The sequence below is a fragment of the Nocardioides perillae genome (assembly GCF_013409425.1).
Lineage (GTDB): Bacteria > Actinomycetota > Actinomycetes > Propionibacteriales > Nocardioidaceae > Nocardioides > Nocardioides perillae.
Genome location: NZ_JACCAC010000001.1, coordinates 1600436 through 1658106 on the forward strand (window position 1 = coordinate 1600436; position 57671 = coordinate 1658106).

Annotated in this window: 52 protein-coding genes (2 of these 52 running past the window's edge); 34 read left to right on the forward strand and 18 right to left on the reverse strand. The window is 75.2% G+C overall.

Features of this window, described 5'->3' with window-relative positions:
* The 6 genes from BJ989_RS07395 to BJ989_RS07420 all read right to left on the reverse strand — a co-directional run.
* A protein-coding gene (locus BJ989_RS07395) for a pyruvate carboxylase (RefSeq protein WP_179517651.1) crosses the window boundary here: on the reverse strand, nt 1-2598 show its 5' portion. It extends 804 nt beyond the left edge of the window; 2598 of the gene's 3402 nt are visible here — the first part of the coding sequence; the start codon lies at nt 2596-2598; the stop codon falls past the left edge of the window.
* 59 nt (nt 2599-2657) lie between these two features.
* Nucleotides 2658-3647 (reverse strand): LLM class F420-dependent oxidoreductase, encoded by a 990-nt coding sequence (locus BJ989_RS07400; protein ID WP_179517652.1) that lies wholly within the window; start codon nt 3645-3647, stop codon nt 2658-2660.
* A 34-nt stretch (nt 3648-3681) separates the two neighbouring features.
* The gene (locus tag BJ989_RS07405; protein WP_179517653.1) at nt 3682-4929 is read right to left on the reverse strand and encodes a hypothetical protein; all 1248 of its coding nucleotides are present in this window, start codon (nt 4927-4929) and stop codon (nt 3682-3684) included.
* Nucleotides 4930-4941: 12 nt separating this feature from the next.
* A complete protein-coding gene (locus tag BJ989_RS07410; protein ID WP_179517654.1) occupies nt 4942-5586 on the reverse strand; it encodes a hypothetical protein in 645 nt (214 codons plus the stop codon).
* A complete protein-coding gene (locus tag BJ989_RS07415) occupies nt 5583-6758 on the reverse strand; it encodes a hypothetical protein (protein ID WP_179517655.1) in 1176 nt (391 codons plus the stop codon). The genes BJ989_RS07410 and BJ989_RS07415 overlap by 4 nt, the downstream gene beginning before the upstream one ends.
* A gap of 70 nt (nt 6759-6828) precedes the next feature.
* Nucleotides 6829-8622 carry an ATP-binding protein gene (locus BJ989_RS07420; RefSeq protein WP_179517656.1) on the reverse strand — a complete coding sequence of 598 codons (1794 nt, stop codon included), beginning with the start codon at nt 8620-8622 and terminating at the stop codon, nt 6829-6831.
* A 231-nt stretch (nt 8623-8853) separates the two neighbouring features.
* Between BJ989_RS07420 and BJ989_RS07425 the strand changes: the two genes are divergently transcribed.
* The 6 genes from BJ989_RS07425 (at nt 8854) to BJ989_RS17595 (ending at nt 13529) form a co-directional block, all read left to right on the forward strand.
* Entirely contained in the window at nt 8854-10284 is a 1431-nt protein-coding gene (locus BJ989_RS07425; protein ID WP_179517657.1) for an MFS transporter, read from the forward strand.
* The gene (locus tag BJ989_RS18995) at nt 10281-10382 is read left to right on the forward strand and encodes an MFS transporter small subunit (RefSeq protein WP_425489985.1); all 102 of its coding nucleotides are present in this window, start codon (nt 10281-10283) and stop codon (nt 10380-10382) included. The genes BJ989_RS07425 and BJ989_RS18995 overlap by 4 nt, the downstream gene beginning before the upstream one ends.
* A gap of 120 nt (nt 10383-10502) precedes the next feature.
* On the forward strand, nt 10503-11711 hold the full coding sequence (locus BJ989_RS07430; protein ID WP_179517658.1) for an acyl-CoA dehydrogenase family protein: 1209 nt from the start codon (nt 10503-10505) through the stop codon (nt 11709-11711).
* A 56-nt stretch (nt 11712-11767) separates the two neighbouring features.
* Nucleotides 11768-12223, forward strand: coding sequence for a GtrA family protein (locus tag BJ989_RS07435; protein WP_179517659.1), 456 nt, complete (start codon nt 11768-11770; stop codon nt 12221-12223).
* Nucleotides 12220-13005, forward strand: a complete 786-nt coding sequence (locus BJ989_RS07440; protein ID WP_179517660.1) for an LLM class flavin-dependent oxidoreductase — start codon at nt 12220-12222, stop codon at nt 13003-13005. The genes BJ989_RS07435 and BJ989_RS07440 overlap by 4 nt, the downstream gene beginning before the upstream one ends.
* On the forward strand, nt 13002-13529 hold the full coding sequence (locus tag BJ989_RS17595) for a GNAT family N-acetyltransferase (protein WP_343049166.1): 528 nt from the start codon (nt 13002-13004) through the stop codon (nt 13527-13529). Before BJ989_RS07440 ends, BJ989_RS17595 begins: the two co-directional genes overlap by 4 nt.
* A gap of 874 nt (nt 13530-14403) precedes the next feature.
* Here the strand turns inward: BJ989_RS17595 and BJ989_RS07450 are convergent.
* The gene (locus BJ989_RS07450) at nt 14404-14682 is read right to left on the reverse strand and encodes a hypothetical protein (protein WP_179517661.1); all 279 of its coding nucleotides are present in this window, start codon (nt 14680-14682) and stop codon (nt 14404-14406) included.
* A 105-nt stretch (nt 14683-14787) separates the two neighbouring features.
* Between BJ989_RS07450 and BJ989_RS07455 the strand changes: the two genes are divergently transcribed.
* Entirely contained in the window at nt 14788-15141 is a 354-nt protein-coding gene (locus BJ989_RS07455; protein WP_179517662.1) for an ArsC/Spx/MgsR family protein, read from the forward strand.
* The gene (locus tag BJ989_RS07460) at nt 15138-15482 is read left to right on the forward strand and encodes a DUF2200 family protein (RefSeq protein WP_179517663.1); all 345 of its coding nucleotides are present in this window, start codon (nt 15138-15140) and stop codon (nt 15480-15482) included. Before BJ989_RS07455 ends, BJ989_RS07460 begins: the two co-directional genes overlap by 4 nt.
* A 981-nt stretch (nt 15483-16463) precedes the next feature.
* Here the strand turns inward: BJ989_RS07460 and BJ989_RS07465 are convergent.
* A complete protein-coding gene (locus tag BJ989_RS07465) occupies nt 16464-17102 on the reverse strand; it encodes a Maf family protein (protein ID WP_343049167.1) in 639 nt (212 codons plus the stop codon).
* 25 nt (nt 17103-17127) lie between these two features.
* On the opposite strand from BJ989_RS07465, the gene BJ989_RS07470 reads away from it, so the two are divergent.
* On the forward strand, nt 17128-18399 hold the full coding sequence (locus BJ989_RS07470; RefSeq protein WP_179517665.1) for an MFS transporter: 1272 nt from the start codon (nt 17128-17130) through the stop codon (nt 18397-18399).
* Nucleotides 18400-18421: 22 nt separating this feature from the next.
* Here the strand turns inward: BJ989_RS07470 and BJ989_RS07475 are convergent, their stop codons facing one another.
* Together BJ989_RS07475 and BJ989_RS07480 are read right to left on the reverse strand one after the other, a co-directional pair.
* Complete coding sequence (locus BJ989_RS07475) at nt 18422-18661, reverse strand: acyl-CoA carboxylase epsilon subunit (protein WP_343049168.1); 240 nt, start codon at nt 18659-18661, stop codon at nt 18422-18424.
* Nucleotides 18658-20277 carry a carboxyl transferase domain-containing protein gene (locus BJ989_RS07480; RefSeq protein ID WP_179517666.1) on the reverse strand — a complete coding sequence of 540 codons (1620 nt, stop codon included), beginning with the start codon at nt 20275-20277 and terminating at the stop codon, nt 18658-18660. The genes BJ989_RS07475 and BJ989_RS07480 overlap by 4 nt, the downstream gene beginning before the upstream one ends.
* Before the next feature lie 4 nt (nt 20278-20281).
* Here BJ989_RS07480 and BJ989_RS07485 point away from each other — a divergent pair, with 4 nt between their 5' ends.
* The 5 genes from BJ989_RS07485 to BJ989_RS07505 are packed head-to-tail and all read left to right on the forward strand — an operon-like array spanning nt 20282 to nt 25149.
* Nucleotides 20282-21172 carry a biotin--[acetyl-CoA-carboxylase] ligase gene (locus BJ989_RS07485; RefSeq protein ID WP_343049169.1) on the forward strand — a complete coding sequence of 297 codons (891 nt, stop codon included), beginning with the start codon at nt 20282-20284 and terminating at the stop codon, nt 21170-21172.
* A 40-nt stretch (nt 21173-21212) separates the two neighbouring features.
* Nucleotides 21213-22199 (forward strand): adenylate/guanylate cyclase domain-containing protein, encoded by a 987-nt coding sequence (locus BJ989_RS07490; RefSeq protein WP_343049170.1) that lies wholly within the window; start codon nt 21213-21215, stop codon nt 22197-22199.
* Nucleotides 22200-22222: 23 nt separating this feature from the next.
* Nucleotides 22223-23401 carry a 5-(carboxyamino)imidazole ribonucleotide synthase gene (locus tag BJ989_RS07495; protein WP_343049171.1) on the forward strand — a complete coding sequence of 393 codons (1179 nt, stop codon included), beginning with the start codon at nt 22223-22225 and terminating at the stop codon, nt 23399-23401.
* 1 nt (nt 23402) lies between these two features.
* Complete coding sequence (gene purE / locus BJ989_RS07500) at nt 23403-23945, forward strand: 5-(carboxyamino)imidazole ribonucleotide mutase (protein WP_179517668.1); 543 nt, start codon at nt 23403-23405, stop codon at nt 23943-23945.
* A gap of 7 nt (nt 23946-23952) precedes the next feature.
* Nucleotides 23953-25149: a heparan-alpha-glucosaminide N-acetyltransferase domain-containing protein gene (locus BJ989_RS07505; RefSeq protein WP_179517669.1), complete on the forward strand. Its 1197-nt coding sequence runs from the start codon at nt 23953-23955 to the stop codon at nt 25147-25149.
* Nucleotides 25150-25158: 9 nt separating this feature from the next.
* Here BJ989_RS07505 and BJ989_RS07510 read toward each other — a convergent pair whose 3' ends face one another.
* From BJ989_RS07510 to BJ989_RS07520, 3 genes are read right to left on the reverse strand one after another with little or no spacing between them, the layout of a single operon-like run.
* Entirely contained in the window at nt 25159-25569 is a 411-nt protein-coding gene (locus tag BJ989_RS07510) for a CoA-binding protein (RefSeq protein ID WP_179517670.1), read from the reverse strand.
* A 48-nt stretch (nt 25570-25617) separates the two neighbouring features.
* Nucleotides 25618-26511 carry a crotonase/enoyl-CoA hydratase family protein gene (locus tag BJ989_RS07515; RefSeq protein WP_179517671.1) on the reverse strand — a complete coding sequence of 298 codons (894 nt, stop codon included), beginning with the start codon at nt 26509-26511 and terminating at the stop codon, nt 25618-25620.
* Between the two features lie 60 nt (nt 26512-26571).
* Entirely contained in the window at nt 26572-27768 is a 1197-nt protein-coding gene (locus tag BJ989_RS07520) for an LCP family protein (RefSeq protein WP_179517672.1), read from the reverse strand.
* A gap of 137 nt (nt 27769-27905) precedes the next feature.
* Here BJ989_RS07520 and BJ989_RS07525 point away from each other — a divergent pair, with 137 nt between their 5' ends.
* From BJ989_RS07525 to BJ989_RS07560, 8 genes are all read left to right on the forward strand, one after another.
* Nucleotides 27906-29342 carry an LCP family protein gene (locus BJ989_RS07525; protein WP_179517673.1) on the forward strand — a complete coding sequence of 479 codons (1437 nt, stop codon included), beginning with the start codon at nt 27906-27908 and terminating at the stop codon, nt 29340-29342.
* Between the two features lie 16 nt (nt 29343-29358).
* Nucleotides 29359-30297: a glycosyltransferase gene (locus tag BJ989_RS07530; protein ID WP_179517674.1), complete on the forward strand. Its 939-nt coding sequence runs from the start codon at nt 29359-29361 to the stop codon at nt 30295-30297.
* Nucleotides 30294-31211 (forward strand): glycosyltransferase, encoded by a 918-nt coding sequence (locus BJ989_RS07535; protein ID WP_179517675.1) that lies wholly within the window; start codon nt 30294-30296, stop codon nt 31209-31211. Before BJ989_RS07530 ends, BJ989_RS07535 begins: the two co-directional genes overlap by 4 nt.
* A 6-nt stretch (nt 31212-31217) precedes the next feature.
* A complete protein-coding gene (glf, locus tag BJ989_RS07540) occupies nt 31218-32411 on the forward strand; it encodes a UDP-galactopyranose mutase (protein WP_179517676.1) in 1194 nt (397 codons plus the stop codon).
* On the forward strand, nt 32408-34426 hold the full coding sequence (locus BJ989_RS07545) for a glycosyltransferase (protein WP_179517677.1): 2019 nt from the start codon (nt 32408-32410) through the stop codon (nt 34424-34426). Before glf ends, BJ989_RS07545 begins: the two co-directional genes overlap by 4 nt.
* Nucleotides 34419-35291, forward strand: a complete 873-nt coding sequence (locus tag BJ989_RS07550; protein ID WP_179517678.1) for an ABC transporter permease — start codon at nt 34419-34421, stop codon at nt 35289-35291. Before BJ989_RS07545 ends, BJ989_RS07550 begins: the two co-directional genes overlap by 8 nt.
* A complete protein-coding gene (locus BJ989_RS07555) occupies nt 35288-36052 on the forward strand; it encodes an ABC transporter ATP-binding protein (protein ID WP_343049172.1) in 765 nt (254 codons plus the stop codon). The genes BJ989_RS07550 and BJ989_RS07555 overlap by 4 nt, the downstream gene beginning before the upstream one ends.
* Before the next feature lie 202 nt (nt 36053-36254).
* Nucleotides 36255-39110 (forward strand): FG-GAP-like repeat-containing protein, encoded by a 2856-nt coding sequence (locus BJ989_RS07560; protein WP_179517679.1) that lies wholly within the window; start codon nt 36255-36257, stop codon nt 39108-39110.
* Here BJ989_RS07560 and BJ989_RS07565 read toward each other — a convergent pair.
* Nucleotides 39092-39886, reverse strand: a complete 795-nt coding sequence (locus BJ989_RS07565) for a TIGR03089 family protein (RefSeq protein WP_179517680.1) — start codon at nt 39884-39886, stop codon at nt 39092-39094. The two genes, BJ989_RS07560 and BJ989_RS07565, sit on opposite strands and share 19 nt — an antisense overlap.
* Nucleotides 39887-39909: 23 nt before the next feature.
* On the opposite strand from BJ989_RS07565, the gene BJ989_RS07570 reads away from it, so the two are divergent.
* Nucleotides 39910-41082, forward strand: coding sequence for a mannose-1-phosphate guanylyltransferase (locus tag BJ989_RS07570; RefSeq protein ID WP_179517681.1), 1173 nt, complete (start codon nt 39910-39912; stop codon nt 41080-41082).
* A 3-nt stretch (nt 41083-41085) separates the two neighbouring features.
* Here BJ989_RS07570 and BJ989_RS07575 read toward each other — a convergent pair whose 3' ends face one another.
* From BJ989_RS07575 to cofD, 3 genes are read right to left on the reverse strand one after another with little or no spacing between them, the layout of a single operon-like run.
* Nucleotides 41086-41841: a DUF3105 domain-containing protein gene (locus BJ989_RS07575; protein WP_343049173.1), complete on the reverse strand. Its 756-nt coding sequence runs from the start codon at nt 41839-41841 to the stop codon at nt 41086-41088.
* Nucleotides 41842-41889: 48 nt separating this feature from the next.
* Nucleotides 41890-42900, reverse strand: a complete 1011-nt coding sequence (gene cofE / locus BJ989_RS07580) for a coenzyme F420-0:L-glutamate ligase (protein WP_179517682.1) — start codon at nt 42898-42900, stop codon at nt 41890-41892.
* 7 nt (nt 42901-42907) lie between these two features.
* On the reverse strand, nt 42908-43927 hold the full coding sequence (gene cofD, locus BJ989_RS07585) for a 2-phospho-L-lactate transferase (protein ID WP_179517683.1): 1020 nt from the start codon (nt 43925-43927) through the stop codon (nt 42908-42910).
* Between the two features lie 235 nt (nt 43928-44162).
* Between cofD and BJ989_RS07590 the strand changes: the two genes are divergently transcribed.
* The 3 genes from BJ989_RS07590 to BJ989_RS07600 all read left to right on the forward strand — a co-directional run bounded on the left by BJ989_RS07590 (nt 44163) and on the right by BJ989_RS07600 (nt 49092).
* Complete coding sequence (locus BJ989_RS07590) at nt 44163-44414, forward strand: WhiB family transcriptional regulator (protein ID WP_179517684.1); 252 nt, start codon at nt 44163-44165, stop codon at nt 44412-44414.
* A gap of 101 nt (nt 44415-44515) precedes the next feature.
* Nucleotides 44516-47608, forward strand: coding sequence for a glycosyltransferase (locus tag BJ989_RS18205; protein WP_179517685.1), 3093 nt, complete (start codon nt 44516-44518; stop codon nt 47606-47608).
* Nucleotides 47605-49092, forward strand: a complete 1488-nt coding sequence (locus BJ989_RS07600) for a DUF5719 family protein (RefSeq protein ID WP_179517686.1) — start codon at nt 47605-47607, stop codon at nt 49090-49092. The genes BJ989_RS18205 and BJ989_RS07600 overlap by 4 nt, the downstream gene beginning before the upstream one ends.
* A gap of 16 nt (nt 49093-49108) precedes the next feature.
* Here the strand turns inward: BJ989_RS07600 and BJ989_RS18735 are convergent, their stop codons facing one another.
* A complete protein-coding gene (locus tag BJ989_RS18735) occupies nt 49109-49546 on the reverse strand; it encodes a metallopeptidase family protein (RefSeq protein WP_179517687.1) in 438 nt (145 codons plus the stop codon).
* Nucleotides 49547-49641: 95 nt separating this feature from the next.
* On the opposite strand from BJ989_RS18735, the gene BJ989_RS07610 reads away from it, so the two are divergent.
* The 8 genes from BJ989_RS07610 to mtrB all read left to right on the forward strand — a co-directional run.
* On the forward strand, nt 49642-50046 hold the full coding sequence (locus tag BJ989_RS07610) for a DUF3499 family protein (RefSeq protein WP_179517688.1): 405 nt from the start codon (nt 49642-49644) through the stop codon (nt 50044-50046).
* A 22-nt stretch (nt 50047-50068) separates the two neighbouring features.
* Nucleotides 50069-51451 carry a phosphomannomutase/phosphoglucomutase gene (locus BJ989_RS07615; protein ID WP_179517689.1) on the forward strand — a complete coding sequence of 461 codons (1383 nt, stop codon included), beginning with the start codon at nt 50069-50071 and terminating at the stop codon, nt 51449-51451.
* A gap of 72 nt (nt 51452-51523) precedes the next feature.
* Nucleotides 51524-51703: a Trm112 family protein gene (locus BJ989_RS07620; protein ID WP_179517690.1), complete on the forward strand. Its 180-nt coding sequence runs from the start codon at nt 51524-51526 to the stop codon at nt 51701-51703.
* Entirely contained in the window at nt 51703-52755 is a 1053-nt protein-coding gene (locus BJ989_RS07625) for an SIS domain-containing protein (protein ID WP_179517691.1), read from the forward strand. The genes BJ989_RS07620 and BJ989_RS07625 overlap by 1 nt, the downstream gene beginning before the upstream one ends.
* 101 nt (nt 52756-52856) lie before the next feature.
* Nucleotides 52857-53801 carry a DUF808 family protein gene (locus tag BJ989_RS07630; RefSeq protein WP_179517692.1) on the forward strand — a complete coding sequence of 315 codons (945 nt, stop codon included), beginning with the start codon at nt 52857-52859 and terminating at the stop codon, nt 53799-53801.
* 119 nt (nt 53802-53920) lie between these two features.
* The gene (gene ahcY / locus BJ989_RS07635) at nt 53921-55366 is read left to right on the forward strand and encodes an adenosylhomocysteinase (RefSeq protein ID WP_179517693.1); all 1446 of its coding nucleotides are present in this window, start codon (nt 53921-53923) and stop codon (nt 55364-55366) included.
* 83 nt (nt 55367-55449) lie between these two features.
* Entirely contained in the window at nt 55450-56142 is a 693-nt protein-coding gene (gene mtrA / locus BJ989_RS07640; RefSeq protein WP_179517694.1) for an MtrAB system response regulator MtrA, read from the forward strand.
* Nucleotides 56135-57671: the 5' portion of an MtrAB system histidine kinase MtrB gene (mtrB, locus tag BJ989_RS07645; protein ID WP_179517695.1), read on the forward strand. The gene runs 164 nt beyond the window's last position; the window shows 1537 of its 1701 coding nt (coding positions 1-1537); its start codon is at nt 56135-56137; its stop codon lies off the right edge, out of view. Before mtrA ends, mtrB begins: the two co-directional genes overlap by 8 nt.

The window sequence follows — 57671 nt, forward strand, 5'->3', positions numbered from 1 at the left end:
CTTGACGACGTTGCCGAGGATGTCGTTCGCGGCGGCGTAGGTGTCCTCGATCTGCTCGAACTTCTCGCCGAGGCCCAGCGCGATCGCCTGCTGGCGCAGGTTGGAGAGCTGCCCGCCCGGGATCTCGTGGCGGTAGACGCGACCGGTGGGGGAGGGCAGCCCGGACTCGAACGGCGCGTAGACGCGGCGCACCGCCTCCCAGTAGGGCTCGAGCGCGTTGACCGCGGCCAGGCTCAGCCCCGTCTCGCGCTCCGCGTGGTCGGTGGCCGACACCAGCGCCGAGAGCGGCGGCTGCGACGTGGTCCCTGCGAGGGCGGCGCTGGCCGCGTCGACGGCGTCGACGCCCGACTCGATCGCCGCTGTCAGGGTGGCCAGCTGGCCGCCGGCCGTGTCGTGGGTGTGCAGGTGCACCGGGAGGTCGAACTCCGAGCGCAGCGCAGTGACCAGGCGGCGGGCCGCCGGGGCGCGCAGCAGCCCGGCCATGTCCTTGATCGCCAGCACGTGCGCACCGGCCTCGACGATGCGCTCGGCGAGCCCGAGGTAGTAGTCGAGGGTGTAGAGCCGCTCGCCGGGGTCGGAGAGGTCGCCGGTGTAGCAGAGCGCGACCTCGGCGACGGTGGTGCCGGTCGCGCGCACGGCTTCGATCGCGGGCCGCATCTGCTCGACGTCGTTGAGCGCGTCGAAGATGCGGAAGACGTCGATGCCGGTGTCGGCGGCCTCCTGCACGAAGGCGTCGGTCACCTCGGTGGGGTAGGGCGTGTAGCCGACGGTGTTGCGCCCACGCAGCAGCATCTGCAGGCAGATGTTGGGCACGGCCTGGCGCATCGCGGCCAGCCGCTCCCAGGGGTCCTCGGCGAGGAAGCGCAGCGCCACGTCGTAGGTGGCCCCGCCCCACGCCTCGACCGACCACAGCTCGGGCGTCGTGCGGGCCACGTGGCCCGCGGCCGCGAGCAGGTCGCGGGTGCGCACCCGGGTGGCGAGCAGCGACTGGTGGGCGTCGCGGAAGGTGGTGTCGGTGACCGCCACCCGGTCCTGGGCGCGCAGCGCGGCCGCGAAGGCCTCGGGCCCCTGCGCGAGCAGCTGCTGGCGCGTCCCGTCGGGGGCGGGCACGTCGAGGTCGAGCGGCGGCAGCTTGGACGCCGGGTCCAGCACGACCGGGGCCGGGCCGTGCGGCTGGTTGACCGTGACGTCGGCGAGGTAGGTCAGCAGCTTGGTGCCGCGGTCGCCCGGCGCGCGGGCGGTCAGCAGCTCGGGGTGGGTCTCGATGAAGGAGGTGGTGATGCGGCCCGCCGTGAAGTCGGGGTCGTCGAGCACCGCCTGCAGGAAGGGGATGTTGGTGGAGACCCCGCGGATGCGGAACTCCGCGACCGCGCGGCGCGAGCGCTCGACGGCCTTGTCGAAGGTGCGACCGCGGCACGTGAGCTTGGCGAGCATGGAGTCGAAGTGGGCCGAGACCTCGGCGCCGGTGTACGTCGTGCCGCCGTCGAGGCGGACGCCGGCGCCGCCGGGGGAGCGGTAGGTCGTGATGCGGCCCGTGTCGGGGCGGAAGCCGTTGCCGGGGTCCTCGGTGGTGATGCGGCACTGCAGCGCGGCACCGCGCAGCTGCACCGTCTCCTGGGACAGCCCGAGGTCCGCCAGCGTCTCACCGGAGGCGATGCGCAGCTGGCTCTGCACCAGGTCGACGTCGGTGACTTCCTCGGTCACGGTGTGCTCGACCTGGATGCGGGGGTTCATCTCGATGAAGACGTAGTTGCCCTCCGGGTCGAGCAGGAACTCCACCGTGCCGGCGTTGCGGTAGCCGATCTCGCGGGCGAAGCGCACCGCGTCGGCACACATGCGCTCGCGGATCGCGGGGTCGAGGTTGGGCGCGGGGGCGATCTCGACCACCTTCTGGTGGCGGCGCTGCACCGAGCAGTCGCGCTCGAAGAGGTGGATGACGCCGCCCTGGCCGTCGGCGAGCACCTGCACCTCGATGTGGCGGGGGTCGACCACCGCCTGCTCGATGAAGACCGTGGGGTCGCCGAAGGCGGCCTCGGCCTCGCGCATGCAGGTCTCGACCGCCTCGCGCAGGGCGCCCTCCTCGTCGACGCGGCGCATGCCGCGGCCCCCGCCGCCGGCGACCGCCTTGACGAAGAGGGGGTAGGGCATGTCGGCCGCCGCGGCCAGCAGCGCGTCGACGTCGGTCGACGGCTCGACGCTCGCCAGCACCGGCACGCCCGCGGCCTTCGCCGCGGCGATCGCCCGCGCCTTGTTGCCGGTGAGCTCGAGCACGTCGGAGGTGGGGCCGACGAAGGTGATGCCGGCCTCGGCGCAGGCCTCGGCGAGCGCCGGGTTCTCCGACAAGAAGCCGTAGCCCGGGTAGACCGCGTCGGCCCCGGCGCGCACCGCGACCTCGACGATCGCCTGCGGGTCGAGGTAGGCGCGCACCGGGTGGCCGCGCTCGCCGATCTCGTAGGCCTCGTCGGCCTTCAGGCGGTGCTCGGAGCCGCGGTCCTCGTGCGGGAAGACCGCGACCGTGCGCGCCCCCAGCTCGTAGGCCGCGCGGAACGCCCGGATCGCGATCTCGCCACGGTTGGCCACCAGCACCTTGGAGAACATGGCGGCAGGCTATCGACGGGCCGGCGGACGCGGCCCTACTCGTCCGTACCGTGGCAGGGTCAGGGAGCGGCGGCGCGCAGCTTCTCGAGCAGTGGGGCGGCGGCCTCGTCGAGGAAGCGGTCGACCGAGTCGCCGCCCACCTGCACCAGCGCGACGTCGGTGTAGCCGGCCTCCCAGAAGGGGCGCACGCCCTCCACGATCGCGTCGAGGTCGGGACCGCAGGGGATGTTCTCCGCGACGTCGTCGGGCCGCACGAACTGGGTGGCCCCCGCGAAGCCGGCGGTGGTGGGCAGGTCGGCGTTGACCGACCAGCCGCCGGCGAACCAGCGGAACTGCTCGTGGGCCCGCTGCTTCGCGGTCTCGAGGTCGGGGTCCCAGCAGATCGGGATCTGCCCGACCGCGCGGGCACCGCCCTCGCCGATGCGCGGCGCGCCCTCGGCGGCGTTCCAGCCCGTGATCAGCTCCGCCTCGGGCTCGGTGGAGACGAAGTGGTCGGCCAGCGGCGCGAAGCGCGCGACCGACTTATCCCCGCTGACGGCCAGGCCGATCGGCACCCCGCCCTCGGGGCAGTCCCAGATCCGCGCGGAGTCGACCCGGAAGTGCTGGCCCTCCCAGGTGACCAGCTCGCCCGTGTGCAGGGCGCGGATGACGTGGACGGCCTCCTCGAGCATGTCCTGGCGCACGTCGACGCTGGGCCAGCCCTCGCCCACGACGTGCTCGTTGAGGTTCTCCCCGCTGCCCAGGCCCAGGGTGAAGCGGCCGTCGGCCAGCAGCTGCAGCGTCGCGGCCTTCTGCGCGACGACCGCGGGGTGGTAGCGGATGGTCGGGCAGGTCACGTAGGTCATCAGGTCGACCCGCTCGGTGGCGTGGGCGACCGCGCCCAGCACCGTCCAGGCGTACGGCGCGTGCCCCTGCGCGGCGAGCCACGGGAAGTAGTGGTCGCTCGAGACCTCGAAGTCGAAGCCGACCTGCTCGGCCGCCACGGCGTGGCGGACCAGGTCCTTCGGGCCGTTCTGCTCGGTCATGAGGGTGTAGCCGAAGCGGGTCATGTCCCCACGGGACCAGCCCCCGCCAAGGCGCGGCTCACCCGCCCGGCCGGGTCCGCAGCTCGTGCAGGAGGTCGGGCAGCAGGGCGCCGTAACCGGTGCGCGCCCACACCGTGTCGGTGTCCAGGTAGTGCACGGCACGGCCGTCCAGCTCGACGTCGAGCACGTCGGGCTCGCGCCCCTCCCGCAGGCAGCGGCGGCACTCCCCGCACAGCGGCACCGACAGCGGTCGGCCGGCCACCTCGACCTCGGCCCGGCCGCGGGGCGAGGGGTGCAGCGGGTCGAGGAAGCAGACGGGAGCGGGAGCGAAGGTGGTCTCCGCACGGGCCGCGCGGAGCGCGGCGCTGCCGCGGCGGGCCAGGACCACGGCGCCGACCGTGTCGAGCACCCGGAGCCCCGGCACGGTCGACGGGGCGTCGAGGAGGCGCCCGGCGGCCTCGTAGTGGTCCAGCGCGGCCTGCCACGCGGTGCGGTCGTCACGGGGCCTGATCTCGTGGGCCTCGAGCGCCTCGCCGAGGCGCAGCAGGTCGGCGCGCGCCTGCCGGGTGAGCCGCTGGTCCTCCGCGGAGCGCACCCGTCCGAGGGCGGACTCCGGCAGCCGCCAGCCGGCCGGCGGAGCGGGGGCGGTGCGGGTCGCGCGGGTGCGGCGGACCGCCACGGCCACCACCGTCATGACGCCGACCAGGAGCAGGCCGGCGACGAGGTCGACCCCGCCGCCGTCGTCGCTGCCGAGGTCGCCGTCGCCGCTGCCCCCACCCGCGGCGCCGGTGCTCGTGGTCTCGTCGCCGCGCTCCGCCTGCTCGGCGGCGTAGCGCTCCTCGGCGAGGGCGGACGCCTGCTGGTAGGCCTCCGCGACGCGGCCGTCGCGCACGACGTCGACGGCCTCGACGAGCGCGTCGACCGCGTCGCCGTCCTCGGCCAGCGCCTGCTCGGTGGCGGCGTAGGTCACCTGCCAGGCGTCCACGGGGGAGTCCCAGCCCAGGCCCTCGACCCGGGCGCCCTCGCCCCCGAGGTCCGGGGTCGCGAGGTAGAGCCCGTCGACCCCGGTGCGGTCGTGCACGAGCGTCAGCAGCTCGTCGGCGCGGCCGCCGAAGGCGCCGTCGTAGGGCAGCGGGTGCACGACCACGAAGACCGGGGTGGGAGAGGCGGCCACGGCGTCCTCGAGCACGCGCTCGCGCGCTCCGCCGACGACCCCGGCGAGGGAGGGGTGCACCCACACGCCGTCCTCGGCCAGGCCCGCGGCCACCTGGCCGACCTCGTCGGCCGACGACCCGGACACCTGCACCGCGACCCCCCTTCAGGTCCACCGGCCGGGCAGCCGCCGGCGCGCGAGCCATGCTCCCACGACGAGCAGCAGCGCGGTGGCGGGTGCGGCGAGGCCGCCGACGAGGACACCGGCGGCGACGGCGCCGGAGCGACCGCCCCAGTAGCCGTCGCCCGGTTCCTGCAGTCCCTCCTCCGCCACGGCGGCGGCGACCTCCGGCAGCCGCAGCCGGGCCTCGCCGAGCAGCAGCCCGCGGTCGACGTACGGCGCGCGGCCGCCGCGCGCGCTGGCGCTGGCCTCGCCGGGGTCGGACCACACGACGTACACGCCGTCGGAGGGGCCGCGGGCGGCGAGCTGGTCGGCGGCGTCGCCCTCGAGGTAGTAGCCCGCCTCGGCGTCGCCGTCCCAGAGGGCGACGTAGAGGGGCGGGTCGACGGCGGCGACGGTGCGCTCGAGGCGCTCCTCGTCGACGGCGGACAACCGGGCGCGGGCGTCGGGGGCGACGTGCAGGTGGTCGCCGCGCTCGAAGTCGGCCAGGGCCGCGCGCACCCGGTCACCGGGCGGGGCCTGCTCGGGCTCCGTGCTCCCCGCCGTGAGCGCCCAGGCGGTCCCGGCGACCGTGCCGAGCACGCCGCAGACGGCGAGGGCGAGCGCGGCGTCCGCGCGGCGGCCGGTCACCGCCCCTCCCCGCGCCGGTCGGCGGCCACCTCGGCGGGCAGGTCGTCGGTGAGCGCGCCGAGCCCGGTGCGACCCCAGACGTCGTCGCTCTCCCAGTAGGGGCGGTCGCGACGCAGCAGCCCGGTGCGACGGCGCAGCGGGGCCGGGGCGCGGCCGGCGCGGGCGGTCGCCGCGCACGACCCGCACGCGGGGACCTCCCCGCCCGCGCGGATCGTCGTGCTCGCGGCGCCGTGGCGGGGGTCGACGAAGCACGGGTGGTAGGCGGGACGGCCGGCCAGCGAGGCCAGACCGACCTGGGCCAGCACCCGGGCGCCGACCAGGTCGACCTGCCGGGCCCTCGGGTCCTCGAGCAGCCGGGCGGCCTCGTCGTGCGCGCGGGCCGCGAGGTCACGACGCTGCTGCCACTGCGCCTCGGTCGTGCCGCGCGGCCGCCCGCGTGCGAGGGCGCCGTCCAGCCGCCGCAGGTCCGCCGCGGCGAGGGCCCGCTCGTCGGGCGCGGCCCCGGCGCGCGCCCGGCCACCCCGAGCCGCCGACCGGGTCGGAACGGCCCGCCGCGCGCGGAGCAGCCGCCAGGCCACCGGCAGCAGGGCGACCGCGACGGCGGTGCCGACCACCAGGCCGGTGCCCGGCTCGGTGGTCCAGGAGTCCGCGTCCGGGTCGTAGCCCTCGATGCGCTGCACCCACGGCTCCTCCCGGAGCGCGCCCACCGTGCCGGCGTCGAGGTCGGGCAGCCGGTCCTCGGCCGCGTCGGGGTCGGCCTCGCGCAGCCCCGTCAGGGCCGACAGCGTCGCGGCGGCCTCGCCGGCCGTGGTCGGTCGCACCGCCAGGCCCTCGGGGTCGTCGGGCAGCCCGGTGCGCACCTGCTCCCGGGCGTCGTAGGCCTCGAGCGAGACCTCGGTGGCGGAGAGGGGAAGACCGGTCGTCTCGACCGCGAGCAGCTCGCCCGGGAACCCCACGACCACCGCGACGGCGTCCTCGCCGCGCTGCTCGGCCGCGGCCCGCACCCGGAGGGCCAGGTCGGCGGCGGGGTCCTCGGCGGCGAGGCCGACCGGCTCCTGCACGAGCACGACGTACGTCGAGACACCCTGCGCGCGGACGTCCTCGACGAGCCGCAGCAGGCCGGCCTCGACCGCGGCCGTGTCGCCGGACCCCAGGACGGTGTGGACGACCACGGGGTCGTCCTGCACCCGGTCGAGCAGCTGCTCGACCGTGCGCGCCGCCTCGTCGGGCCGCCGGCTCAGCTCAGTCCTTCAGCTCGCAGATGACCGCGCCGTTGGTGACGGTCGCGCCGACCTCGGCGCTGAGGCCGGTGACGGTGCCGGCCTTGTGGGCCTTGAGGGGCTGCTCCATCTTCATCGCCTCGATGACGACCACGGTGTCGCCCTCGGCGACCTCCTGGCCCTCCTCGACGGTGACCTTGACGACGGTGCCCTGCATCGGCGAGGTCACGGCGTCGCCGGATGCCGCGCCGCCTCCGGCCCCGCCCTTCTTGCGCTTGGGCTTCTTCGCGCCGCCACCGGTGGCCGCGCCGCCACCCAGCCCGCCGATGCCGGCCGGCAGGACGACCTCGAGACGCTTGCCGGCGACCTCGACGGTGACCCGCTGGCGCTCCTCCGGCTCGTCGGCCTCGGCCGTGTCGCCGGCGTAGGGCTCGATCTGGTTGTCGAAGTCGGTCTCGATCCAGGTGGTGTAGACGGTGAACTCGCCCTCGCCCGAGGGGTTCGAGGACGCGACGTAGGCCGGGTCCTCGAGCACGGTGCGGTGGAAGGGGATGACGGTCGGCATGCCGTCGACGGTGAACTCTGCGAGGGCGCGGCGCGAGCGCTCGATCGCCTGGGTGCGGTCGCGGCCGGTGACGATCAGCTTCGCGATGAGCGAGTCGAAGGCACCGGGGACGGTCTCGCCGTTCTCGTAGCCGCCGTCGACGCGGACACCGGGGCCCTGCGGCGGGCTCCAGGCCGAGAGCGTGCCGGGGGCGGGCATGAAGCCGCGCCCGCCGTCCTCGGCGTTGATGCGGAACTCGATGGAGTGGCCGCGGATCTCCGGGTCGTCGTAGCCGAGCTCCTCGCCCGCGGCGATGCGGAACATCTCGCGCACCAGGTCGATGCCGGTGACCTCCTCGGAGACGCAGTGCTCGACCTGCAGGCGGGTGTTGACCTCGAGGAAGGAGATCGTGCCGTCCTTGGCGACGAGGAACTCGCAGGTGCCGGCGCCGTAGTAGCCCGCCTCGCGCAGGATCGCCTTCGAGGAGTCGTAGAGGCGCTGCAGCTGGTCGTCGGTGAGGAACGGCGCGGGCGCCTCCTCGACCAGCTTCTGGTGGCGGCGCTGCAGCGAGCAGTCGCGCGTCGACACGACGACGACGTTGCCGTGCTGGTCGGCGAGGCACTGCGTCTCGACGTGGCGCGGCTTGTCCAGGAACTTCTCGACCAGGCACTCGCCGCGACCGAAGGCGGCGACCGCCTCGCGCACGGCCGACTCGTAGGCGTCGGGGATCTCCTCGAGCGTGCGCGCGACCTTGAGGCCGCGGCCACCGCCGCCGAAGACCGCCTTGATGGCGACCGGCAGGCCGTTGGCCTTCGCGAACTCGACGACCTCGTCGGCGTCGGCGACCGGGTCCTTGGTGCCGGGGGCGAGGGGGGCGTTCGCGCGCTGCGCGATCTGCTTGGCCTTCGCCTTGTCGCCGAGGGCCTCGATCGCGGCCGGCGGGGGACCGATCCAGGTCAGCCCGGCGTCGATGACCGCCTGGGCGAAGTCGGCGTTCTCGGCGAGGAAGCCGTAGCCGGGGTGCACCGAGTCGGCCCCGGACCTCTGCGCGACGGCGATGATCTTCTCGATCGAGAGGTAGGAGTCGGCCGGGGTCGCGCCCTCGAGCGAGTGGGCCTCGTCGGCGAGCCGGACGTGGAGGGCCTCGCGGTCGGGCTCGGCGTAGACCGCGACGCTGCCGATGCCGGCGTCCCGGCAGGCGCGGATCACCCGCACCGCGATCTCGCCGCGGTTGGCGATCAGGACCTTCTGCAACGGCTTGACCTGCGACACGCTCGCTCCTCGTGGGTCTGCTCGGGGGCGCGGGGGAGCCCCGCACGGCCATCGGAGTCTAGGGGCTGGCTCCGGTCCCGGGGTGTGGGGTCCGACACGGGCGCGACCGCCCGTTCACCGCGCCGGACCGACCGCTCGCCGATCCCCGGCGTGGGGTGTGGTCTCCGTCACCACCGACCGGGTAGACAAGATCCGCCCAGTTTCAACCACCTCACGATCGGACGTGCCCCTGTGGTCCCAGCGTTCCTCTCGCGCGAGCGCACCGTCGCCGCGCCCGGCTACTCCCGGTGGCTGATCCCCCCTGCTGCCCTCGCCGTGCACCTGTGCATCGGCCAGGCCTACGCCACCAGCGTCTACAAGAGCGCGCTGGTCGAGCACTTCGACACGAGCCTGACCGCGATCGGCCTCATCTTCTCGATCGCCATCGTGATGCTCGGCCTCTCGGCTGCCGCCTTCGGCACCTGGGTCGACCGCAACGGCCCGCGTGCCGCGATGTTCACCGCGGCCTGCTTCTGGTCGGCGGGCTTCCTCGTCGGCGCCCTCGGCATCTCCACCGAGCAGCTGTGGCTGGTCTACCTCGGCTACGGCGTGCTGGGCGGCATCGGCCTCGGCATCGGCTACATCTCGCCGGTCTCGACCCTCATCAAGTGGTTCCCGGACCGCCCTGGCCTCGCGACCGGCATGGCGATCATGGGCTTCGGCGGCGGCGCGCTGATCGCGAGCCCGGTGAGCGGTCGCCTGATGGCGCTCTACGACTCCTCCTACGACCCGAGCGACCCCTCGACGGTCGCCAGCGGCGGCGCGGTGGCCTCGCTCTTCGTCACGCTCGGCCTGGTCTACTTCGCCTTCATGATGTTCGGCGCCTTCACGGTGCGCGTGCCCGCGGCGGACTGGAAGCCCGAGGGCTGGGACCCCGCGTCCGTGAAGCAGAAGTCGATGGTCACGACCGCCAGCGTCTCGGCCAACAACGCGATCAAGACCAAGCAGTTCTGGCTGCTGTGGACGGTGCTCTTCTGCAACGTCACCGCCGGCATCGGCATCCTCGAGCAGGCCTCGCCGATGATCCAGGACTTCTTCCGCGAGGGTGACGCCTCCACCGTGACGGCCGCCGCGGCCGGCGGCTTCGTCGGCGTGCTCTCGCTCTTCAACATGGCGGGCCGCTTCGCCTGGTCCTCGACGTCCGACGTGATCGGCCGCAAGCCGATCTACATGGTCTACCTCGGCGTCGGCGTCGTGCTCTACGCCCTCCTCGCGCTGGCCGGGTCGAGCTCGACGGTGCTCTTCGTGCTGCTCGCCGGCATCATCATCAGCTTCTACGGCGGCGGCTTCGCGACCGTGCCGGCCTACCTGCGCGACCTCTTCGGCACCTACCAGGTCGGCGCGATCCACGGCCGGCTGCTCACCGCGTGGGCGGCCGCCGGCGTGGCCGGGCCGCTCATCATCAACGGCTTCCTCGACGCGCAGGGCACGCCCGGCGCGCTGGTGGCCGGTGACTACCGGCCCGCGCTGCTGACCATGGTCGGCGTGCTCGTCGTCGGCTTCGTGGCCAACCTGCTGATCACCCCGGTCTCGGAGCGCTTCCACGAGCCGAGCCCCGTCACCGACGCCGCGGACGGTGCCCCCGCGCACCGCGGCGCCCCCACCCAGAGGAGCAACGCATGACCGCCCGCATCGCCGGGGCCTGGGCCCTCGTCGGCATCCCGCTGGCCTACGGCATCTTCGAGACCGTCCGACGCGCCTCGAACCTCTTCACGGGCTGACCCCGCCCGTGAGCCCTCGACGGGGGCGGACCGCCACGGCGGTCCGCCCCCGTCCTGCGTCCGAGGCTCGTCGGAGCACGAGGGTTAACGATCGCTAACCGAGCCGGTAGCATCGTCCCCATGAGCACTGGCTTCGAGCTGTCCCGCGAGCACGAGGAGTTCCGCCGCAGCGTCCGCGAGTTCGCGGAGGCCGAGATCGCGCCGCACGCCGCGCAGTGGGACCGCGAGCACCACTTCCCGGTCGACGTCGTGGAGCAGATGGGCAAGCTGGGGCTCTTCGGCCTCACCGCGCCCGAGGAGTTCGGCGGGGCGGGCATGGCCGGCGAGGACGGCGGCTTCACCAGCCTGTGCCTGGCGATCGAGGAGATCGGCCGCGTCGACCAGTCGATGGGCATCACGCTGCAGGCCGGCGTGGGCCTGGGCATCAACCCGATCCTGACCTACGGCACGCAGGAGCAGAAGGAGCGCTGGCTCCCCGCCCTCGTCGCCGGGGAGCGCCTCGCCGGCTTCGGGCTCACCGAGCCCGGCGCCGGCTCCGACGCCGGCGCGACGCGCACCAAGGCCGCGCTCGACGGCGACGAGTGGGTCGTCGACGGCGCCAAGCAGTTCATCACCAACTCCGGCTCGTCGATCACCTCGCTGGTCACGGTGACCGCCCGCACCGGCACGCGCGAGGACGGCCGCCCCGAGATCTCCGCGATCACGATCCCCTCCGGCACGCCGGGGTTCACGGTCGAGAAGGCCTACGACAAGCTCGGCTGGCACGCCTCCGACACCCACCCGCTGACGTTCGAGGACGTGCGGGTGCCCGCCGACCACCTGCTCGGTCAGCGCGGCCGCGGCTACGCGCAGTTCCTCGCCACCCTCGACGACGGCCGCGTGGCGATCTCCGCGCTGTCGGTCGGCTGCATCCAGGCCTGCCTCGACATGTCGGTGGCCTACGCCGGCGAGCGGCAGACCTTCGGCGGCCCGATCGGGCGCAAGCAGGGCGTGGCCTTCCAGATCGCCGACCTCGAGGTGCTGCTGCACACGTCACGGCTGCTCACCTACCGCGCGGCCGCGATCAAGGACGCGATGGACGCCGGCGGCCCCGGCGCCCCGACCTTCGCGCAGTTCAAGCAGGCCGCCGCCGTCGCGAAGCTGCACAGCACCGAGTCGGCCGTCACCGCCACCCGCATCGCCACCCAGGTCTTCGGCGGCTACGGCTTCATGGAGGAGTACCCCGCCGCGCGCTTCTACCGCGACGCCAAGGTGCTCGAGGTCGGCGAGGGGACGTCCGAGGTGCAGCGCATGCTCATCGCGCGCGGTCTCGGCCTGCCGGTGGAGTAGACCGGGTCGCACCGGCCGTCCGCCCCGACCGGCCGCGCCCGCTAGCCTCGGGCCTCGTGGGCACACGGGGGGAGCGGCTGCCGGCCGAGGTGGGGCGCTTCCTCGCCGTCGGCGGCCTGGCCACGCTCGTGTCGCTCGCGCTCTTCAACGCGCTGCTGCACGGGCCCGGCGACGACGGTGCGCCGCTCGCCGACCGCCCCATCACGGCGTACGTCGTGGCGAACCTCGTCGGGATGGTCGTGAGCTACCGCGGCAGCCGGCACTGGGCCTTCCGCCACCGCCCGCCCGTGCACGCCGACGGCGGGCGCACCGCCTTCGTGGCGGTCAACCTCGCCACCATGCTGCTGCCGATCGCGTGCCTGTGGGCCAGTCGCGACCTGCTCGGGCTCGCCGACCCGCTGAGCGACAACGTCGCGGCCAACGTCGTGGGCCTGCTGCTCGGCACCGCGGCGCGCTTCTGGCTCTTCCGCGCCTTCGTCTTCCGGCGGCCCGCCGCGGTGCTCGCGGCGTGAGCGCCCGACGCGGGCTCTTCGTCGCGCCCTTCGACGCCCTCGCCGACCCCGCGGAGGTCGGCGACCTCGCCGCGCGCGCGGAGGCCGCCGGCTGGGAGGGGTTCTTCGTCTGGGACCACGTGCAGTACGGCGACCGGGTCGAGGCCGTCGCCGACGCCTGGACGTGCTGCGCGGCCGTCGCGCTGCGCACCGAGCGGCTGCTCCTCGGGCCGATGGTGACGCCGCTGGCGCGCCGCCGGCCCCACGTCGTGGCCCGCCAGGCCGCCAGCCTGGCCGCGCTGTCCCGGGGCCGCTTCGTCCTCGGGCTGGGCCTCGGCGACGACGGGGTGGGGGAGTTCAGCGACTTCGGCGACGAGTCGGACCCCCGGGTGTGCGCCAGGATGCTCGACGAGGGCCTCGAGGTGCTCACCGCGCTGCTCTCGGGCGAGCCGGTGGACCACGACGGCGATCACCACACCGCCCGCGGCGCGCGCTTCCGGCCGGCCGCCGAGGTGCCGCTCTGGCTGGTCGGGCGGTTCGGCAACCGCGCGCCCGTGCGGCGGGCCGCGCGCCACGACGGCTTCTTCGTCATCGGGCTCGACGGCCCGGCCGACCTCGACCGGGTCACGGCGGACCTCGCCGCGCACGACCCGCGGCCCGGCTTCGACGTCGTCGTCGACCTCACCGTCGACGACGACCCCGCGCCCTGGCTCGACCGCGGCGCCTCCTGGGTGCTGACCCGCATCGGGCCCTACGACCTCGACCTCGACGCGGTGCGCCGCGTGGTCGACGCGGGCCCGTGACCGCCGCCGAGGCCGGGACACGGATCGAGGTGCTCACCGCCGACGACTGGCCGACGTGGCGTGCGCTGCGCCTCGCCGCGCTGTCCGAGGCGCCGCAGGCCTTCGGCTCCCGGCTCGCGGACTGGACGGGTGCGGGCGACACCGAGGAGCGGTGGCGGGGCCGGCTGAGCATCCCCGGAGCGCACGACGTCGTCGCCCGGCTCGGGGGCGGGGCGGGCGGTGAGGCGGTGGGCATGGTCAGCGGCGTGCCCACCGAGGACGACGGCGTCGCCGAGCTGATCTCGCTGTGGGTCGCCCCCGCCGCGCGCGGGCGCGGCGTGGCCGACGCCCTCGTCGCCGAGGTGGTGCGGTGGGCGCGCGAGCGCCGAGCCGGGGTGCTGCGGCTCTCGGTGGCCGAGGACAACGCGACAGCCATCGCCCTCTACGAGCGTCACGGGTTCCGGCTGTCCGGCGAGGTCAGCGGGCTGATGGCCGACGGGGTGCGCCGCGAGCTGGTGATGGCGACCTCGTTGGCGCGCGCCTGAGCCCGGGGTCGGACCGACGGCGTCCACCGGCCAGGACGAAGTCGAGGCTGAGCTCGACGTCGACCGGGCTGTGGCGGATGCGGGCCACCGCGGGTGGTCGGCTCCGGTAGCGGTGGCCGGTGGGCGTGGTGGTGACGACCTCGTGCCCGGCGTCGGGCGGGCCGGGTCGGGCCCGCCACCCCGGCGCCTGCTCGGCGTGGTTGCACGCCTCGCACAGCCCCTGGGCGTTGACCCCGTCGGTGGCGCCGCCCTCGGCGTGGTCGACGACGTGGAGCGTGCACGGCGACGCCCTCGCGCACCGGCAGCAGCGCCGTCACGTAGGCCATCGTGTCGGGGGCCGGGCGGATGCTCACGTGCCGGTCCTGCTCGGCCTTGCGCCGCCGCTTCGCCACGGCGGCCGCGTCGAGCTCCGCCGCGGCGGACCGCGCCGGCCCCGTCAGCTCGCCGGTGCTCATCGCCTCCGGCTGCTCGGCGTCGCCGGCGATCGTCGCGTCGACCGTCAGGCGATCCTCCAGGCTGAGGCAGGCGGTCTCGCGCGCGAGGACCGTGGCCCTCCACTCGTCGATCCGGCCGGTGCGCCACGCGCTCCAGGTGGACGGCAGCTCGCGTGCACCACGGTGGCGAGGCCGAGGTGCTGCTGACCGCGGTGCGGCGACTCGCGCCGGGCGAGCGCGACCTGGTGAGCGACACCGCGCCCCTGCCGCGCGGCCGGCACCCCGGCCGCGGCTCGGGCGGCGCGCTGCGAGGCGTCGAGCTCGGCCGCCAGCGCGGCCTGGGCCGCCGTCGCAGATCACACGTCGTGACCACCCCCACGAGCTCCCGCGGTGGACGGAGTCCTGGGGCCGGGCGACCTGCTCCGCTGTCCGGTCGTGCCTCAGCCGTCGCTCCCCGGTCCGCGGCCGGCCAGCGGGTCGGCCGGCAGGTCGGCGGGGTCGACGTCGGCTGGTGCGACCCACTGGTGCGCCTCGCCCATGAAGGTGTGCACGAAGCCGCAGCGCACGCAGATGACGCCCTCGGCGGACCGGTTGAGCCAGTCGAGGTCGAAGAAGGTCATGCCGGTGGTCGTCATCTTGACCTCGCGACGGGCGAAGAGCAGCCCGCCGCAGACGTGGCAGGCCAGGAAGCGCTGGGTGGGCCGGACGAAGACGTGCACGAGGGTCCTCTCGACGCGGGGAGCACCGACCCTAGGCGAGCCCGGCCCCGACCGGCCCTGCCCGGCCGCGCCTGCCGACCGCCGCGGTGTGCTGGACTGTCCTGCGTGGAGATCTGGGTGAACCCGGCGTGCTCGAAGTGCCGTGCCGCGACGGCGGCGCTCGACGAGGCGGGCGTGGCCTACACCGTGCGCCGCTACCTCGACGACCCGCCGACCCGCGAGGAGCTCGCCGCGGTGGTCGCGCGACTGGGCCTCGAGCCCTGGGACGTCGCGCGGACCGGTGAGCCCGAGGCGGCCGCGCTCGACGACCTCACCCGCACGCCGGCCGACCGCGATCGGTGGCTCGACGCGATGGCGGCCCACCCGCGGCTCATCCAGCGCCCGATCATCACCGCCGACGACGGCACGACGGTGGTCGGTCGCGACCAGGCCAGCCTCGACCGGGTGCTGTCGTCGTGAGCCACCGGATCTTCGCCACGCCCGTCGCCGACGTCTACCCGCACTACGTCGCGAAGGCCGAGCGCAAGGGCCGGACCAAGGAGGAGGTCGACGCCGTGACCACCTGGCTGACCGGCTTCGACCAGGCCCAGCTCGAGGACCACCTCGCCGCGGGCACGACCTTCGAGCAGTTCTTCGCCCAGGCGCCCGGCAACCCCGACGCCGCCCTGGTCACCGGCGTCGTCTGCGGCGTGCGGGTCGAGGAGGTCGACGACCCGCTGATGCAGCAGGTCCGCCGCCTCGACAAGCTGGTCGACGAGCTGGCGCGCGGCAAGGCCCTGGCGAAGGTCCTCCGCTCCTAGCCTCGGCGGCGGGAGAGAGGGCTGACCGCGAGCCGGGCAGCAGCGAAGCAGGGGGCCGCTCGGCCACCACCTCGACCGGCATCCCGACCGCGGCTCGGAGTGCCTCGGCGAGCCCTGGCTCCCGGGCGGCGCGGGGTCGCATCCCGACCACCAGGCCCGACCCGTCCGGGCACGCGCTCGCCGAGGACCAGGCGGGGCGCCTGCCGGTCGCACGCAGCCAGTCCGCGAGGCGCCCGTAGGCCTCGCGCACGTCGGCCCGGGAGTAGCGCACCTCCCGCACGACCACCCGCGCGCCGCCCGGTCGTGGGCCGGCCAGTGCCCGGACCCTGCTCGGCACCGGCGCGGCCCACGACAGGACGACGGCGCCGCCCGCCTGCCAGTACGCGAGCCCCGCGCCCCCGGGGAGGCCCGACGTCGTGGCGCGGATGCGGTGGACCACCGGCGCCAGCACCCACTGCACCGCCTGCGACACCTGCCCCGCCGCGTCGACGCCGACCGAGCGAGCCGACGGGTCCCACTCGTAGGCGTGGGCCACCCCGGCGGCGCGGAGACGCATCAGCACATCCGGCTCGACGCGGTGGTCGAGGTCCCCGCTGCGGTCGACGACCAGCGCGACGACCCCGACGGCCGTCGGTGCGGCGTGGCGGACCTCCACCCCGGACAGCCCGTCGAGCCGGGCCACCACCCGGCGCTGGCGCGCCTCCTCGGGCACCGGGGGAGCCGCCGCCAGGGCGTCGCGCGCCTGGCACCCGGCTCCCGTCCTGGCGCTTCCGAGCGCCCCCGCGCGCACCGGGGCCGTCGACCCCTCGAGGGCGGGCGCCGTCGCCGGCGCCTCAGGCCGTGCGCTGCACGCGGCGGCGCCGGACAGCGCCGTCGCGAGGGCGGCCGTGGCGGCCACCGCGCGGCGTACGCGGGTCGAGACGTCCACGCGGGTGTGACGGCTGAGGGTGCCCGACGGTTCCCGCCACCCACCGTGTCGCGTCAGCGGGCCCAGAGGTCGGTCCAGCGGTGGCCGAGGGCGCCCACGAGCTCGCGCAGCAGCGGCAGGCTGACGCCGACGACGTTGTGGTGGTCGCCCTCGATGCCGCGCACGAAGGCGCCGCCGAGGGAGTCCACGGTGAAGGCGCCGGCGACGTGCAGGGGCTCGCCCGTGGCGACGTACGCCGCGACCTCGTCGTCGTCTGGCGAGGCGAAGTGGACGACGGTCGAGGCCGTGGCCTCCTCGTGGCGACCGGACGCCAGGTCGACGAGGTGGTGGCCGGTGTGCAGCACCCCCGAGCGCCCCCGCATCGCGCGCCACCGCTCGGTCGCGACCTCGGCCGTGCCGGGCTTGCCGAGCGCCTCGCCGTCGAGCTCGAGCACGGAGTCGCAGCCGAGGACGAGCGCGCCGGTCGGCAGGTCGTCGCGGGCGGCGACGGCACGGCACTTCAGCCCGGCGAGCCCGAGCGCGAGCTCGGCGGGCGGCAGGCCGTCGAGCACCGACTCGTCGACGCCGGAGACGACGACGTGCGGGTCGAGCCCGGCGCTGCGCAGCGTCGCGAGCCGCGCGGGGGAGGCGGAGGCCAGGACGAAGGGGAGGGTGCGGCGGCGGGTCGGGCCGGAGGTGGGCGCATCGGTCACGCCGCCGACCCTACGATCGGGCGCGATGCCTCCCGAGACCACCCGGCGCAGCACCTCCCACGGCGAGGGCCGCCACGACCGGGCCTGGCTGCTCGCCCTCGGCGCCCCCGCGCTCGGCATGGCCTTCACCGTCACGGTGGTCGCCTCCTACGTGCCGGTGCTGCTCGAGGCCGGGTCCGACCCGGTGACGATCGGCCTGCTGGTGGCCGCCGAGGGGTTCCTCGGCATCTTCGTCCCGGCGCTCGTCGGCAACGCCTCCGACCGCCGCAGCCGCCGGGTGCGCGACCGCCTGGGCCTGCTCGTCGCGGCGGCCGCGCTCGTGGTCGCCGGCCTCGCCCTCGTCGGCGTCCTCGCGACGGTCGGCGGGTTGTCGGTGTGGGTCTCGGCGCTGGCGCTGCTGCTGCTCTACCTCGGCTACCACGCCTTCCTCGCGCCCTACTGGACCCTCTTCTCCGACACCGTCGCGCCCGAGCGCAGCGGCCGGGCCGTCAGCGTCGAGGGCACGTGGCGGGTGCTGGGCACCGGCGCCGGGCTCATCGGCGGCGGGCTGCTGATCGCGCTGCAGCCGGGTCTGCCCTTCCTGGTGGCGGCCGGCCTCGTCGTGGTCACCGTGCTCGTGCTCGTGCGCGGGCTGGGGGAGCGCGGTGACGACCCCGTGACGGGCGAGACGGTCGAGGGGCGGGCCTCCACCGGCGCGATCCGCACGCTGCTGCGCGACCCCGCGATCCGCCGCCTGGCGGTCGCCAACGGGTTGTGGAACTTCGCCCTCATGGCGCTGCGCGCCTTCGTCGTGCTGTTCTTCGTGGCCGGGCTGCAGCGCGACACCGCCTTCGTGGCGACGGTCGTCTTCCCGCTCGTCGCGGTGGGCATCCTCGCCGCCGCGCCCGCCTCGGGCTGGCTCGCGGAGCGGTTCGGCCACGTGCGGCTGCTCGTCGTCGCGCTGGTGGCGTGGGGCGGCACCATGGCGGTGCCACCCTTCTACACCGGTCCGTGGATCGTCGCGGCGATCCCGGTGGTCGCGGCGGGTGCCGCCGTCGTGCTCACGCTCCCGCTCTCGGTGCTGATGCGGGTGACCCCCGACGAGCGCCACGGGGCGGCCGCCGGGCTCTTCGGCGTGAGCCGCGGCGTCGGGTCCACGCTGGGCCCGGTGGTCGCGGGCGTGGCGATCGTGCTGCTCGACGGGGTGGCGCCCTTCAGCGACACCCAGGGCTACGGCGCCTTCTGGCTGGTCTGCTCGGCGGCCCTGCTCCTCAGCGTGCCGCTGACGTGGTCGCTGCGCGACCAGCCGGGTCTCTAGCCGTCAGCGCGCACCGAGCGCGTCAGCGCGGCAGCGCGCTCGCCCGCCAGGCGCCGGGGCCGGGCGTGAGGGGCTGCCGCAGCCCGCGCGCGGGCCGCGACCACTCCGGCGTACGCCGGGGGGCCGGGGCCTCGCCGCCGCCGAGGGCCGCCACGACCGCCACGATCGCGGCGACCTCCTCGGGGGTGGCGTCGGGGTTGACGACCCGCAGCACCGGGCGGGCGGGAGCCTGCTCGGGGCCGAGGTCCTGCTCGCCGCTCACAGCGGGATGTTCCCGTGCTTCTTCGGCGGCAGCGTCTCGCGCTTGGTGCGCAGCAGCCGCAGGGACCGCACGACCTCGATGCGGGTCTCGTGGGGCTGGATGACGGCGTCGACGTAGCCGCGCTCGGCCGCGGTGTAGGGGTTGGCGAGGGTGTCCTCGTACTCCTCGATGAGCTCGGCGCGCCTGGCCTCCACGTCACCGCCCTCGGCCTCGACCTCCGCGAGGGTCTTGCGGTGGATGATGTTGGCCGCGCCCTGCGAGCCCATGACCGCGATCTGCGCGGTGGGCCAGGCGACGTTGACGTCGGCGCCGAGGTGCTTGGAGCCCATGACGACGTAGGCGCCGCCGTAGCCCTTGCGGGTGATGACGGTGACGAGCGGCACGGTCGCCTCGGCGTAGGCGTAGATGAGCTTCGCGCCACGCCGGATGATGCCGGTGTGCTCCTGGTCGATGCCGGGCAGGAAGCCGGGCACGTCGACGAAGGTCAGGACCGGCACGTTGAAGGCGTCGCAGGTGCGCACGAAGCGCGCGGCCTTCTCGGAGGCGTCGATGTCGAGGGTGCCAGCGAACTGCATCGGCTGGTTGGCCACGACGCCGACCGGACGGCCCTCGACGCGGCCGAAGCCGACGACGATGTTGGGCGCGAAGAGCGGCTGGACCTCGAGGAACTCCTCGTCGTCGAGCACGGCCTCGATGACGGTGTGCACGTCGTAGGGCTGGTTGGGCGAGTCGGGGATGAGCGTGTCGAGCGCCCGGTCGGTCTCGGTGACCTCGAGCACGGCCGGGTCGTCGAGGGCCGGCGGCTCCTCGAGGTTGTTGGCCGGCAGGTAGGACAGCAGCGCCTTGACGTAGTCGAAGGCGTCCTCCTCGTCGGAGGCCATGTAGTGGGCGTTGCCCGACTTGGTGTTGTGGGTGCGGGCGCCGCCGAGCTCCTCCATCGAGACGTCCTCGCCGGTGACGGTCTTGATGACGTCGGGCCCGGTGATGAACATCGCGGAGGTCTGGTCGACCATCACGGTGAAGTCGGTGACCGCGGGGGAGTAGACGTGGCCACCCGCGCAGTTGCCCAGGATCATCGAGATCTGCGGGATGACGCCCGAGGCGTGCACGTTGCGCTTGAAGATCTCGCCGTAGAGGCCGAGGGAGACCACGCCCTCCTGGATGCGCGCGCCCGCGCCCTCGTTGATGCCGACGATGGGGGAGCCGGTCTTGATGGCGAGGTCCATCACCTTGGTGATCTTCTCGCCGTAGACCTCGCCCAGCGAGCCGCCGAAGACGGTGAAGTCCTGGGAGAAGACGCAGACCTGGCGGCCGTCGACCGTGCCGTAGCCGGTGATGACGCCGTCGCCGTAGGGACGCGTCGACTCCAGGCCGAAGGCGGTCGAGCGGTGGCGGGCCAGCTCGTCGAGCTCGACGAAGGAGCCCTCGTCGAAGAGCATCTCGATGCGCTCGCGGGCGGTCTTGCGGCCCTTCGCGTGCTGCTTCTCGACCGCCTTCGCGGACCCGGCGTGCACGGCCTCGTCGAGGCGGCGCTCCAGGTCGGCGAGCTTGCCGGCCGTCGTGTGGATGTCGATGTCCTGGGGGACGTCCGTGCCCTCACCGGGTCGTGCGCTCACGTCTGTGGCCTCCTCGGATGGCCTCGATGCCTGGTGGTGGGTCAATGTAGTGGTCGTGCCGACCCACCCCGCCACGCGCCCACCACTCGACCAGGACCGCCTCGCCGACCTGCTGCGCGCGCCCGCGCGTGCCGCGGCCGCCGGGTGGTCGGTCACCGTGCTGGAGGAGGCGGGCTCGACCAACGCCGAGCTCGCCGGGCTGGCCCGTGGCGGCGCCCCCGAGGGCACCGTGGTCACGACCGAGCACCAGACCGCCGGGCGTGGCCGCCTCGACCGCACCTGGGCCATGCCCGCCCGCAGCGCACTCGCCGTCTCGGTGCTGCTGCGCCCGCAGGTGCCGGCCGCGTCGTGGCCGTGGCTGCCGCTGCTCGTCGGCACCGCCGTGGCGGGCGTGCTGCCCGCCCACGGCGTGCCCGCGGTGCTGAAGTGGCCCAACGACGTGCTCGTCGAGGAGCCGGCGGCGTCGGGCGAGCTGCGCAAGCTCGCGGGCATCCTCGTGGAGCGGGTCGACACCCCCGAGGGCCCGGCCGCCGTCGTCGGCTGCGGCCTCAACACCGACCTCGACCGCGGCGAGCTGCCCGTCGAGACCGCCACCTCCGTGCGCCTGGTCACCGGGAGCAGCCCCGACCGCACCCTGCTGCTGGCCGACCTGCTCGCCGCCCTCGCCGAGCAGTACGCCGGGTGGGCGGCGCCCGGCGGCGCCGACGCCCTGCACGCGGCGTACTCCCGCGCGTGCTCGACGGTCGGTCGCGAGGTGCGCGTCGAGCTGCCCGCCGGGGGGTTGCTGACCGGGCGCGCGTCGGGCATCGACGCCGGCGGCGGCCTCGTCGTCGACGCGCTGGCCGGGCAGGTCGTGGTCGGCGCGGGCGACGTCGTGCACGTCCGCCCCGCCTGAGCGGGCGCGCGAGACGTCCGTTCGGTGGCAGGATCGGGGCGTGTCCTCCCCGTCCGAGACCCCCGAGCAGCCCGGCCTGGCCGCGCTGATCATGGGTGAGCTCCCGGCCTTCGACGCCGAGGAGGTCGCTGAGCAGGCCGGCGTCAGCGTCGAGCAGGCGCGTCGGCTGTGGCGGGCGCTCGGCTTCCCGCAGCTCGACGACGCGCGCGGCTTCACCAGCTCCGACGTGGCGGCGGTCTCCACGCTCTACCGCACGGTCGAGTCGGGCGCGCTCGACTTCGACACGGCCGTCGACCTCACCCGCGCGGTCGGCCAGACCATGGCGCGGCTGGCCGACTGGGGGGTCGGCACGCTGCTCGACCGGGTCGAGGCGCTCGAGCGCGGCGAGCAGGCCACGGGCTCGCGGCTCGGCTCGGCCCGACGGCTGCTCGAGGAGCTCGGCGAGCCGTTCGAGGCGCTGCTCACCTACTCCTGGCGACGTCACCTGGTCGCCGCCGTCGCCCGGATGGAGGCGCTCGGCGCCGACGACGAGGACCTGCACACCAGCAACCTCACGGTCGGCTTCGCCGACATCGTCAGCTTCACCGCGCTGTCCAACCAGCTGGAGGAGGGCCGCATCGGCGACCTCGTCGAGCTCTTCGAGTCCCGCTGCGGCGACGTGGTCGCTGCCCACGGCGGCCGGGTGGTCAAGAGCATCGGCGACTCCGTGCTCTTCACCACCGACACGCCCGTGGCGGCTGTCGAGATCGCCGAGGGGATCATCGCCGTCATCGGCCGCGACCCGCGGATGCCCGACGTGCGGGTGGGCCTGGCCACGGGCTCGGTCGTGATGCGCCTCGGCGACGTCTTCGGCCCCCCGGTCAACATGGCCGCGCGGCTCACCGCCGTCGCCCGGCGCAACCGGGTCATCGTCGACGCGGTGACCGCCAAGCGGCTGCCGCCCGAGGACTTCGACACCCGGCGGCTGCCGGCGCGGCCGGTGCGCGGCTTCGGTCTCGTGGAGCCGGTCGCCGTGCGGCGCCACTGAGCGCCCCGTCTAGGCTGGCGGCCGTGACCGCGTCGACGCCTGCCCCCACGCTGGCGGTCGTCGGCGGCGGCCAGCTGGCCCGGATGATGGCCCAGCCGGCCATCGCGCTCGGGCTGCCGCTGCGCCTGCTCGCCGAGGCCGAGGGCGTGTCCGCCGCCCAGGTGATCCCCGACCACGTCGTCGGCGACCACCGCGACCTCGAGACGCTGCGCCGCGTCACCGCCGGTTGCCCGGTGGTCACCTTCGACCACGAGCACGTGCCGACCGAGCACCTGCACGCCCTGGAGGCCGACGGCGTCGCCGTGCGCCCCGGCCCGCGTGCGCTCGTGCACGCCCAGGACAAGGGCGTCATGCGCGCGGCGCTCGAGCGGCTCGGCCTGCCCTCACCGCGCCACCGGCTGGTGACCGCGCCCGAGGAGGTCGCCGACTTCGGCTTCCCGTGCGTGCTCAAGACGACCCGCGGCGGCTACGACGGCAAGGGCGTGTGGGTCGTGCGCGACCTCGACGGCTGCGCCGAGGCGTTCGCCGCGGCCGAGGCGGCCGGCGTCGAGGTGCTGGCCGAGGAGCTGGTCGACTTCCGGCGCGAGCTGTCCGCCCTCGTGGCGCGCTCCCCGAGCGGCCAGGCCGCGGCGTACCCGGTCGTCGCCTCGACCCAGGTCGACGGCATCTGCCACGAGGTGGTCGCGCCGGCGCCCGACCTCGACCCCGACCTGTCGGCCCGCGCCCAGCGCATCGCGCTCGAGCTCGCCGGCGCGCTCGACGTGACCGGCATCCTCGCCGTCGAGCTCTTCGAGACCACCGACGGCCGGGTCCTGGTCAACGAGCTGGCGATGCGCCCGCACAACACCGGCCACTGGACCCAGGACGGCGCGGAGACCTCGCAGTTCGAGCAACACCTGCGCGCCGTGCTCGACCTGCCGCTCGGCTCGCCCGCCCCGCGGGCCCGGTGGACGGTCATGGTCAACATCCTCGGGGCGCCCGAGGACCCCGAGCGCGGCGAGGTGGGGCGGCTGTGGGACGGCTACCCCCACGCGCTCGCCCGCGACCCGCGGCTGCGGGTGCACCTCTACGGCAAGGACCTGCGGCCCGGCCGCAAGGTCGGCCACGTCAACGCCTACGGCGACGACCTCGAGGACTGCCTGGAACGCGCGCGGCACGCCGCCGCGTGGTTCCGCGGCGACCTCGGCGACGAGAGCGAGTGAGATGAGCGAGCAGGCCACCGGCGGGGCCCGGGTCGGGATCGTCATGGGGTCGGACTCCGACTGGCCCACCATGCAGGCCGCGGCCGAGGCGCTGGCGGAGTTCGGGGTGGCCTACGAGGCCGACGTCGTCTCGGCGCACCGGATGCCCGACGAGATGCTGCGCTGGGGCCGCGAGGCCGCCGGCCGCGGGCTGTCGGTGGTGGTCGCCGGCGCCGGCGGAGCCGCGCACCTGCCCGGCATGCTCGCCGCCGTCACGCCGCTGCCGGTGATCGGTGTGCCCGTGCCGCTGCGCCACCTCGACGGCATGGACTCCTTGCTCTCGATCGTGCAGATGCCCGCCGGGGTGCCGGTGGCCACCGTGTCGATCGGGGGCGCGCGCAACGCCGGGCTGCTGGCGGTGCGCATCCTCGCCGCCACCGACCCCGCCCTGCAGCAGCGGATGACCGCCTTCCAGGACGACCTGCGCGACCAGGCGCACGCCAAGGGCGAGGTCGTGCGCCGCGAGTCGGGCGGCGGCGCCCGCCGCGTCGGCTTCGGCGGCTGACCGGCCCGTGGCCGGCACGGGGCGGGGCACGGAGCGAGGCCGTCGCCACGACCGCGTCGTCGGCGTCGACGTGGCGCGCTGCGCCGCGCTGCTCGGGATGGTCGCCACGCACGTGCTCGACGAGCGCGCCCCGACCGGTGAGCTGACCCTCGCCCACGAGGTCGCCGGCGGTCGGGCCTCCGCGCTCTTCGCCGTGCTCGCCGGGGTCAGCCTCGCGCTGCTGACCGGCGGCCCGCGGCCCGTGGTGGGCCGCGAGCGGGCGGCGCGCAGCGCCGGGCTGGTGGTGCGGGCCCTGCTCGTGGCCCTGATCGGCCTGCTGCTCGGCATGCTGGACACCGGGATCGCGGTGATCCTCACCTACTACGGCGTCGTCTTCCTGCTCGCACTGCCCTTCCTGGGCCTGCGCACGCGGTCGCTGCTGGTGGCGGCGGGTGCCTGGGCGGTGCTCGCCCCGCTGGCCTCGCACCTGCTGCGGCCCTCGCTGCCGCCCCGGGGCTACGCGTCGCCCACCCTCGAGCAGCTCGCCGACCCCGGTCAGCTGCTCTCCGAGCTGCTGTGGACCGGCTACTACCCGGCCGTGCCGTGGCTGTCCTACGCCCTGCTCGGCCTGGCCGTCGGGCGTCTCGACCTGCGCTCGTGGCGCGCCGTCGGCACGCTCGTGGCCGGCGGGGCGGTGCTCGCCGGGTTGGCCCACGCCGTCTCGGGGTGGCTCACCGCGCAGCCGGGCGTGCTGCGCGCCCTGCTGCGGGACCCGTCGTACGCCGCGCCCGACGGCCCCACGCTCGAGCAGGAGCTCGCCTCGGGCATGTTCGGCACGACCCCCACCGGCGGGCCGGTGCAGTGGCTGCTGGTCGACGCCCCGCACTCGGCGACGCCCTTCGACCTGGCCGCCACCGGGGGCACGGCGCTGCTGGTGCTGGGGCTCGCGCTCGTCGTCGACCGGCTGCCGGGCGCGGTGCGCCGCGCGGCGGCGGTCCTCTTCGGCGCGGGCGCGGCGACGCTGACGCTCTACTCCCTCCACCTGGTGATGAAGACCCCCGACGTGCCCCCGGCGGAGGTGCCGGGGTCGTTCGCCACGCACGTCGGGGTGCTGCTCGCGGTCGGGGCGGTGCTCGCGCTGTCGGGCCAGAGCGGACTGCTGGAGCGGGTCGTCACCGCCGCCTCGCGCGGCACCGCCGCGCTGGTGCGCGGCCGGGGACGGTGACCGGACGGCTCAGCCGCGCCGGCGCCACTCGATCGCGGGGCAGGTGTCCATGACCATGGCGACGCCTGCGGCGGTGGTGCGGGCGAAGGCGTCCTCGTCGACGACGCCGAGCTGGAACCACACCCCCCTCGCACCGACCTCGACGGCCTGGTCGGCGAAGGGACCGGCCTGCTCGGAGCGGCGGAAGACGTCGACGACGTCGACCGGGAAGGGGACGTCGGCCAGCGTGGCGTAGCCCTGCTCGCCCAGCACCGTCGGCGCGCTCGGGTGCACCGGCACGATCCGCTTGCCGCGCTGCTGCAGCAGCGCCGCGATCGAGTACGCCGTGCGGCTGGGGTCGCCGGAGAGGCCCACCACCGCCCACGTCTCGCAGTCGTCGAGCATCAGGGAGACCGCGTCAGGGTCCTGCCAGGAGGTCATGCTGCGACCGTACCCACGGCCCCGCCCCGACCCACCGCGCCGCCGGGCCTAGCCCCCCGGCAGGATCCGCGGCAGCTCGGACGCCCTGCCCGTGAACTGCGGGTCGCGCTTCTCGCGGAAGGCGGCCACGCCCTCCTTGCCGTCGCCGACCGAGGTGTGCCACATGGCGACCGAGTCGGCGACGTGGGCGTCGAGCGGGTGCGGCGCGGCGGTGCCGGCGTACACGAGCTGCCGGGCGAGTGCAAGCGCGACGGGGGAGCGGCCGACGACGAAGGAGCGGGCGAGCTCCTGCGCGGCGCCGAGCAGCTCGTCGGGCTCGTGGACCGAGCGCACCAGCCGCCCCGCCTGCGCCTGCTCGGCGGTGAGGATCTCCGCCGAGTAGACCCACTCCAGGGCCTGCTGCACGCCGACGATGCGCGGCAGGAACCAGCTCGAGCACGCCTCCGGCACGATGCCGAGGCGGCCGAAGACGAAGCCGATCCGGGCCTTGGTCGAGGCCAGCCGGATGTCCATCGCCAGCGTCATCGTGGCGCCGATGCCGACGGCCGCCCCGTTGATCGCGGCGATGACCGGCTTGCGGCAGTCGTGGATGGCCAGCGTGACCTTGCCGCCGGTGTCGCGCACCCCGTCGGCGTACGGCGCCTCCGTCAGGTGGGCGCGCAGGTCCTCCGGCGTCGGGTCGACGGTCTCGTCGAGGCCGAAGACGTTGCCCTCGGCGGAGAGGTCCATGCCCGCGCAGAACGCGCGGCCCGCGCCGGTGACCACCACGGCGCGCACGTCGTCGTCGAGCGCGACCTCGCGGAAGAACCGCTCGAGCTCGCGCGCCATCGTGACGGTGAAGGAGTTCAGCGCGTCGGGGCGGTCGAGGGTGAGGGTGGCGACGCCGTCGCCGTCGACCTCCACAGAGAGGGTCTCGAGGTCGGCGGTGGTCACGCGGGGCATGCGGGGTCTCCTGGCTGGTGGGACGGGCAGGTCGTGGGTCCGGGGGTGGGGGGAAGGAGATCAGCGGGGCGGCAGGCCCGAGGGCGTGCAGAGCCGGTCCGGGATGGACGCGGTGTCGTCCTCGGCGAGGTAGCGGAACATCCGCGGGGCCCGCTCGGAGTCCCAGTTCACCGCGAGGTCGGCGATCGGCACGCCGCAGGTCAGCCCCGCCTCGCCGTCGACGCGGGTCATCGCCAGCGCGAAGAGGCCCATCCGGAAGGGGCCGGTGCCCTCGCTGACGCGCACCGACTCGGCGGCGGCGTGGGTGAGGGCCCAGTAGCGGAACGGGTCGAGGACCGAGCGGGGCGAGACCGCCTTGCCGGCGACGCCGGAGACGACCTCCCGCTGCGCCTGGGCGCGCTGCACGTCGCCGAGCTCGCGGTAGGTCTTGCGCGAGCGGGCGTAGCCGAGCGCGGTCACGCCGTCCGCCTCCTGGCAGCCCGCCTCGACCTTCAGGCCGGCCTGCGGGTCCTGGATCGCCTGCTCAGGGCAGATCTCGATGCCGCCGACCGCGTCGACGACGCCGACGAAGCCGCCGAAGCCGACCTCGACGTAGTGGTCGACCCGGATGCCGGTGTTCTGCTCGATGGTGCGCACCAGCAGCTGCGGGCCACCGAAGGCGTAGGCGGCGTTGACCTTGGTCGTGCCGTTGCCCGGCACCTCGACGATCGAGTCGCGGGGGATCGACATCAAGACGTTCGGCCCGTCACCGGTGTGCAGCAGCATGATCGTGTCGGTGCGCCGGCCCCCGGCGTTGCCGGTGGTGAGCTCGCGGCGCTGCTCGGGCGTCAGGCCCTCGCGGGAGTCGCTGCCCACGACGAGGTAGGTCGTGCCGGGCTGCTCGGGCGGCCGCTCGCCGTCGGGCGCGGCGTCGACCTCGGAGACCTCGCGCCACGCCAGGAAGGGCGTGACCACCAGGAAGACCAGCCACAGCACGAGGAGCAGCAGCAGGATCCGCAGCACCGGCGGGCGTCGACGCCGACCGCGGGCGGGTCGGCGGGGCTCGCGCGCCGGCGTCGGGGCCGCGGGTCCGCGGGGCGGCGGGGGAGGGGCGTACGGCGCGCCCGCACCGCCGCGCGGCTGCGTCGGCATCACCCGGGTCGGGTCGGGCTCGGGGCGGCCGGGCCCACCGGGCGCACCTGACCCGCTGCCGTAGAGCCAGTCGTACTCGGGCGTCCCCTCCTCGGGGCCGCCACCGCTGCGGGGCCGCTGTGCCATGGCCCGGACGCTACCGCGCCCACCTGGGTGGGAACCCCCCGGCGCGTCGCGCCCGCCTGTGACGCGTGTGGCTGGTGATACTGACGGACGGGCTGCCCCTTCCCCGGCAGCCCCGGTCGAGCAAGAGAGGCACCCCCATGCCGCCCGTCCTCACCCCGGGGCACCCCGGGCACCCCGGACCCGAGGAGCGCGCCGCGCGCGTGCGCTTCCGGCGCGCGATGACCCTCATGGTCATGACGCTCGTGCTGCCCGGCTCGGCCCAGCTCGTCGCGGGCAACCGGCGCGTGGGGCGCCTCGTGCTGCGCGCGTGGCTGCTGCTGCTCGCCGCCGGCCTGCTCGCCGTCGTCGTCGTCGCCCTGTGGCACGGCGTCGCCTTCCGGCTCGCGGTCAGCGCGACCGCCCTCACGCTGCTGCGCTGGGTGCTCGTGCTCGTGGCGGTCGGCTGGGCCGCGCTCTTCTTCGACGCCTGGCGACTCGGCAACCCGCTCAGCCTGCAGCAGCGCCAGCGGCTCGCCGTGGTCGGCGTCAACGGCTTCCTCTCCCTCGGCGTCGCCGGCACGCTGCTCTTCGGCTCCCACCTCGTGGCCGTGCAGCACGAGCTGGTCGACACCCTCTTCGTCGACGGCGAGACCAGCGAGGCCGCCGCCGGGCGCTACAACGTGCTCCTGCTCGGCGGCGACGCCGGTGCGGGCCGGTGGGGTCTGCGCCCCGACTCGCTGACCGTCGCCAGCATCGACGCCGAGACCGGTCGCACGGTGCTGGTCGGCCTGCCGCGCAACATGGCCTCCTTCCCCTTCCGGGAGGGCTCGGTGATGGCCGAGCAGTTCCCCGACGGCTTCGACTGCGAGGGGTGCTACCTCAACTCCGTCAGCACCTGGGCCCAGGACCACCGCGAGCTCTTCGACCGCCCCGGGCGTGCCGGCGTCGACGCGACGGTCATGGCGGTCGAGGGCATCACCGGGCTCGACGTCAGCTACTACGCCATGGTCAACCTCGCCGGCTTCAAGGACCTGGTCGACGCGGTCGGCGGGGTCGAGCTCACGGTGCGCGACCGCATCCCCGTGGGCGGGCTCGGCAGCGACGTGACCGGCTACGTCGAACCCGGCAGGCAGGTGCTGAACGGCCACGACACGCTGTGGTTCGCCCGGGCCCGCGAGGGCTCCGACGACTACTCGCGCATGGCACGGCAGAAGTGCGTGATGAACGCCCTGCTGCACCAGGTGAGCCCGCAGACGGCGCTGGTGAACTTCCAGGAGATCGCGCAGGCCGGCTCGGCGATGGTCTCCACCGACCTGCCCGCCTCCGAGGTCGGCCGCTTCGTGCAGCTGGCGCTGCGGGCGCGCACCCAGCCCGTCTCGACGGTCTCGCTCGTGCCCCCGGCCGTCGACACCGCCGACCCCGACGTCGAGCAGGTGCAGGCGATGGTGCGCCGGGCGATCGACCGTGCCGAGGGCGAGGCCGCCCCGCCGAAGCGCCGGCGGAAGGCGCCCACCACCGTCACCGGCGGCTCGCTGGGCTCACGCGACGAGGGGTACGCCGCGAACGACGCCGACGACCTCGCGAGCGCGTGCTGACCGTAGGGTGACCGGCGTGCCGGACCCGACCGCGACCCCGCCCCGCGTGCTGGCCGTCGTGGTCACCTTCCAGCGCCGCGCGCTGCTCGAGCGGCTGCTGGACACGCTGGAGGCCACCCCCGGCCTCGCCGGCGTGCTCGTGGTCGACAACGCGTCGACCGACGGCACGGGGGAGTGGCTCGCGGCTCGCCCGCAGGGCGACGTGCCGGTGCGGCACCGCACGCTCGCGACCAACCGCGGCGGCGCCGGCGGCTTCCACGACGGGCTGGCCTGGGCGCTCGAGGAGGGCGCCGACCTGGTGTGGCTGATGGACGACGACGGCCTGCCCCAGCCCGGCTGCCTCGCCACCCTGCTCGAGCACCGCGACGACCTCGACTTCTGGGGCCCCGCGGTGGTCGACGAGGCCGACCCCGACCGGCTCGTCTTCCCGATCCGCCTGCCCGGCGGCACCCGCGTGGTGCACCGCACCGCCGAGGTCGAGGCCGCGGCCCGCGCCACCGGCGGGCTCGTGCCCGACGCGGTCATCCCCTTCAACGGCGTGCTCGTCACCCGTGCACTGGTCGAGCGCATCGGTCTCGTGCGCGAGGAGTTCTTCATCTGGGGCGACGACCACGAGTACCGCCTGCGCGCCGAGCGCGCCGGCGCCCGCCTCGCCACCGTGGCCGCCGCCCGCGTGCACCACCCCAGCGTGGGCGACCTCGGCAGCCCGATGGCCTTCGGCCGCACGACCTACAACCACAGCCCCAGCGACCTCAAGGCCTACTGCATGGCGCGCAACAACCTGGTCAACCTGCGCACCTACCGCGGCCGGCCCCACGCCCTCGCCTTCGTGGCGAAGACGCTGTGGTTCTACACCCTGACGCGCCGCGACCCGGCCCGGCTGCGGCTGATGCTCGGCGGCATGCGCGACGGCCTGCGCGGCGACTTCACCCGGCACACGAGGTTCCTGGCGTGAGCGGCGCGTCCGTCGCGGTGGTGGTGGTCACCTACGACCGGTGCGAGCTGCTCGGGGGCATGCTCGACGGCCTCGCGGCGCTCACCACCCCGCCCGCCGCGGTCTACGTCGTCGACAACGCGAGCTCCGACGGCACGGCCGCGCTGCTGGCCGAGCGCGCGGCGCGCGGCGACCTGCCGCTGCGCGTGGTGCGCGCCCCTGCGAACCTCGGCGGGGCCGGCGGCTTCCACCTCGGCCTGCGCACTGCCCACCGCGACGGCCACGACCTCTTCTGGCTCATGGACGACGACGTCGTGCCGGCGCCCGACTGCCTCGAGCGGCTCCTCGAGCACGCCGACGAGGCCGACGGCTTCGTGGCCGTGCGCGAGGACCGCGAGGGGCGGCTGGTCGAGAAGGCCGCGCTCGACTTCGACCTGCGCAACCCCCTCGCGCTGCGACCGAAGCGGGCCACCGTCGACTCGGCGTACGCCGTGCGGGCCGACATGCCCGCGACCGTCGAGGTCCAGAACGTCGCCTTCGAGGGCTTCCTCGTCCACCGCCGCGTCGTCGACCGGGTGGGCCTGCCGGACCCCTCGTTCTTCATCTTCTACGACGACGTCGACTTCGCGCTGCGCGCCCGCCGCGACGGGGCGCGGATCGTGGCGGTGCGCGACGCCGTGCTGGTGCGCCAGCTGGCCTTCGACCAGCAGCACGACCTGGCGGGGTGGAAGGGGTTCTACATGTACCGCAACCTCTTCGTCGTCCACCTGCGCTACGGCGAGAACGTGCTGGTGCGCCTCAAGCCGTGGCTGCTCGTGCTGGCGGTCGTGCTGCTCAGCCCGGTGCGGGGCGGGCCGGGCGAGGCGCGCAACGTGATCCGGGCCATGGCCTCGGCGCGCGGGATGCGTCGCCCGCCGCCGACGTCCGTAGACTGACCGACCGTGCCAGCCCCCACTGAGACAGACCTCCCCGACCTCGTCGTCGTCGGCTCCGGCTTCTTCGGCCTGACCGTCGCCGAGCGCTGCGCGACCGAGCTCGGCCTGCGGGTGCTCGTGCTCGAGCGCCGCTCGCACCTCGGCGGCAACGCCTACAGCGAGTTCGACGAGGAGACCGGCATCGAGGTGCACCAGTACGGCACGCACCTCTTCCACACCTCCAACGAGCGGGTGTGGGAGTACGTCAACCGGTTCACCTCGTTCACGGGCTACCAGCACCGGGTCTTCGCGAAGTACCAGGGCCAGGTCTACTCCTTCCCGATGAACCTCGGCCTGATCAACCAGTTCTTCGGCAAGAGCCACACCCCCGACGAGGCCCGCGCGCTCATCGCCGAGCAGGCCAGCGAGATCCGCACCGAGGACGCCACGAACCTCGAGGAGAAGGCGATCAGCCTCATCGGGCGCCCGCTCTACGAGGCGTTCGTCAAGGGCTACACCGCCAAGCAGTGGCAGACCGACCCGAAGGAGCTCAGCGCGGACATCATCACGCGCCTCCCGGTCCGCTACACCTTCGACAACCGCTACTTCAACGACACCTACGAGGGCCTGCCGGTCGACGGCTACACCGCGTGGCTCGAGCGGATGGCCGACCACGAGCTCATCGAGGTCCGCCTCGACACCGACTTCCGCGACGTGCGCGAGCAGTACGTCGGGAAGGTGCCGGTCGTCTACACCGGCCCGGTCGACGAGTACTTCGGCCACTGCGAGGGCCGGCTGTCGTGGCGCACCATCGACCTCGAGGCCGAGACCGTCGACGTCGACGACTACCAGGGCACCGGCGTGGTCAACGCCAACGACGAGGACGTGCCGTGGACGCGCGTGCTGGAGTTCAAGCACCTGCACCCCGAGCGCACCTACCTGCCGGGCAAGTCGATCGTCGTCCACGAGTACTCCCGCTTCGCCGAGGAGGACGACGAGCCCTACTACCCGGTCAACACCGCCGAGGACCGCGCCAAGCTGCTGCGCTACCGCGACCTGGCCAAGGCCGAGCCGCTGGTCCTCTTCGGTGGCCGTCTCGGCACCTACAAGTACCTCGACATGCACATGGCCATCGGCTCCGCGCTCTCGATGTTCGACAACAAGATCGCCCCGCACTTCCGCGAGGGCGCCCCGCTGACCTCCGGAGGTGTCGACGCGTGAGCACCCGTCTGCTGCAGCGCCAGGTCCTGCCGCTCGACCGCGACACCGACGTCCTGCCCCTCTACCTCGACACCGAGGCCGCCGTCCTCGACGCCGACAAGTACGAGGTCGGCTCGAACCGGACCGCGCAGCAGCTCAACGCGGCCTTGATGCGGCAGTCCACCTCGACCGGCCGCACGATCCACCCCGACCAGGTGGAGTCGCGCACCGCGCTGCGGGTGCTGGCGACCGAGCGGGTCTCCTTCGGCACCTACTTCAACGCCTTCCCCGCCAGCTACTGGCGGCGCCACACCGTGGTCACCGACGTGCGCCTCGCGGTCACCCTGCGCGGCGCCGGCGCCGCGGTGACCGTCTACAAGTCGATGGCCAACGGCCGCACCCAGCGCGTCGACGCGGCCAGCACCACGGGGGCCGAGGAGGAGACCTTCACCTTCGACCTCACCCTCAAGCCCTTCGTCGACGGCGGGTGGTACTGGTACGACGTCGTCGCGGGTGACGACGACGTCGTCGTCGCCGGCGCGGAGTGGACCGCGGAGGTCCCCGACGACCGGGCCGAGCACGGGACCGTCGACGTCGCGATCACCACGATGAACCGGCCCGACTTCTGCGCCGAGCTGCTGCGCCAGATCGGCGACGACGAGGTCCTGCGCCCCTACCTCGACACCGTCTTCGTGATGGAGCAGGGCACCGACAAGGTGGCCGACTCCGAGGTCTTCCCGGCCGCGCGCGACGCGCTGGGCCCGCTGCTGCGGATCATCGAGCAGGGCAACCTCGGCGGTTCCGGCGGCTACGCCCGGGGCCAGCTCGAATCGGTGCGCAAGGGCACCGCGACCTACGCGCTGATGATGGACGACGACGTCGTCTGCGAGCCCGAGGGCATCGTCCGGGCCGTCACCTTCGGCGACCTCGCCAAGACGCCGACGATCGTCGGCGGGCACATGTTCAGCCTCTTCTCCCGCTCCCGCCTGCACAGCTTCGGCGAGATCGTGCAGCCCTGGCGCTTCTGGTGGCAGTCGGCGCCCGGCGTCTTCGGTGACTGGGACTTCTCGGCGCGCAACCTGCGCTCGACGCGGTGGCTGCACAAGCGCGTCGACGTCGACTTCAACGGCTGGTTCATGTGCCTGATCCCGCGCCAGGTCATCGCCGAGATCGGCCTGTCGCTCCCGCTCTTCCTCAAGTGGGACGACTCCGAGTACGGCCTGCGCGCGCAGGAGGCGGGCTACCCGACCGTGTCGTTCCCGGGGGCGGCGGTGTGGCACGTGCCGTGGACGGACAAGAACGACGCGGTCGACTGGCAGTCGTTCTTCCACCAGCGCAACCGCTTCGTCGCGGCGCTGCTGCACTCGACGTACCCCAAGGGCGGGCGGATGGTGCGCGAGAGCCTCAACCACCAGATCGCCCACCTCGTCTCCATGCAGTACTCCACCGTCGAGCTGCGGCACCAGGCGCTCCTCGACGTCCTCGAGGGTCCGGAGCGGCTGCACGACGTGCTGGCCTCGAAGCTGCCCGAGGTGCGGGCCTTCGCCAAGGAGTTCCAGGACGCCCAGCTCGCCGTCGAGCGCGAGGCGTTCCCGCCCGTGCGCCGCACCAAGCCGCCGCGCAAGGGCCGCGACGACACCGGGGTGCCCGGTCGGCTGAGCAACCTGGTCACCGCCGGCCTCGCGCCGCTGCGCCAGCTCACCCGGCCCCGGGAGCTGAGCCGCGCGTTCCCCGAGGCCGAGATCATGGCCATGGACGCCAAGTGGTACCGCCTCGCGCGCTACGACTCCGCGGTCGTGTCGATGAACGACGGCACGTCGGCGGCGTTCTACCAGCGCGACCCCGAGAAGTTCCGCGAGCTGCTCAAGGCCACCGTGGAGATCCACCGGCGCCTGCACGCCGAGTGGCCGGCGCTCGCGCGCCGCTACCGCGAGGCGCTGCCCCGGATCACCTCGCCCGAGGCCTGGGACGAGACGTTCCGGCCCTGGACCGAGCCGTCCTCGTCGGTGGGGGAGCAGGCGGGCACGGATGGCTGAGGCCGCCCTCCCGCCGCTCTCGCCCCCTGCGGCGACCAGCGGTCTGCTCGAGGTCGTGCGCCGCCGCTACCTGCTGCGGTTGCTGGTGCGGCGCGCGATCGACTCGCGCTACCAGGGCACGGCGCTGGGCTGGACGTGGAGCTACCTGCAGCCGTTCGTGCGGTTCTGCATGTTCTACTTCCTCTTCCAGGTCTTCATCGGCCGCGGCAGCGGCGTCGAGAACTTCGCCATCCACCTCTTCTCGGGGATGGTCCTGGTGCACTTCTTCACCGAGACCTTCAACGGTGGCACGAAGTCGCTCGTCAGCAACCGCGGGCTGATCGTCAAGCTGCCGATGCCGCGCGAGCTCTTCCCCGTGTCCTCGATGCTGGTGGCGCTGTGGCACACCGGCCCGATGCTGGTGATCCTCACCGTCGCCAGCGCGCTGGCGGGGTGGCGACCCGACCCGGTCGGGCTGCTCGCGGGCCTCATGGGCTTCGCGCTCATCGGCGTGCTGGGCCTGGCGCTCTCCCTCTTCTTCAGCGTCGCCAACGTCTTCTTCCGCGACTTCGGGAAGGTCGTGCAGACGCTGACGCAGTTCACCACCTTCAGCGTGCCGATGATCTACCCCTTCACCTTCGTCGAGCAGCGCTTCGGCGCGGCCGCCGAGTACTACCTGCTCAACCCCGTCGCCGAGGCGGTGCTGCTGATCCAGCGGTGCTTCTGGACCGGCACCAACAGCGACCCGAGCACCGCCGTCGACGTGCACCTGCCGGACGACCTCTTCGCCCGCGGCGGGATCATGCTCGGGGTCAGCGCGCTGCTGCTGCTGCTCGCGCAGCTGTGGTTCATGCGCTACGAGAAGCAGGTCCCGGAGCGCCTGTGACCACCTACATCGAGGTGGAGCACGCCACCAAGTCCTTCCGCATGCAGTACCACAAGTCCCTCAAGCAGATCGCGCTCGCGCGGGCCCGGGGGATGAAGACGCACGACCGCTTCGCCGCGGTCGACGACGTGTCGTTCACCGTCGAGGGCGGCGAGTCGATCGGCGTCATGGGCCTCAACGGCTCGGGCAAGTCGACGCTGCTCAAGCTCATCAGCGGCGTGATGGTGCCCGACAGCGGCACTGTGCTCACGCGCGGCCGGATCGCCGGGCTCATCGCCACGGGGGCGGGCTTCCAGCCGCAGCTCAGCGGGCGCGACAACCTCTGGCTCAACGCCGCGATCCTGGGGATGTCCGAGGCCGAGACGCGCCGCAAGCTCGACGACATCGTGGAGTTCGCCGACCTCGGCAAGTTCCTCGACACCCCGGTGACCTACTACAGCTCCGGGATGCGGGCCCGTCTCGGCTTCGCCGTCGCGATCCACGTCGACTCCGACATCTTCATCGCCGACGAGGCGCTGGCGGTCGGCGACCGGCCGTTCAAGCGCAAGTGCAAGGCCAAGATGCGCGAGCTGCGCGAGAGCGGCACGACGATCTTCTTCGTCAGCCACGCCGCGGGTGCGGTGCGGGAGATGTGCGACCGGGTCCTCGTGCTGGAGAAGGGCCGGCTGACCTACGACGGCGACGTCGAGGGCGGCATCAAGCACCTGCACTACGACGAGGGCGACGACGGCGACGACGACGAGCTCGAGGGCGGCGACTGATCCAGCGGGCCGGGCGGTCTGGACCGCGCGGAGGTCTCAGGGTGCCGGGTCGGCGGCCGATGGGCAGAAAGTGCGGGGCTCTCGGCGTGTCGACTGGAAATTACAGCGTTGTAGTTGCTCACTTCCCCTTCCCGGGCCGTGTGACGGGTGTGAAGATCGGGACTCGTGTGACTCCCTTCCCCACGCACACTGGAGCATCCGCATGCGTTCCCGCGCCTCTCAGCCCCACCGACCGACGGACCACCCGACCGCGCTGAGCGCCGGTCGGTCGCGGTTCGTCACCGCGACCCAGCAGGGCCTCGCGCTCGCGGTGGTGCTGGCCGTGCTCGCGCCGGCGGCGAGCGTGCTGTCGCTCGAGGTCGTCGGCACGGTGCCCGGCACCGCCCCGGCCACGGTGCCGACCGTGCCGGCCACCGCCCCTGCCGCTCCCGCCGCGCCGGCCGCCGAGCCGACAGCGCAGGTGGAGCAGGAGGAGGTCGAGGCGGTCGTCCGCGAGGTGCAGGTGACGCCCGACGACGAGCCCGGCCAGCCCGCCGAGCCCGAGCAGTCGCCCGAGCAGTCGCCCGAGCCGCCCGCCCAGCCGGTCGAGCCCGAGCGCGTCGTGTCCGCGCCCGAGACCGTCGAGGGCTACGGCACGGTCGGCGTCACCTGGGATCCCGCGGAGCAGCTCGAGGAGGAGGACCTCACCGTCGAGGTGCGCACCCGCGACGCCGCGGGGGAGTGGACCGGGTGGACGGCGCTGGAGTACCACGACGAGCACGGCCCGACGCCCGGCACGCCCGAGGCGGCGAACGCGCGACCCGGCACCGAGCCCCTGGTGGTCGGCGCCGTCGAGGACGTGCAGGTGCGCGCCTCCGGCGAGGTCCCCGACGACCTGCGCCTCGCGGTGATCGAGCCCGGTGAGTCGGAGGGCACGGTGGAGGAGGCCCCGGCGCTCGACACCGGCGCCGTCGCGGCGCCCGCGCCCGGCAGCGAGGACGCGATCGTGCTGCAGGCCGGCCAGACCGCCCCGCGGCCGCAGATCTTCTCCCGCGCGCAGTGGGGGGCCGACGAGCGGATGCGCAGCGGCAGCCCGAGCTACGGCACGATCAGCGGCGGCTTCGTCCACCACACGGTGAACGCCAACGACTACACCCGCGCCGAGGTGCCGGGGATCATCCGCAGCATCTACGCCTACCACACCCGCTCGCGCGGCTGGAGCGACGTCGGCTACAACTTCCTCGTCGACCGCTTCGGCCGGATCTGGGAGGGGCGCGCAGGCGGCGTCTCGCGCCCGGTCATCGGGGCGCACACCCTGAACTACAACGGCGACTCCTTCGCCGGCTCCGCGATCGGCAACTTCGACGTCGTGCGGCCCAGCGACGCCGTGCTGCAGGCCTTCGGCTCGCTGATGGCGTGGAAGCTCAGCCTCCACGGCGTCGACCCGCAGGACCGGTCGGTGAGCATCAACGGGCGCACCTTCCAGGCGATCAACGGCCACCGCGACGCGGGCTCCACCGCCTGCCCGGGCCGCTACCTCTACGAGCGGCTCGGCACGATCCGCACCTACGCCGGCCGGGCGATGACCGGCGAGCCCGCGCCGACCCCGACCCCCACCCCGACGCCGACGCCGACCCCCGAGCCGGAGCCGGAGCCGACCCCGCCGCCCACCCCCACCGTCACCCCCAGCCAGGTCGACTCCGACCTCGCCGGCACGGCGTACCCGGACCTCGTGGTGCGGCGTGCGGAGGACGGTCGCGGCATGGTGCTGCCGACCGGTGGCCTGGTGTCCTTCGGCGGCTCCGCGGTGCTGAGCCGCAGCGGCTGGTCGGGCCGCACCGCGCTGGCCGCGCCCGACCTCACCGGCGACGGTCGCGTGGACCTCGTCTCCTTCGCCGCGAGCGGTGCGGCGCAGGTGCGCCGCGGTCTGCCGCGCGGTGGCTTCGGCGCCCTCTGGCGCGTCGTCCCGGGCACGCGGGGCCACCAGCTGGTGACGCCGGTCGGTGACGTCGACGGGGACGGTCGGGGAGACCTGGTCGCCCGCCACCGCGGGAGGCTCGTGACCTTCCGCCAGGTCGCGACCGGCACCTTCCGAGCCCGCGCCCTGCCCGTGGGTGCACGGGGCTACTCCCAGCTCGCCGCGGCCGGCGACGTCACGGGCGACGGCCGCCCCGACCTGTGGGCCCGCGGCGCCTCGGGCAAGCTCTTCCTGCACCGCGGCCTGGGTGCCGGGCGGTTCGCGACCCGGGTGGCCGTCGCGGGCGCGACGACCACCTACACCCGTGTCGTCGGCGGTCTCGACCACACCGGTGACGGGCTCCCGGACCTCGTCGGCCAGCGCTCCGACGGCAGCCTCGACCTGCTCCCCGTGCGCCCCGGCGGCGCGCTGGGCCCCGCCGCCGGCCCGGTCCGCGGCCCGGCGTCGCTGTCCTCGCTCTCGGGCGCGGGGCAGCTCACGGGCGGGCCGGCCCCCGACCTGCTGGCGGTGCGCTCCGACGGTGCCCTCGTCGCGCTGCCCAACCGCGGCACCTTCGACCTCGGGCGCCCGGTGGACACCGGCCAGTCCTTCGACGCCGGTGACCTCGTCCTCAACGCCGGCGACTTCACCGGCGACGGCCACGGCGACGTGCTGCTGCGGCGCAAGGTCGGCACGCTGTGGCTCTACCGCGGTGACGGCACCGGGCGCCTCGCCGACCCGGTCTGGGTGGGCGGCAAGGGCAACTTCGCCGGCGCCACCGAGCTGCGGGCGACCGGCGACGTGAGCGGCGACGGGCTGCCCGACGTGATCGGCCGCACGTCGGCCGGCCAGCTGACCGTCTGGCCGGGCGCCGGGGCGAAGGCGCTCGGCAAGGGCTACGCCGTGAAGGTGGCGGGCGGGTCCGGGTCGGGCGCGGGGAACCCCGCGGCCCGCACCGGCTACGACCTCGTCGTCGCCGTCAGCGACCTGCAGCGGCGCGGCCCGGCCGACCTGGTGGTGCGCGACGCGGCCGGAGCCCTCTTCCGCCTCGACGGCACCGCGTCCGGCTACGCCGCGCCGCGCTACCTCGGCGACGCGCCGGGCTACGACCTGGGCGGCTGACCCGCGCGGGCGGTGGCCCGCTCCTGGGCGGCGAGGGCGTCGAGCCGGGCCTGGTCGGCGCCCGCCACGAGCACGAGCGAGCCGCCCTTCACCAGCGACTCGGTGAAGCACGGCAGGCCGCGGGGGGACGCCGGCGGCTCGTCGCTCAGCAGCCGCCCGCCGTCGCCCAGCAGGGTGCCGGCGGAGGCCTGCCGCCACAGCTCGGCCTGGGTGGTGCCCGGCAGGGCCTCGTCGTCGCCGGTCGGCGGGTCCCACGGCACGAAGGCGTCGGGCTGCGCCCACACCTCGGCGCCGAAGTCGCGCACCCCGTCGCCCGGCGGCTCGGGGAAGCGCACCCCGAGCGGGAGCAGCGCCGAGGCCACCACCGGCAGCCGCCGGGCCTCCGCGCGCCAGCGCTCGAGCCCCGCGGGGCCGCACACGACGGCGTCGGGCGCCCCCACGGCGGCGTCGGTGGCGTCGGCGCCGTCGGTGGCGTCGGCGAGCTCGGCGACCAGCCCGACGCTCCAGGCGGCCCCGAGGAAGACCGGGGCCAGCCAGTGCGTCGGCAGCTCGATGCGCAGCCGGCGCCCCCGCTCCAGGTCGCACTCCTCGACCAGCAGGGAGGCGGTCTTCGCGACCCAGTTGGCGTAGGTGGTCACCGAGAGCTCGACGCGCTCGCCGCTCGCCTCGTCGTACGCCGTGACGAGCGGTCGGCCCGCGTCACCGCGCAGCAGGTCGGCGAGGAGCTCGGCGAAGGTGGCGGGGGTGGTCGACGGCGGGGTGGCGGGGGAGGTCACCGCACCACCCTAGGCTCGGGGCCATGCCTGACCGCCCCCTCGACGGCCATCCCGACGGCGACCCCGACCGTGACCCCGACGGCGACCCCGACGGCCCGCTGCCGCACCTCCACGCCGTCGTGCCGGCCGGCGGCGCCGGGACCCGGCTGTGGCCGCTCTCGCGGCGCGCCGCCCCGAAGTTCCTGCTCGACCTCACCGGCAGCGGACGCACGCTGCTGCAGGCCACGGTCGACCGGCTCGCACCGCTGGTCGAGGACCGCGTGCTCGTCGTGACGGGCCGGGCGCACGAGGCCGCGGTGCGGGAGCAGCTGCCGGGGCTGCCCCCGGGTGCCGTCGTCGCGGAGCCGTCGGCCCGCGACTCCATGGCCGCGATCGGGCTGGCCGCGGCCCTGCTCGAGCGCCGCGACCCCGACGCGGTGATGGGCTCCTTCGCCGCCGACCACGTCATCACCGAGCCCGACGCCTTCCGCCGCTGCGTGCGCGACGCGGTCGCGGTCGCCGAGGAGGGCTGGCTCGTGACGCTCGGCATCGCCCCCAGCCACCCCGCCACCGGCTTCGGCTACGTCGAGGTCGGCGAGCCGCTCGGCTCGGGCGCTCCCGGGCGCCACGCGGTGGCCTTCGTCGAGAAGCCGCCGCTGGAGTTGGCGCGCGGCTACGTCGCCGGCGGGCGCCACCGGTGGAACGCCGGCATGTTCGTCGTGCGCCCCGGCGTGCTGCTCGACCTGCTCGCCGACTCCGACCCCGGCTTCGCCCGCGACCTGCGGGCGGTCGCCGCCGGGATCGAGGCCGGCGACGACGAGGTGCTCGAGCGCGCCTGGCCCGACCTGCCGAGGATCGCGCTCGACCACGCGGTCGCCGAGCCCGCGGCCGCCGCCGGGCGGGTCGCGGTCGTGCCGGGGGCGTTCCCCTGGGACGACGTGGGCGACGTCGACTCACTCGCCACCCTGCTGGGCGCCGGCGACGTCGAGCCCGGCGCCGGCCCGGTCGTGCTGGGCGACGCCGCGCTCGTGCGGGCCGTCGAGGCCTCGGGCCTCGTGGTGCCCGGCTCAGGCCGCACCGTCGCCGTCGTGGGCCTCGACGACGTGGTCGTCGTGGACACCCCCGACGCGGTGCTGGTGACCTCCCGCGCCCGTGCCCAGCAGGTCAAGGCCGTCGTCGACGCCCTGCGCGCGGCCGGGCGCGACGACCTGACCTGAGGGTCAGCCGGCGTTGGGCTCGGGGGAGTCGGTGTAGGGGTACTCGTCCATGAACGCCTCGAGGGCCTCGCCGCTCGGCGCCGAGCAGTACTGCGTGACGCCGACCTGACCGCCCTCGGAGCCGTCGCCGACCGACCAGTGCGTGAAGGCGACGTGCTGGCCCTCGGGGAACGCGGCGCCGTCCTCCTCGGTCCAGGGCGCGGCCTTGAACTTGAGGCGGAAGTTGGTGTCGTCGCCCTCGAACTTCTCGGCGATCGCGCGCACCTGGCTGAGCATCTCGGCGTCGTTGGCGGCGGTCTCGTCGTACCACATCACGGTGTAGCCGTGCTCGAGGTTGTGCACGAGGTAGCCGAGCTCCGGACGGTCGGAGCCGTAGAACTTGCGCGAGATCGGCTCCCACGTGGGGTAGTGACGACCGGTCGCGGGCGGGGCGTCGGCGTAGGTGAGCGGCGTGCCCTCCGCGACGTGCTCCTGGTTGCCGGTGGCCGGCTTGGTGGTGATCTCCTGGCAGACGCTCGCGGGGGCGCCGATCGAGGCCAGCTCGATCTCCTCGAACTGGCGCAGGTCCCACCAGTCCTTGATCGGCCGGTAGGCCGCAGCGCCGATGATGAGCAGCGCGACCACGACGCAGACGCCGACGATCATGAAGTTGCGGCGACGGTCGGCCTTGCGCGTCTGGGAGCGCATCTGCTCCACGACGGCGCGACGGTCGGTGCCCCCGCCGGTGCTCGACTTGGGGGACTTGGGCTTCTTGGCCACGGGGGTCTTCCTCGCAGGGTTCTCGTCGCGGGTGCGTCGGGCCCGAGTCTACGGGCGCGGCTCCACCGCTGCGGGGGAGACCCGGAGCTCCAGGCCCGGCCGCCCGTCGGGCCGCGGGCCCGCGGCGACGAGGCGCCAGCCGTGCGCGAAGCAGGCCACCGCGAGCAGGCCCGCCTCGCCGCGCGGCCCGTCGTCGGCGAGCAGTCGCTCCCCGCCGCCCGCGGTCACGACCGCCGCCCCCGCCACCCTCGCCAGCACCGCCGCGAGCTCGTCGAGGCCCACCGCACTGCCGTACGGCGTGCTCGTGGCCGGGTCGCCGACCAGGGCGGTCACCACGGCCTCGCGCGCGCCGTAGCCGAAGAGGTCGCCGCCCTCCCGCCGCACCAGGGCGCGGGCGCCCGGCCCGTCGTCCGCCGGCGGCAGCAGCAGGTCGGCACGGCCGCGCACGACCGCGAAGGGGCGCCCGGCGAGCTTGCCCTGCGCCAGCTCGGCGGCGCCGGCGAGCTCGTCGGCGACCGCGGGCGCCGTGACGGCGAGCTCGTTGCCGTGGGCGTCGTGGCGGCCGGCGTAGTCCTCCAGCACGCGCAGCCCGGCCGCGCCGACGGCGATGTCGGTCTGGCCCTCGCGCCACGCGCGGCCGGCGGTGTCGGTGACGACGACGCCGAGGTGCCGATCGGTGCGGGCCTGCAGGTCGGCGCGCAACCGGGCCGCGGAGGCGTCGGGGTCGACCGGGAGCAGCACGACCTGGCCGCGCGCCACGTTGGAGGCGTCGATGCCGGCGGCGGCCATCGTGAGGCCGTGGTGGGTGCGCACGATCGTGGTCGGCCCGCGGCGCGCCACGACCCGGGCGGTCTCGCCGGCCAGCGCGGCCTCGCGGTCGCCGGGGCGCACCCGACCCTCGGCCTTCGAGACCACCTTGCTGGTGACCACGACGACGTCGCCGTCGGCCAGCGCCTCGCCCGCGGCGGCGAGCGCGTCGAGCAGCAGCGCCGCGAGGTCGGCGCCGGCGGCCACCTCGGGCACCCCGTCGGGCGCGAGGACGGTGAGGCGCCCGGTCACGGCCGCCTCACCGGACGCCGACGAGGTCGAGGGCGGCGACCGCCATCGCCGCGGTGGCGTCGAGGTCGGTCATCATCAGCGGCACGGCGCGCGCCGCGATGCCGGCGGCCTCCACGCCGGCGACCTCGTCGGCGTCGCGGGTGTCGACCAGCCAGGCGTCGAGCACGCCCGGCACGCCGTCGGTGCCGGTGCCGCTGCGCGCGCCGTGGTGCCGCGCGACCGCGCCGGCGGACACCTCGACGCCGATCGCCGTGAGCACCTGGCGCGCCATGCCGTGCACGTGGTCGCGCCCGACGACGGGGGAGAGGCCGACGACGGGGGCGGGCGAGCGGCGCAGCGCGTCGCGCACGCCCGGCACCCCGAGCACGGTGCCGAGCGAGACGACGGGGTTGGAGGGCGGGAGCACGACCACGTCGGTCTCGGTGAGGGCCTCGAGCACGCCCGGCGCCGGTGCGGACTCCGCGAGCCCGACCGGGACGACGGCGAGCGCGGGCACCGCGGCGCGCAGGCGCACCCAGTACTCCTGGAAGTGCACCACCCGCTGACCGCTCGGCGACCCCTCGTCGGGCACCGCGACGTGCGTCTCGACCCGGTCGTCGGTCATCGGCAGCAACCGCACGCCCGGCTGCCAGCGCCGGCACAGCGCCTCGGTGACCGCCGAGAGCGGGTAGCCCGCCTCCAGCATCTGGGTGCGCACCAGGTGGGTGGCCACGTCGCGGTCGCCGAGACCGAACCACGTCGGCTCCACCCCGTAGGCCGCGAGCTCCTCCTTGACGTGCCACGTCTCGTCGCGCCGGCCCCACCCGCGCTCGAGGTCGATGCCGTCGCCGAGGGTGTACATCACGGTGTCGAGGTCGGGGCACACCTTGAGGCCGTGGACCCACAGGTCGTCGGCGGTGTTGGCCACCACCGTGACCTCGGTCGTCGCGTCGCCCCCGGGCACGAGCCCGGTGCGCAGGCCGTGGAGCAGGCCGCGCAGGAAGCGGGCCCCGCCGACGCCGCCGGACAGCACCGTGATCTTCTGCATGCGCCCAGCCTGCCCCACGCCGGCCTCCACCCCCGCGGGTGGCGCTGGTCGAGACCAGTGCCGGTACCCCGTCGGCCATACCAGATGCGGGCTTGACTACCGGTGTACGACAGGCATGTAATTCCAGTCGTGTCACCGTCACCGGTGAGCACCCGCGGGACCGCCGGTCCCCGGGCGGTGGTGGAGGCCGTGGGGACGGTCCCGCGAGGGGCCACAAGGGTCGGAAGGGGTAGTCGTGAGAGAGCTTTTCCTCGTCGACGAGACCGAGGAGGACGGGTGGCAGGAGCGCGCGCTGTGCGCGCAGACCGACCCCGAGGCGTTCTTCCCGGAGAAGGGCGGGTCCACCCGCGAGGCCAAGAAGGTGTGCTTGACGTGCGAGGTGCAGACCGACTGCCTCGAGTACGCCCTGGGCAACGACGAGCGCTTCGGCATCTGGGGCGGGCTCTCGGAGCGGGAGCGCCGCAAGCTGAAGAAGCGCGCGGTCTGAGCGCGGGCTGAGCGTGGACCGGTCGCACCCTGGTGCGACCGGCCCACCGTCAGCCCGGGCACCCGCCGCCGGACGCGGCGCCGCCCGTAGGGTGGTCGGCCGTGACCCACCCCTCGTCCTCGCTGCCGCCGGCACCGCAGCCGTCGCCGGCGTGGCCGTCGGTGGGCGTGGTGCTCGTCAGCCGTGACGGTGCCCGGTGGCTGCCCGCGACGCTGGCCGGGCTGGCCGAACAGAGCGTCGCGCCGGCCCACGTGCGCGCGGTCGACGCCGGGAGCAAGGACGCCACGCCCGACCTGCTGCGGGAGGCACTCGGCCCCGAGGCCGTGCTCGCCGCGCCGGGGTCGGCGGGCTTCCCCACCTCGGTGCGGCTCGCCGTCGAGGCGCTGCCGCCCACCGAGTGGGTGTGGCTGCTGCACGACGACGCACGCCCCGCTCCCGACGCGCTCGAGCGCCTGCTGTCGGCCGCGGCCGCCGACCCGGGTGCCGCGGTCCTCGGCCCCAAGCTGCGCGAGTGGCCGTCGCTGCGCCGCCTGCTCGAGCTGGGCGTCACGATCTCGGGCACCGGTCGGCGCGAGACCGGGCTCGAGCGGGGGGAGTACGACCAGGGCCAGCACGACGACGTGCGCGAGGTGCTCGCCGTCAACACCGCGGGCATGCTCGTGCGCCGCAGCGTCTGGGACGAGCTCGACGGTCTCGACGAGCAGCTGCCGGTCTTCGGCAACGACCTCGACCTCGGCTGGCGCACGGCCCTGGCCGGTCACCGCACCCTGGTGGTGCCGACGGCCGTCGTCTTCCACGCCGAGGCCGCCCACCGCGGGGTGCGGCGCACACCCCTGACCGGGCGCCACACCCACTACGCCGAGCGGCGCGCGGCCCTGTGGACCCTGCTCGCCAACGGCTCGGCACGCAGCCTGCCGTGGCGGGTCCTGCGGCTCACGCTGGGCACGCTGCTGCGCGTGCTCGGCTTCCTGCTGGTGCGCGCGGTCGGGCAGGCGCTCGACGAGCTGGCCGCGCTCGTGTCGGTGCTCTCGCGCCCCGGCGAGCTGCGGCGGGCCCGACGTCGCCGCCGCGCCGCGCGCGAGGCACGCGCCGCCGGCGGTGCGCCGGCGGTCGCCCCGGGCGACGTGCGCCGGCTGCTCGCGCCCTGGTGGCTGCCCTACCGCCACGGCCTGGACGCGGTCTCCGACGTCGTGGCCGCGGCCACCGTGCAGGCCCAGGACGTCGCCGAGCGGCGTCGCGCCGCCGCCGCGGCCGAGCGCGCCGCCCAGGAGCGCGCCGCCCAGGAGCGTGCCGCGGTGCGCGCCGGTGCGCCGCCGCGCGCGCCCGTCCCCGGCGGCGTCGTGGCCGGGCAGGGCAACCAGGCCGGGCGGGTCGGCCCGTCCGGCCGGTCCGGCCGGTCCGGCCAGGGCGCGGACGAGGAGGACGCGCTGCTCGCCCAGGACGGTGGCCTGCTCGCACGCGTCGTCACCGACCCGGTCGCCGTGGTGCTGGCCGTCGGCACCGTGCTGCTGCTCGTGGGCGCGGCCGACGCCTTCGGCGTCGTCGACGCGCCGGGCCTGCCGCCCGCGCCCGCGGCCGTGGGTGACTGGTGGGCCCTGCACGCCGCCTCGACCCACGCCCTCGGCACCGGCAGCGAGGTGCCGGCGCCGGGCTACGTCGCGGTGCTGGCCGTCCTCGCCACCCTGCTCGCCCCGCTCGGGCTCGGCCCGGGCGCGGTCGTCTCGCTGCTCCTCTGGCTGGCCGCCCCCGTGGCCGGGTGGGGAGCCTGGCGGCTGCTGCGGGTCGTGGGTCACCTCGAGGACGCCCGGGGTGCGCCGCGGTGGCTGCTCGCGCTGGGGGCCGGGACCTATGCGCTGGTCCCGCTGACCTCGGGCGCCTGGGCCGAGGGACGGCTCGGCACCGTGGTGGCCGCCGCCCTGCTGCCGTGGCTGGCGCACGCCGCGCTCGGCTTCGCCGACCCCGAGGCCGACCGCCGGTGGCGGGCGGCCTGGCGCACCGCCCTGCTGCTCGCCGTCACCAGCGCGGCCAGCCCGGTCGCCTGGCCGACGGCGCTGCTGCTCGCCGTCGTCGTGCTCGGTGCGGCCGCGCTCCTCGCCCCGCGCGCCGTGCGTGCACCCGCCACCTGGGCGCCCCCGGCCGTCGCGCTCCTGGCGGTGCCGGTGCTCCTCGCGCCCTGGGTGGTGCCCCTGCTGTGGACCGGCGGGGCCGAGGTGCTGCTGCTCGACCTCGGCCGGCTGCCGTCGCCGCGCGTCGGCGCGCTGGACCTCGCCACCGGCCGTCTGGGCGGCAGCGGGGCGCCGGCCTGGCCGGGGCTGCTGCTGGCGTGCCTCGCGCTGCTGGGGCTCGTGCCGCGCCGCACCCGGGTCGTGGCGCTGCTGTGCTGGCTGGTGGCGCTCGCGGTCGCGGCCCTCGCCGCGGCCCTCAGCCGGGTCACCCTCGACCTGCCGGGCACCACCACCGGGCCCGGCCTCGGCTTCCTCGTCGTGCTCGCGCAGGGGGTGCTCGTGACGGCCGCCTTCACCGGCGGCCTCGCCCTGCCCGCGCTGCGTGCGCGTGCACGGGCAGCGGCCGGGCCCCGCGCCCTGCTGCTCGGCGCTCCCGCGCTGGTCGCGCTCGCGGCCGCGGTGCTCGTGCCGCTCGCCGGCCTGGGGTGGTTCCTGGCCGCCGACGACCGCCTCGAGGACGGCGCCGACCCCGAGGTCCCGGCGTACATGGCCCAGGAGGCGGCGCTGCCCGGCGGCCCGGGTGTGCTGGTCGTGCGCGGCGATGTCGACGCGGGGCTGCGGTGGACGGTGCTGCGCGGCGACGGTCTGACCGCGGGCGAGGACGAGCCGCTCGTGCTGGCCGCGGAGGACCGCGGGCTGACGGCGGCCGTCCGTGGCCTGGTCACCAGCCCGTCGCCCGACCTGGTGGGCGACCTCGCCGAGCGGGGCCTGGGCTACGTCGTGCTCCCGGCGCCCGTCGACGGCAGTGTCGCCGCCGTGCTCGACAGCGCCACGGGCCTCGAGCAGGCGAGCGCCGAGGACCGGTCGACCCGGGCGTGGGCGGTCGTGCCCGAGGACGGCTCGCCGGTGGTCGCCGACGCGGTCGACCGCGAGGTCGCCTGGTGGCGGTGGGTGCTGCTGGGCCTGCAGGCCCTCGCCGTGGTGGTCGTCGCGGTGCTCGCCGGACCGACGCGGGAGGGCGCGCGGTGAGCCGCCGCGTCGCGCGCGCCTCGCGCCGCCTCGAGGGCACGGTCGTCGCCGCCGTGCTCGTGCCCCTGCTCACCGTCGCCGCGGTGCTGGGCCTCGACCCCGGCCCGCGTGGCGGCACCGGCGCGTCCGGGCTGGGTCCGGCCGCCGAGGCGCCGCTCGAGGCCGTCGACCTCGGCTGCCCGGCGGCCGGACCGGCACCCCGGCTGCTGGTCGCTGCACCCGGTGTCGCACCCGGTGCCGGACCCGGTGCCGACGCCGGGGGTGCCCCGGTGGGGTCGGTCGCGGTCGACCGCGTCACCTCGGGTGGCGGGCCCGCGGCTCGCTCGGCCGTGCCGGCGGACGGTGCCGGGGAGGAGTCGGCGCCGGTGCGCCGCGTGCGCGCCGGGGGCGCGGCGGCGGTCGTGCGGGGTCGCGGCGACCTCGCGCCCGGCCTGCTCGCGCTGCGCCTCGCCGGTGGGGCCACGGGCGCGGCCGCCGTCGCCTGCCCCGCGCCCGCCCCCGAGCAGTGGTTCACCGGTGTCGGCGCCGGTGCCACCCACGCCTCGGTGCTCGAGCTCGTGAACCCTGACGCCGGGCCCGCGGTCGCGGACGTGACGGTGCTCGACGCCACCGGCACGGCCGACGTGCCCGCGCTGCGCGGGCTCACCGTGCCCGGTCGCGACGTGCTGCGCCTCGACCTCGCCACCGTCGCACCGCGCCGCGGGGAGCTGGCCCTGCGCGTCGTCGTGACGCGCGGTCGCCTGGCCACCTCCGTGCTGGACCGGGTCGACCGTCTCGGCCGCGACGGGGTCCGCCAGGACTGGCTGCCGGCTCAGTCCGCGCCTGCCCGCGACCTCGCGCTGCCGGGCCTGCTGCCCGGCGCGGGTGCCCGCACCCTCGTCGTCACCAACCCGGGCGAGGACGAGGCACGGGTGCAGGTGCAGGTCGTGACGCCCGACTCCACGCTCGCGCCCGTCGGGCTCGAGCCGGTCGTCGTCGAGCCCGGCACGGTCGAGGTGGTCGACCTCTCGACCGTGCTCGCCCGCGAGGCCGCCGCCGGCGCGGTCGCGCTCGCGCTCGACTCGGGCGCGCCGGTCACGGCCACGCTGCGCCAGTCGGTGGCCGGCGGGCTCGCCCACGCGGTCGGCACGGCCCCCGTGGCGGCGGCGACGGCCCTGCTGCCACCCGGCCGCTCGCGGCTGGTGCTCGTGCCGGGCCGCACCGTCGCGACCGCCACCGTGCGTGCCTGGACCGCCGACGGGGTGGCGCTGCGACCGCTGCGCCGCGAGCTCGACCCCGGCCGCGCCGCGGTGGTGCGCCTGCCGGCGCGCGCGGCCCGCGTGGCGCTCGAGGTGGCCGGCACCGACCCCGCCGGCGACCCCGCGCAGGTCGCCGCCGCGCTGCTGACGACCGGGAGTCGCCGCGGCACCGGCGCGGTCGTGCTGCCGCTGGTGGCGTCGGTCGACCGGGCCCTCGTGCCGCAGGTCGGCCCCGGCCTGCCCTGACCCTGGTCCGGCCGGCTCAGGGCTCGTAGCGGGGGTCGACGTCCTCCGGGTCGAGGCCGAGGAGCTCGGCGACCTGCTCGACGACGACCGTCAGGAGGAGGTCCTCGAGGTCGGCCCGCGACGCGGCGCGGTGCTCGACCGGGCGGCGGAAGAGCACGACGCGGGCGGGGCGGGTGCCCTGCCCGGGCACGAGCGAGGCCAGCGGCACCTCGCCCTCCCAGTCGTCGGGCAGGTGCGGCACGTCCTCCACGGCGTACTCGACGAGGCCGAGGCGGTCCGACCACCGGGCGTCGACCTCGGCGACGACGTCGAGCGCGAGCCGGTCGAACCGCTCCCGCGGGGTGCGGACCACCGAGCGGCCGCCGCCGGCCGGGGGCGGGGCGAGCACGCCGGGCCCGCGCTGGCCGCGCCCGCGGCGGTCGCGCCGCCGGGGTCGGGGGTCGGGACCGGGCACCGGCCGATCCTAGCGACGGGCGAGCCTGGCGACGGTGGTCCCGGCGACGGGCGAGCCTGGCGGGGCGGCGCGGCGCATCGGGGTAGCGTGCGCTCGTGCAGTCCGCCCGCCGTTGCTCGCGCACCGCGTGCGGCCGTCCCGCGGTCGCCACGCTGACCTACGTCTACGCCGACCAGACGGCCGTGCTGGGCCCGCTCGCGACCTACGCCGAGCCGCACGCCTACGACCTGTGCGAGGCCCACAGCGAGCGGCTCTCCGCGCCGCGCGGGTGGGACGTGCTGCGCCTCGCGCGGGAGGTCGACAGCGGGCCGAGCAGCGACGACCTGCTCGCGCTCGCCGACGCGGTGCGCGAGGCGGCGCGACCGGTCGCCCCGTCGGTGCGCGGCCCTCGCGGCGCCGTGCCGGGCCCGGCGACGCTCACGCCGGAGCAGGAGGCCGACCGCGACGGTGGGCGCGAGACCGCCCGCCGCGGGCACCTCCGGGTGCTCACGACCGACTGAGCGGACGACTAGGGTGCTGGTCGTGCCCTCCGACGCCTCGGGAACCCTCGACCCCGCCAACCTGCAGGCCGTCTTCAAGGCCTACGACGTGCGCGGCACTGTGCCCGACCAGCTCGACGAGGTGCTCGCGCGGCGTGTCGGCGCCGCCTTCGTCGCGGTGACCGGGGCGCCCACCGTGGTGGTCGGTCACGACATGCGTCCCAGCTCGCCGGAGATGGCGCGGGCCTTCGCCGAGGGCGCCGCCGAGGCGGGCGCCGACGTGGTCGCCGTCGGCCTGGCGTCCACCGACCAGCTCTACTTCGCCTCGGGCCACCTGGGCCACGCCGGCGCGATGTTCACCGCCTCCCACAACCCCGCGCAGTACAACGGCATCAAGATGTGCCGCGCCCACGCCGTGCCGGTCGGGGCGGAGAGCGGGCTGCACGAGATCCGCGACCTCCTCGCCCGCGGGGACGAGCTGCCGCCGGCGGCCACGCCCGGCGAGGTCACCGCGCGCGACGTGCTCGACGAGTACGCCGCGCACCTGCTGTCGCTGGCGCCCGTGACGGGTCGTCGGCTGCGCGTGGTCGTCGACGCGGGCAACGGCATGGCGGGCCACACAGCCCCCGCCGTCCTCGGACGCCTGCACGACGTCGTCGACCTCGTGCCGCTCTACTTCGAGCTCGACGGCTCCTTCCCGCACCACGAGGCCAACCCGATCGAGCCCGAGAACCTCCGCGACCTGCAGGCCGAGGTGCTCGCGCGGGGGGCGGACGTCGGGCTCGCCTTCGACGGCGACGCCGACCGGTGCTTCGTCGTCGACGAGCAGGGCCGCGCGGTCTCGCCGTCCACGCTGACCGCGCTCATCGCCGAGCGAGAGCTCGCCCGCGCCCCCGGCTCGGCCGTCATCCACAACCTGATCACGAGCCGCGCCGTGCCCGAGTTGGTCGCCGAGCGGGGCGGCCGCCCCGTGCGCACCCGGGTGGGCCACTCCTTCATCAAGGCGACCATGGCCGAGACCGACGCCGTCTTCGGCGGTGAGCACAGCGGCCACTTCTACTTCCGCGACTTCTGGCGGGCCGACTCGGGCATGCTCGCCGCGCTGCACCTCCTCGCCGCCCTGGGGGAGTCCGAGCAGCCCCTGAGCGCCCTGCTGCAGCGCTACGAGCGCTACGCCAGCAGCGGGGAGGTCAACAGCACCGTCGCCGACCAGGCGGCCGTCGTGGCGGAGCTGCGCCGACGGTGGTCGGAGCGCGACGACGTCGTCCTCGACGAGCTCGACGGCCTCACCGTCACCCACGCCGACTGGTGGTTCAACGTGCGCCCGTCCAACACCGAGCCGCTGCTGCGGCTCAACGCCGAGGGTCGCGACACCGCCACCATGGAGCAGGTGCGCGACGCGGTGCTGGCCGTCGTGCGCGCCTGAGCCATCCCGACCCACCCCGCCACCCGTCCCACCCGCCACCCGTCCCACCCCTCCGAGCCCGAGGAGCCTCCCGTGCCGATCCCCCCCGACCTGCTCGCCCTGGTCGTCTGCCCCGGGTGCCGCGCCGACCTCGAGCCCGCCGCCGGCCCCGCCGGCGAGGAGGAGCTCGTGTGCACCGGGTGCGGCAACGCCTACCCCGTGCGCGACGACATCCCCGTGCTGCTCCTCGACGAGGCCCGCCGGCGGTCCTGATGGGGTGGTTCGACGAGTCCCGGCTCGACGACGAGCGCGCGCTCGCCGCGCGCGACCACCTGCTGCGCCACCTCGCCGAGTCGGGGGCCCGGGTGCGCCGCGAGGTCACCGCCGCCCGCGAGAGCGGGGCCGGCGCCGCGCGCGCGGGCGACGCGGGCGAGGTGCGCCCGCGGGCCGTGGTCGCGGCGGGGCCCGACTCCCGGCTGCTGCGGGCGGTGCTGGAGCCGTGGTGCCCGGTGCCGTTCGTCGCCTGGCCCGGGCCGGGCCTGCCCGGGTGGACCGGTGGCCTCGACCTCGTCGTGGTGCTCGCGCCGGAGGGGTCCGACCCCGGCTCGGCCTCGGCCGTCGCCGAGGCCGTGCGCCGCGGCTGCTCGGTCGTGGTCGCGTGCCCGCCCGCCTCGCTGGTCGCCGAGCACGCGGCCGGGCGCTGGAGCACGCTGCTGCCGACCGTGACCGGCGACCAGCTCGCCGTCGCGGTCGTGGTGCTCGAGCACCTCGCGGCGCTCGGCCTCGGCCCCGGCACCGACGCGGAGGAGGTCGCCGCGGCCCTCGACGACGTGGCCGTCGCGTGCTCGCCCTACCGCGACCTGGCCGTCAACCCGGCCAAGGAGCTCGCGATCGGCCTCGCCGACACGACGCCGCTGGTGTGGGGCGGCTCGACGCTGTCCGCCCGCGCGGCGCGTCGGGTGGCCGAGGCGGTCCGCGTCGCGACCGGGCGCACGGTGCTGCCGGGCGATGCCGACCACCTGCTGCCCGTCGTCGAGGCCGCCCGCCCGCGCGACGTCTTCGCCGACCCCGTCGACGCGCCCGGGGGAGCGGCGCGGCCGGCGCTGCTGCTCCTCGACGACGGCGCGGACGACCCGGTGGTCCGCGAGGACCGCGGTCGGCTGCGGGCCGCGGCGGCCGCCCACGACGTGCGGGTGGAGGAGGTCGACGCCTCCGGACCGGGCGACGGGCGGGTGGCCCGCAGCGAGCTGGCGCGCTACGCCTCGCTGGTGCTCACCGGGTCCTACCTCGCGCAGTACCTCGCCGTCGGGTCGGTCGACGGGTGACCCTCCCGCGGGGCGGGTCGCGCCGCGCCGCCCGCGGTTAGGCTGCTGCCCGTGACGGCACCTGCCCCCCTCGCCCCTGCTCGCGTGGCCGGAGACGCGGCGTGAGCGCCGGCCTCTTCGCCCTCCTCGACGACGTCGCCGCGCTCGCCCGGCTCGCGGCCGCGTCGGTCGACGACGTCGGCGCGGCCGCGGGCCGGGCCAGCGCGAAGGCCGCCGGCGTCGTGGTCGACGACACGGCCGTCACCCCGCAGTACGTCCACGGCGTCGCGGCCCAGCGCGAGCTGCCGATCATCCGCAAGATCGCCGTCGGCTCCCTGCGCAACAAGCTGCTGTTCATCCTCCCGGCGATCATGCTGCTCAGCGAGTTCGTGCCGTGGCTGCTGACCCCGATCCTCATGCTCGGCGGCACCTACCTCGCCTTCGAGGGCGCCGAGAAGATCTGGGAGAAGGTCTCCGGTCACCACGAGGCCGCCGCCGAGCACGACGAGCGCGTGCGCACGATCGGGCCCGAGGAGGAGGGCACGATGGTCGCGGGCGCGATCCGCACCGACTTCATCCTCTCGGCGGAGATCATGGTGATCTCCCTCAACGAGGTCGCCGCGGAGGCCTTCTGGCCGCGGCTGGCGATCCTGGTCGTGGTCGCCGTCGGCATCACCGCGCTGGTCTACGGCGTGGTCGCCCTCATCGTGAAGATGGACGACATCGGCCTGTCGCTGAGCCAGCGATCGTCCCAGGCGGCGCAGCGCGTCGGCCTCGGCCTCGTCGCGGCGATGCCGCGGCTGCTCGCCGTCGTCTCCGTGGTCGGCACCGCCGCGATGCTGTGGGTGGGCGGGCACATCCTGCTCGTCGGGGCCGACGACCTCGGCTGGCACGCGCCGTACGACCTGGTGCACCACCTCGAGGAGGGCGTGCACGACGCCGTCGCCGGCATCGGGTCCGTGCTCGCCTGGGTCGTCAACACGGCACTGTCCGCCGTCGTCGGCCTCGTCGTCGGGGCGCTCGTCGTCGCCGTGCTGCACGTCCTGCCGCTGCGCCGCGGTCACTGACGACGGTCGCGCCCGCACCGGTGGCGGCCGCGAGGATTCCTGCTTCGCTGGGGCGCCGCTCTACTCTCGGAGGGCACGAGCACGCCCCGTCCGCACCGCTTCCGCAGGAGAGACACCTCATGGACTTCAAGGTCGCCGACCTCTCGCTGGCCGACTACGGCCGCACCGAGATCCAGCTCGCCGAGCACGAGATGCCGGGCCTCATGGCCATGCGCGAGCGCTACGGCGACGCGAAGCCGCTGGCTGGCGCGCGCATCGCGGGCTCGCTGCACATGACCATCCAGACCGCGGTCCTCATCGAGACCCTGGTCGCGCTCGGCGCCGAGGTGCGCTGGGCCTCCTGCAACATCTTCTCGACCCAGGACCACGCGGCCGCGGCCGTCGTCGTGGGACCCGAGGGCACCGTCGACGCCCCGGCGGGCGTGCCGGTCTTCGCCTGGAAGGGCGAGACGCTGGAGGAGTACTGGTGGTGCACCCAGCAGATCCTCGACTGGCCCGGCGACACCTTCGCCAACATGATCCTCGACGACGGCGGCGACGCGACCCTGCTCGTGCACCTCGGCGTGGAGGCGGAGAAGAAGGGCCAGGCGCCCGACCCCGCCACCGCCACCAGCACCGAGCAGCGCATCATCTTCGAGGTGCTGCAGGAGTCCCTGAAGGTCTCGGGCAACCGCTTCACCGACATCGCCAACGAGGTCAAGGGCGTGACCGAGGAGACCACCACCGGTGTGCTCCGCCTCTACGACATGATGCGCGAGGGCTCGCTGCTCTTCCCGGCCATCAACGTCAACGACTCGGTGACCAAGTCGAAGTTCGACAACAAGTACGGCTGCCGCCACAGCCTCGTGGACGGCATCAACCGCGCCACCGACGTCCTCATCGGCGGCAAGGTCGCGGTCGTCTGCGGCTACGGCGACGTCGGCAAGGGCTCCGCGGAGTCGCTGCGCGGCCAGGGCGCCCGCGTCATCGTCACCGAGATCGACCCGATCTGCGCGCTGCAGGCCGCGATGGACGGCTACCAGGTCACCACGCTCGACGACGTGCTCGACGTCGCCGACATCGTCATCACCGCGACCGGCAACAAGGACGTCGTCTCGGTCGACCAGATGCGCCGGATGAAGCACAACGCGATCCTGGGCAACATCGGCCACTTCGACAACGAGATCGACATGGCCGGCCTGGAGTCCTACCCCGGCGTCGTGCGCAAGAACGTCAAGCCGCAGGTCGACGTGTGGACCTTCCCGGGCGAGGACGGCGCCGAGCCGAAGTCGATCATCGTGCTCTCCGAGGGCCGCCTGATGAACCTCGGCAACGCCACCGGCCACCCGAGCTTCGTGATGTCGAACAGCTTCACCAACCAGGTCCTGGCGCAGATCGAGATCTTCACCAAGACCGAGGAGTACCCCGTCGGCGTCTACGTGCTGCCCAAGCACCTCGACGAGGAGGTCGCGCGCCTGCACCTCGCGTCGCTGGGCGTGAAGCTCACGACGCTCTCCGACGACCAGGCGAGCTACCTCGGTGTCGACGTCGCGGGGCCCTACAAGTCGGAGCAGTACCGCTACTGATCCCGGGGTCTGCCCGGTGGCGACCACCGCCACCGGGCAGACTGGGACGGTGAGCGGAGCGAGGCGGAGCAGGAGGCGGTGACGTGGACGACCTGATCCAGCGCGGCCGCGTGCTCGTCGTCGACGACGACGCCCCGCTCGCCGAGATGCTCTCCATCGTGCTGCGCCAGGAGGGCTTCGACAGCCGCGTGTGCACCCGCGGCGACCTCGCCATGGAGGCCTTCCGCGACTACGGCCCCGACCTCGTGCTGCTCGACCTGATGCTCCCCGGCCGCGACGGCATCGACGTGTGCAAGGAGATCCGCTACGAGTCCGGCGTGCCGATCGTGATGCTCACCGCGAAGGGCGACACCGTCGACGTCGTGGTGGGGCTGGAGTCCGGCGCCGACGACTACGTCGTCAAGCCGTTCAAGCCCAAGGAGCTCGTCGCCCGCATCCGCGCCCGGGTGCGCCGCTACGAGACCCGCACCCCCGAGGTGCTGGTCGTCGGCGACCTGACGATCGACGTCGCCGGCCACGTGGTGAGCCGCGGTGACGCCCCGATCAACCTCACCCCGCTGGAGTTCGACCTGCTGGTCTGCCTGGCGCGCAAGCCCTGGCAGGTCTTCACCCGCGAGGTGCTCCTCGAGCAGGTGTGGGGCTACCGCCACGCCGCCGACACCCGGCTGGTCAACGTGCACGTCCAGCGCCTGCGGTCCAAGGTCGAGCACGACCCCGAGCGGCCCGAGATCGTCGTGACGGTGCGGGGTGTGGGCTACAAGGCAGGTCATGCGTGAGCGCTCGGCCTGGCGCCGCGGACCGGCCTTCTGGCGGCGCTCCATCCAGCTGCGCGTCGTCGTCAGCACCCTGCTCCTGACCGCTGCCGTCGTCGGGGCCGTCGGTTGGTTCCTGCTGCAGCAGACCCGCGACGGTCTGCTGGACAACCGGGTCGAGGCGGTCGTCGCCGAGGCCGAGAACGAGACCGCGGAGGCCGAGAACCGCCTCGTGGCCGCCTCGGGCACCGACGTCGACGCCGCGGCCCAGCGCACCGCGCTGGTGGAGCCGATCATCCTGCGCGGCGCCAGCCGTGGCTTCGGCGTGGTGCTCGCCGCGACGGGCGGGGAGGCCGGGGCCCGGCTGCCCGCGGGCGGCGCGCTCTTCACCGACGGCCTGGACCCCGCGAGCGTCCCCGACGCCCTCCAGGACCACTTCCGGGCCGCCGACGAGACCGCCTGGAGCTTCTCGGCCATCGCGGCGACCGCGCCGGACGCGCCGGTCGCCGAGGGCCCCGCGGTCGTCGTCGGCTCGACGCTCACGCTGCCGGCCGACGGTCGCACCTACACGCTCTACTACCTCTTCCCCCTCGAGGAGGAGCAGGAGACGCTCGCGCTGGTGACCCGCGCCCTGGTCACCGCCGCGGCCCTGCTGCTCGTGCTGGTCGCCGGCGTGACCTGGCTGGTCACCCGCCAGGTCGTCACGCCGGTCCGGCTGGCCCGCCGGGTGGCCGAGCGGCTGGCCGCGGGCACCTTGCAGGAGCGGATGCGGGTGCGCGGCGAGGACGACCTCGCGCGCCTCGCGACCTCGTTCAACCAGATGGCCTCCAACCTCCAGCGCCAGATCCGCCAGCTCGAGGAGCTCAGCCGCGTGCAGCGGCGCTTCGTCTCCGACGTCTCGCACGAGCTGCGCACGCCGTTGACGACCGTGCGCATGGCGGGCGACGTCCTGCACGACGCGCGCGACGGCTTCGACCCCGGCACCCGGCGGGCCGCGGAGCTGCTGCAGACCGAGCTCGACCGCTTCGAGACGCTCCTGGCCGACCTGCTCGAGATCAGCCGCTTCGACGCCGGTGCCGCCGTGCTCGACCTCGACGACGTCAACCTCGTCGACGTCGCGCACCGCGTCGTCGACTCGACGCGACCGCTGGCCGAGCAGCGCGGCGTGCACGTGCGGGTGCGCGCCGGGGCGCAGCCGTGCCTGGCCGAGGCCGACGTGCGCCGCGTCGAGCGCATCGTGCGCAACCTGGTCACCAACGCCATCGACCACGCCGACGCGGGGGAGGTCGAGGTGCGCGTCGCCGGCGACGCCCACTCGGCGGCGCTCGCCGTGCGCGACCACGGGGTGGGGCTCGCGCCGGGGGAGTCGGCCATGGTGTTCAACCGCTTCTGGCGCGCCGACCCGGCCCGCGCCCGCACGACGGGCGGCACCGGTCTCGGGCTGTCGATCTCGCTCGAGGACACCCACCTGCACGGCGGCTGGCTGCAGGCCTGGGGGCGCCCCGGAGAGGGGGCGCTCTTCCGCCTCACGCTGCCGCGCCGGGCCGGCGAGC

Excerpts from the sequence above, each read along its gene's own strand:
- BJ989_RS07400 (WP_179517652.1), bottom strand. The coding sequence starts at position 3,647 with ATGACCCGCTTCGGCTACACCCTCATGACCGAGCAGAACGGCCCGAAG.
- BJ989_RS18995 (WP_425489985.1), top strand. The coding sequence starts at position 10,281 with ATGACCGCCCGCATCGCCGGGGCCTGGGCCCTCGTCGGCATCCCGCTG.
- BJ989_RS07430 (WP_179517658.1), top strand. The coding sequence starts at position 10,503 with ATGAGCACTGGCTTCGAGCTGTCCCGCGAGCACGAGGAGTTCCGCCGC.
- BJ989_RS07470 (WP_179517665.1), top strand. The coding sequence starts at position 17,128 with ATGCCTCCCGAGACCACCCGGCGCAGCACCTCCCACGGCGAGGGCCGC.
- purE (WP_179517668.1), top strand. The coding sequence starts at position 23,403 with ATGAGCGAGCAGGCCACCGGCGGGGCCCGGGTCGGGATCGTCATGGGG.
- BJ989_RS07510 (WP_179517670.1), bottom strand. The coding sequence starts at position 25,569 with ATGACCTCCTGGCAGGACCCTGACGCGGTCTCCCTGATGCTCGACGAC.
- BJ989_RS07515 (WP_179517671.1), bottom strand. The coding sequence starts at position 26,511 with ATGCCCCGCGTGACCACCGCCGACCTCGAGACCCTCTCTGTGGAGGTC.
- BJ989_RS07520 (WP_179517672.1), bottom strand. The coding sequence starts at position 27,768 with ATGGCACAGCGGCCCCGCAGCGGTGGCGGCCCCGAGGAGGGGACGCCC.
- BJ989_RS07525 (WP_179517673.1), top strand. The coding sequence starts at position 27,906 with ATGCCGCCCGTCCTCACCCCGGGGCACCCCGGGCACCCCGGACCCGAG.
- BJ989_RS07550 (WP_179517678.1), top strand. The coding sequence starts at position 34,419 with ATGGCTGAGGCCGCCCTCCCGCCGCTCTCGCCCCCTGCGGCGACCAGC.
- BJ989_RS07560 (WP_179517679.1), top strand. The coding sequence starts at position 36,255 with ATGCGTTCCCGCGCCTCTCAGCCCCACCGACCGACGGACCACCCGACC.
- BJ989_RS07570 (WP_179517681.1), top strand. The coding sequence starts at position 39,910 with ATGCCTGACCGCCCCCTCGACGGCCATCCCGACGGCGACCCCGACCGT.
- cofD (WP_179517683.1), bottom strand. The coding sequence starts at position 43,927 with ATGCAGAAGATCACGGTGCTGTCCGGCGGCGTCGGCGGGGCCCGCTTC.
- BJ989_RS07625 (WP_179517691.1), top strand. The coding sequence starts at position 51,703 with ATGGGGTGGTTCGACGAGTCCCGGCTCGACGACGAGCGCGCGCTCGCC.
- ahcY (WP_179517693.1), top strand. The coding sequence starts at position 53,921 with ATGGACTTCAAGGTCGCCGACCTCTCGCTGGCCGACTACGGCCGCACC.